The 57,671-nt window shown below is 61.4% G+C and carries 48 protein-coding genes and 2 tRNA genes (2 of these 50 cut by a window edge); 29 read left to right on the top strand and 21 right to left on the bottom strand.

Annotation, left to right across the window (positions count from 1 at the left end; all coding sequences use genetic code 11):
* The 5 genes from lpdA to M3P21_RS05955 all read left to right on the top strand — a co-directional run.
* Positions 1-1,383 carry the 3' portion of a dihydrolipoyl dehydrogenase gene (gene lpdA / locus M3P21_RS05975; RefSeq protein ID WP_249707684.1) on the top strand. The gene continues 12 nt to the left of window position 1, outside the view, so only the last 1,383 of its 1,395 coding nucleotides appear in the window; its start codon lies beyond the left edge, outside the window; its stop codon occupies positions 1,381-1,383.
* A 1,185-nt stretch (positions 1,384-2,568) separates the two neighbouring features.
* Positions 2,569-3,117, top strand: coding sequence for a class I SAM-dependent methyltransferase (locus M3P21_RS05970; RefSeq protein WP_249707683.1), 549 nt, complete (start codon positions 2,569-2,571; stop codon positions 3,115-3,117).
* A complete protein-coding gene (locus M3P21_RS05965) occupies positions 3,107-4,270 on the top strand; it encodes an MFS transporter (RefSeq protein WP_249707682.1) in 1,164 nt (387 codons plus the stop codon). The genes M3P21_RS05970 and M3P21_RS05965 overlap by 11 nt, the downstream gene beginning before the upstream one ends.
* 79 nt (positions 4,271-4,349) lie before the next feature.
* Positions 4,350-7,232 (top strand): excinuclease ABC subunit UvrA, encoded by a 2,883-nt coding sequence (uvrA, locus tag M3P21_RS05960; protein WP_249707681.1) that lies wholly within the window; start codon positions 4,350-4,352, stop codon positions 7,230-7,232.
* Between the two features lie 99 nt (positions 7,233-7,331).
* Positions 7,332-8,441 (top strand): sugar-transfer associated ATP-grasp domain-containing protein, encoded by a 1,110-nt coding sequence (locus tag M3P21_RS05955; protein ID WP_249707680.1) that lies wholly within the window; start codon positions 7,332-7,334, stop codon positions 8,439-8,441.
* 36 nt (positions 8,442-8,477) lie between these two features.
* Here M3P21_RS05955 and mmsB read toward each other — a convergent pair whose 3' ends face one another.
* The 4 genes from mmsB to M3P21_RS05935 all read right to left on the bottom strand — a co-directional run bounded on the left by mmsB (position 8,478) and on the right by M3P21_RS05935 (position 12,842).
* On the bottom strand, positions 8,478-9,350 hold the full coding sequence (mmsB, locus tag M3P21_RS05950; RefSeq protein WP_249707679.1) for a 3-hydroxyisobutyrate dehydrogenase: 873 nt from the start codon (positions 9,348-9,350) through the stop codon (positions 8,478-8,480).
* The gene (locus M3P21_RS05945; RefSeq protein WP_249707678.1) at positions 9,347-10,393 is read right to left on the bottom strand and encodes an enoyl-CoA hydratase/isomerase family protein; all 1,047 of its coding nucleotides are present in this window, start codon (positions 10,391-10,393) and stop codon (positions 9,347-9,349) included. Before M3P21_RS05945 ends, mmsB begins: the two co-directional genes overlap by 4 nt.
* A 6-nt stretch (positions 10,394-10,399) precedes the next feature.
* Positions 10,400-11,542 (bottom strand): acyl-CoA dehydrogenase family protein, encoded by a 1,143-nt coding sequence (locus M3P21_RS05940; RefSeq protein WP_249707676.1) that lies wholly within the window; start codon positions 11,540-11,542, stop codon positions 10,400-10,402.
* 184 nt (positions 11,543-11,726) lie between these two features.
* Positions 11,727-12,842, bottom strand: coding sequence for a carboxylate-amine ligase (locus tag M3P21_RS05935; RefSeq protein WP_249707674.1), 1,116 nt, complete (start codon positions 12,840-12,842; stop codon positions 11,727-11,729).
* Positions 12,843-13,041: 199 nt separating this feature from the next.
* Here M3P21_RS05935 and M3P21_RS05930 point away from each other — a divergent pair, with 199 nt between their 5' ends.
* The 5 genes from M3P21_RS05930 (at position 13,042) to M3P21_RS05910 (ending at position 16,201) form a co-directional block, all read left to right on the top strand.
* Positions 13,042-13,980, top strand: a complete 939-nt coding sequence (locus M3P21_RS05930) for a pirin family protein (protein WP_249707673.1) — start codon at positions 13,042-13,044, stop codon at positions 13,978-13,980.
* A 129-nt stretch (positions 13,981-14,109) separates the two neighbouring features.
* Positions 14,110-14,186 (top strand) — tRNA-Asp (locus M3P21_RS05925).
* A gap of 47 nt (positions 14,187-14,233) precedes the next feature.
* Positions 14,234-14,310 (top strand) — tRNA-Asp (locus M3P21_RS05920).
* A gap of 102 nt (positions 14,311-14,412) precedes the next feature.
* Complete coding sequence (locus M3P21_RS05915) at positions 14,413-15,399, top strand: DUF922 domain-containing protein (protein WP_249707671.1); 987 nt, start codon at positions 14,413-14,415, stop codon at positions 15,397-15,399.
* Between the two features lie 115 nt (positions 15,400-15,514).
* The gene (locus M3P21_RS05910) at positions 15,515-16,201 is read left to right on the top strand and encodes an enoyl-CoA hydratase/isomerase family protein (protein ID WP_249707669.1); all 687 of its coding nucleotides are present in this window, start codon (positions 15,515-15,517) and stop codon (positions 16,199-16,201) included.
* On the opposite strand, the gene M3P21_RS05905 is transcribed toward M3P21_RS05910, so the two are convergent.
* Complete coding sequence (locus M3P21_RS05905; RefSeq protein ID WP_249707667.1) at positions 16,202-17,584, bottom strand: M20/M25/M40 family metallo-hydrolase; 1,383 nt, start codon at positions 17,582-17,584, stop codon at positions 16,202-16,204.
* A gap of 217 nt (positions 17,585-17,801) precedes the next feature.
* Here M3P21_RS05905 and hemA point away from each other — a divergent pair, with 217 nt between their 5' ends.
* From hemA to ispG, 3 genes are all read left to right on the top strand, one after another.
* The gene (gene hemA / locus M3P21_RS05900) at positions 17,802-19,025 is read left to right on the top strand and encodes a 5-aminolevulinate synthase (RefSeq protein ID WP_283780859.1); all 1,224 of its coding nucleotides are present in this window, start codon (positions 17,802-17,804) and stop codon (positions 19,023-19,025) included.
* A 129-nt stretch (positions 19,026-19,154) separates the two neighbouring features.
* On the top strand, positions 19,155-20,375 hold the full coding sequence (locus tag M3P21_RS05895; RefSeq protein WP_249707663.1) for a helix-turn-helix domain-containing protein: 1,221 nt from the start codon (positions 19,155-19,157) through the stop codon (positions 20,373-20,375).
* An 85-nt stretch (positions 20,376-20,460) separates the two neighbouring features.
* Positions 20,461-21,582: a flavodoxin-dependent (E)-4-hydroxy-3-methylbut-2-enyl-diphosphate synthase gene (ispG, locus tag M3P21_RS05890; RefSeq protein ID WP_249707662.1), complete on the top strand. Its 1,122-nt coding sequence runs from the start codon at positions 20,461-20,463 to the stop codon at positions 21,580-21,582.
* Between the two features lie 21 nt (positions 21,583-21,603).
* Here ispG and M3P21_RS05885 read toward each other — a convergent pair whose 3' ends face one another.
* From M3P21_RS05885 to M3P21_RS05875, 3 genes are all read right to left on the bottom strand, one after another.
* On the bottom strand, positions 21,604-22,530 hold the full coding sequence (locus tag M3P21_RS05885) for a Hint domain-containing protein (protein WP_249707661.1): 927 nt from the start codon (positions 22,528-22,530) through the stop codon (positions 21,604-21,606).
* 275 nt (positions 22,531-22,805) lie between these two features.
* Complete coding sequence (locus M3P21_RS05880; protein ID WP_249707660.1) at positions 22,806-23,564, bottom strand: DsbA family protein; 759 nt, start codon at positions 23,562-23,564, stop codon at positions 22,806-22,808.
* A complete protein-coding gene (locus tag M3P21_RS05875) occupies positions 23,561-24,940 on the bottom strand; it encodes a M48 family metalloprotease (RefSeq protein WP_249707659.1) in 1,380 nt (459 codons plus the stop codon). Before M3P21_RS05875 ends, M3P21_RS05880 begins: the two co-directional genes overlap by 4 nt.
* On the opposite strand from M3P21_RS05875, the gene M3P21_RS05870 reads away from it, so the two are divergent.
* Complete coding sequence (locus M3P21_RS05870) at positions 24,939-26,084, top strand: pyridoxal phosphate-dependent aminotransferase (protein ID WP_249707658.1); 1,146 nt, start codon at positions 24,939-24,941, stop codon at positions 26,082-26,084. The genes M3P21_RS05875 and M3P21_RS05870 overlap by 2 nt on opposite strands.
* A gap of 63 nt (positions 26,085-26,147) precedes the next feature.
* Entirely contained in the window at positions 26,148-27,377 is a 1,230-nt protein-coding gene (locus M3P21_RS05865) for an N-acetylmuramoyl-L-alanine amidase (RefSeq protein WP_249707657.1), read from the top strand.
* Positions 27,378-27,419: 42 nt separating this feature from the next.
* Here M3P21_RS05865 and M3P21_RS05860 read toward each other — a convergent pair whose 3' ends face one another.
* Entirely contained in the window at positions 27,420-28,814 is a 1,395-nt protein-coding gene (locus tag M3P21_RS05860) for a hypothetical protein (RefSeq protein ID WP_249707656.1), read from the bottom strand.
* A gap of 220 nt (positions 28,815-29,034) precedes the next feature.
* On the opposite strand from M3P21_RS05860, the gene M3P21_RS05855 reads away from it, so the two are divergent.
* The 3 genes from M3P21_RS05855 (at position 29,035) to M3P21_RS05845 (ending at position 33,791) form a co-directional block, all read left to right on the top strand.
* Positions 29,035-31,527 (top strand): penicillin-binding protein 1A, encoded by a 2,493-nt coding sequence (locus M3P21_RS05855; RefSeq protein ID WP_249707655.1) that lies wholly within the window; start codon positions 29,035-29,037, stop codon positions 31,525-31,527.
* A gap of 97 nt (positions 31,528-31,624) precedes the next feature.
* Positions 31,625-32,749 (top strand): peptide chain release factor 2, encoded by a 1,125-nt coding sequence (prfB, locus tag M3P21_RS05850; RefSeq protein WP_249707654.1) that lies wholly within the window; start codon positions 31,625-31,627, stop codon positions 32,747-32,749.
* Between the two features lie 199 nt (positions 32,750-32,948).
* Positions 32,949-33,791: a DUF2189 domain-containing protein gene (locus M3P21_RS05845; protein WP_373319955.1), complete on the top strand. Its 843-nt coding sequence runs from the start codon at positions 32,949-32,951 to the stop codon at positions 33,789-33,791.
* Here M3P21_RS05845 and M3P21_RS05840 read toward each other — a convergent pair.
* From M3P21_RS05840 to M3P21_RS05830, 3 genes are all read right to left on the bottom strand, one after another.
* Complete coding sequence (locus M3P21_RS05840; protein ID WP_249707650.1) at positions 33,776-34,510, bottom strand: helix-turn-helix domain-containing protein; 735 nt, start codon at positions 34,508-34,510, stop codon at positions 33,776-33,778. The two genes, M3P21_RS05845 and M3P21_RS05840, sit on opposite strands and share 16 nt — an antisense overlap.
* Before the next feature lie 313 nt (positions 34,511-34,823).
* On the bottom strand, positions 34,824-35,384 hold the full coding sequence (gene ilvN / locus M3P21_RS05835; protein WP_249707647.1) for an acetolactate synthase small subunit: 561 nt from the start codon (positions 35,382-35,384) through the stop codon (positions 34,824-34,826).
* Between the two features lie 74 nt (positions 35,385-35,458).
* On the bottom strand, positions 35,459-37,210 hold the full coding sequence (locus M3P21_RS05830; RefSeq protein WP_249707645.1) for an acetolactate synthase 3 large subunit: 1,752 nt from the start codon (positions 37,208-37,210) through the stop codon (positions 35,459-35,461).
* Positions 37,211-37,620: 410 nt separating this feature from the next.
* Here M3P21_RS05830 and M3P21_RS05825 point away from each other — a divergent pair, with 410 nt between their 5' ends.
* Positions 37,621-38,484, top strand: a complete 864-nt coding sequence (locus M3P21_RS05825) for a HalD/BesD family halogenase (protein ID WP_249707643.1) — start codon at positions 37,621-37,623, stop codon at positions 38,482-38,484.
* Positions 38,485-38,742: 258 nt separating this feature from the next.
* Here the strand turns inward: M3P21_RS05825 and M3P21_RS05820 are convergent, their stop codons facing one another.
* The 3 genes from M3P21_RS05820 to M3P21_RS05810 all read right to left on the bottom strand — a co-directional run bounded on the left by M3P21_RS05820 (position 38,743) and on the right by M3P21_RS05810 (position 41,274).
* The gene (locus M3P21_RS05820; RefSeq protein ID WP_249707641.1) at positions 38,743-39,099 is read right to left on the bottom strand and encodes a hypothetical protein; all 357 of its coding nucleotides are present in this window, start codon (positions 39,097-39,099) and stop codon (positions 38,743-38,745) included.
* A 100-nt stretch (positions 39,100-39,199) separates the two neighbouring features.
* Positions 39,200-39,847 (bottom strand): response regulator transcription factor, encoded by a 648-nt coding sequence (locus M3P21_RS05815; protein WP_249707639.1) that lies wholly within the window; start codon positions 39,845-39,847, stop codon positions 39,200-39,202.
* Entirely contained in the window at positions 39,844-41,274 is a 1,431-nt protein-coding gene (locus tag M3P21_RS05810) for a cache domain-containing protein (protein WP_249707638.1), read from the bottom strand. The genes M3P21_RS05815 and M3P21_RS05810 overlap by 4 nt, the downstream gene beginning before the upstream one ends.
* A gap of 245 nt (positions 41,275-41,519) precedes the next feature.
* Here M3P21_RS05810 and M3P21_RS05805 point away from each other — a divergent pair, with 245 nt between their 5' ends.
* The 4 genes from M3P21_RS05805 (at position 41,520) to M3P21_RS05790 (ending at position 46,763) form a co-directional block, all read left to right on the top strand.
* Positions 41,520-42,605, top strand: coding sequence for a TRAP transporter substrate-binding protein (locus M3P21_RS05805; protein ID WP_249707635.1), 1,086 nt, complete (start codon positions 41,520-41,522; stop codon positions 42,603-42,605).
* A 105-nt stretch (positions 42,606-42,710) separates the two neighbouring features.
* Entirely contained in the window at positions 42,711-43,646 is a 936-nt protein-coding gene (locus M3P21_RS05800) for a TRAP transporter small permease subunit (protein WP_249707633.1), read from the top strand.
* A gap of 17 nt (positions 43,647-43,663) precedes the next feature.
* Positions 43,664-46,018, top strand: coding sequence for a TRAP transporter large permease (locus tag M3P21_RS05795; RefSeq protein WP_249707631.1), 2,355 nt, complete (start codon positions 43,664-43,666; stop codon positions 46,016-46,018).
* Positions 46,019-46,379: 361 nt separating this feature from the next.
* Positions 46,380-46,763 carry a YrbL family protein gene (locus M3P21_RS05790; RefSeq protein ID WP_249707629.1) on the top strand — a complete coding sequence of 128 codons (384 nt, stop codon included), beginning with the start codon at positions 46,380-46,382 and terminating at the stop codon, positions 46,761-46,763.
* Positions 46,764-46,797: 34 nt separating this feature from the next.
* On the opposite strand, the gene M3P21_RS05785 is transcribed toward M3P21_RS05790, so the two are convergent.
* From M3P21_RS05785 to M3P21_RS05770, 4 genes are all read right to left on the bottom strand, one after another.
* Positions 46,798-47,196 (bottom strand): VOC family protein, encoded by a 399-nt coding sequence (locus M3P21_RS05785; protein WP_249707627.1) that lies wholly within the window; start codon positions 47,194-47,196, stop codon positions 46,798-46,800.
* 4 nt (positions 47,197-47,200) lie between these two features.
* Positions 47,201-48,022: an arginyltransferase gene (locus tag M3P21_RS05780; RefSeq protein WP_249707625.1), complete on the bottom strand. Its 822-nt coding sequence runs from the start codon at positions 48,020-48,022 to the stop codon at positions 47,201-47,203.
* Between the two features lie 73 nt (positions 48,023-48,095).
* Positions 48,096-48,533 carry an RDD family protein gene (locus tag M3P21_RS05775; protein WP_249707755.1) on the bottom strand — a complete coding sequence of 146 codons (438 nt, stop codon included), beginning with the start codon at positions 48,531-48,533 and terminating at the stop codon, positions 48,096-48,098.
* 73 nt (positions 48,534-48,606) lie between these two features.
* Positions 48,607-49,050, bottom strand: coding sequence for a DUF2852 domain-containing protein (locus M3P21_RS05770; RefSeq protein WP_249707623.1), 444 nt, complete (start codon positions 49,048-49,050; stop codon positions 48,607-48,609).
* Between the two features lie 176 nt (positions 49,051-49,226).
* Between M3P21_RS05770 and glnE the strand changes: the two genes are divergently transcribed.
* The 5 genes from glnE (at position 49,227) to M3P21_RS05745 (ending at position 54,966) form a co-directional block, all read left to right on the top strand.
* Complete coding sequence (gene glnE, locus M3P21_RS05765) at positions 49,227-52,025, top strand: bifunctional [glutamate--ammonia ligase]-adenylyl-L-tyrosine phosphorylase/[glutamate--ammonia-ligase] adenylyltransferase (protein WP_249707621.1); 2,799 nt, start codon at positions 49,227-49,229, stop codon at positions 52,023-52,025.
* Entirely contained in the window at positions 52,009-52,284 is a 276-nt protein-coding gene (locus M3P21_RS05760; protein WP_249707619.1) for a hypothetical protein, read from the top strand. Before glnE ends, M3P21_RS05760 begins: the two co-directional genes overlap by 17 nt.
* Positions 52,285-52,415: 131 nt before the next feature.
* Positions 52,416-53,171: a DUF6778 family protein gene (locus M3P21_RS05755; protein ID WP_249707617.1), complete on the top strand. Its 756-nt coding sequence runs from the start codon at positions 52,416-52,418 to the stop codon at positions 53,169-53,171.
* 38 nt (positions 53,172-53,209) lie between these two features.
* Positions 53,210-54,421: an RSP_2647 family RNA methyltransferase gene (locus tag M3P21_RS05750; protein ID WP_249707615.1), complete on the top strand. Its 1,212-nt coding sequence runs from the start codon at positions 53,210-53,212 to the stop codon at positions 54,419-54,421.
* Positions 54,418-54,966 carry an RSP_2648 family PIN domain-containing protein gene (locus M3P21_RS05745; protein WP_249707613.1) on the top strand — a complete coding sequence of 183 codons (549 nt, stop codon included), beginning with the start codon at positions 54,418-54,420 and terminating at the stop codon, positions 54,964-54,966. The genes M3P21_RS05750 and M3P21_RS05745 overlap by 4 nt, the downstream gene beginning before the upstream one ends.
* A 6-nt stretch (positions 54,967-54,972) precedes the next feature.
* Here the strand turns inward: M3P21_RS05745 and M3P21_RS05740 are convergent, their stop codons facing one another.
* The gene (locus M3P21_RS05740) at positions 54,973-55,662 is read right to left on the bottom strand and encodes a M48 family metallopeptidase (protein ID WP_249707611.1); all 690 of its coding nucleotides are present in this window, start codon (positions 55,660-55,662) and stop codon (positions 54,973-54,975) included.
* 297 nt (positions 55,663-55,959) lie between these two features.
* On the opposite strand from M3P21_RS05740, the gene M3P21_RS05735 reads away from it, so the two are divergent.
* Complete coding sequence (locus M3P21_RS05735) at positions 55,960-56,526, top strand: hypothetical protein (RefSeq protein WP_249707609.1); 567 nt, start codon at positions 55,960-55,962, stop codon at positions 56,524-56,526.
* A gap of 32 nt (positions 56,527-56,558) precedes the next feature.
* On the opposite strand, the gene M3P21_RS05730 is transcribed toward M3P21_RS05735, so the two are convergent.
* On the bottom strand, positions 56,559-57,671 hold the 3' portion of the coding sequence (locus M3P21_RS05730; protein ID WP_249707607.1) for a vWA domain-containing protein. The gene runs 72 nt beyond the window's last position; 1,113 of the gene's 1,185 nt are visible here — the last part of the coding sequence; the start codon falls outside the window, past its right edge; it ends in the stop codon at positions 56,559-56,561.

The following is a 57,671-nucleotide window of genomic DNA, read 5'->3' as shown; positions in this document are numbered from 1 at the left end:
TCCTATGATCTGATCGTAATCGGCTCGGGCCCGGGCGGCTATGTGGCCGCCATTCGGGCCGCGCAACTGGGGCTCAAGACCTGCGTGGTCGAGCGCGAGCATCTGGGCGGCATCTGCCTGAACTGGGGCTGCATCCCGACCAAGGCGCTGCTGCGCAGTTCCGAAGTGTTCCACCTGATGGAGCGCGCCAAGGAGTTCGGCCTGTCCGCAGGCAAGGTCGGCTATGATCTGGACGCGGTCGTGCAGCGATCCCGCGGCGTGGCCAACCAGCTTAGCGGGGGCATCGGGCACCTGCTGAAAAAGAACAAGGTGACGGTTGTCATGGGCGAAGGGACGATCCCCGCCAAAGGCCGCGTCAGCGTCAAGACCGACAAGGGAACCGAAGAACTCACCGCCAGGAACATCATCGTCGCCACCGGCGCGCGGGCGCGTGAATTGCCGGGGCTTGAGGCTGATGGCGATCTGGTCTGGACCTACAAGCACGCGCTGCTGCCGCCGCATATGCCCAAGAAGCTGCTGGTCATCGGCTCGGGCGCGATCGGCATCGAATTTGCCAGTTTCTACAACACGCTCGGTGCGAATACGACAGTGGTCGAAGTGATGGACCGGGTGTTGCCGGTCGAAGATGCCGAGATCAGCGCTTTCGCCAAAAAGGCCTTTGAGAAGCAGGGCATGAAGATCATGGAGAAATCCATGGTCAAGCAGCTGGACCGCGCCAAAGGCAAGGTCACCGCGCATATCGAGGCCGGCGGCAAGGTGGCGAAACACGAGTTCGACACCGTGATCTCTGCCGTGGGCATTGTCGGCAATGTCGAGGGGCTTGGCCTTGAGGCGTTGGGCGTCAAGATCGACCGCACCCATGTCATCACCGATGAATTCTGCCGCACCGGTGTGGATGGGCTCTATGCCATCGGTGATATCGCGGGTGCGCCCTGGCTGGCGCATAAGGCCTCTCATGAGGGCGTGATGGTTGCCGAACTGATTGCAGGCAAACACGCGCACGCCGTGAAGCCAGAAAGCATCGCGGGCTGCACCTATTGCCAGCCGCAGGTGGCCAGCGTCGGCTATTCCGAGGCCAAGGCCAAGGAACTGGGATACGACATCAAGGTGGGCCGCTTCCCCTTCATCGGCAATGGCAAGGCGATCGCGTTGGGCGAGCCCCAGGGGCTGATCAAGACTGTGTTCGACGCCAAGACCGGAGAGCTTCTGGGCGCGCATATGATCGGTGCCGAAGTGACCGAGCTGATCCAGGGCTATGTGGTGGGCCGCCAGTTGGAAACCACCGAAGAGGACCTGATGCAGACCGTCTTCCCGCATCCGACGCTCAGCGAGATGATGCATGAAAGCGTGCTGGACGCCTATGGCAAAGTCATTCACATGTAAGCCGTGGTCTTGATGAAAAAAAACAGCCGGGCAGGGGGTCGCCCGGCTTTGTTCCCACGGCTGGACTGTCGCTGCCATCTCGTCAACTTCTGTGTTCGGCAATCCCCGTGAACCGCTCGCCCCTACCCGAGGGTGCTATTGACCTCGTACCGGTTGTGCTTGGTGCGGGGTCTTCTCATTTCTGGGCGTTCCACCCAGATTTGAGCTAAAGGCGACCAGGTTTCAATGTTCCCCGATTAGCAGGAACAGCGTGAATAGTAGCCCGGTCGCGGATTTCACCTATGCCGTGAAGCTAGGTCGTGCCGTTTTTCATCAAGCACAGATTGGAATATCGCTGTTAGCTCTGACTTCTTTAACAAGGGTGGCCTGTCGCATTTGGTCGATGAGGCGTCATCCGTATCACTTGAAACCGGAGTTCGACCCGGTTCCGCTGCCTTAAAGCGGTTGAGAAATGATTTGATTTGCATCTTCAGATTCCTTCAACATCAGGGCTTTCAAATTTGCCGCTGTGGATCTTGTCCGAACCCTGAGGGAGAGGGCTCAAGGACCTTCAATCCGTGAGTGGCGATCCACAGCGACAACCTGCATCTAGAAGAAGAGTTGGTTGTCGTAAGGGGGAAGAAGCCGGTGTTTTGCGTCACTTTTTGACCGGGCAGTCAAAAAATCGATGCATAGCTTACCTTTACGTCAATATACATCGTGAACTGCGGCTGCGATGAGACGTAACGTCAGAAAGGAAAACGGCATAACTACTGCCATTTTTGCGTCTGTCCGCGTTGGGAGATTGACGAGAATCTGATGCGGTCGGAACTGACACCGACCCAGATGGCCGAGCATCTTGCGTAGCGGAAAGCGCTTTGGGAGGCACGTAGGATTTCGGAGCAACTGGTTCCAAAACCTCTGGGAGGGAGGCCAGAGGGCTTCGCAACCGACACAACCAGGAAGGTTGAGCGCCAAGGTGCGCGCGAACTGGTTGAGCAATCTCTATATTAAGGACAGGGAAGTTTCGGGGGGCAGGTCACATGTAGGAGACTGCAGGCAGGCTAAGGGTTCCCACCATGTATGACCGCCAGCACATCATGAAAGGCGTATGAGGAGAGTCTTCGGGCTGGACCTTGTGCGGGACGCCTGTTTAAGTCGCGGCGAAATCGACGGAACGCGATGTCCAGCCTGAACAGAATTGTAATGAATCGGTCCAGTCGCCAGCTGATCCGGAACCTGCAGCCCGAGCGGCTGGAGGTGGCCGAGATATCCGGCAAATGGGGGCGGCAATTCCCGTTTCGCTCCTATGACAGCTTTCGCTATCCGGCGCATGACATCTGCGCCGGTCCGGTTCTGGATCCTGCCGGACAGCCGCGCCAGTTCGATCTGGTGCTGGCCAATCAGGTCTGGGAACATCTGGACCGCCCCTATGAGGCGACGCTGAACGTGATCGAGATGCTCAGGCCGGGAGGGCATTTCTGGCTGGCGGTGCCCTTCTTCATTCCGTTTCACGCCGCCCCTCAAGACAACTCGCGCTGGTCGGCAAACGGGTTGCGCAACCTGCTGATCGAATGCGGTTTCGCAGAGCAGGAAATCGAGGCGCATCAATGGGGCAACCGTCGGGCAGCGCTGCGCAATCTGGAGCCCGACTGGCCGCCCCGATACGACCCTGACCGGGACAGTCTGGACAATGATCCGGACTTCCCGATCTGCGCCTGGGCGCTGGCCCGAAAGACATCTCGTGACGATTGAGCGGACCCGTTGGGGGTTGATCCTGCTGATCTGGCTGGCCGGGCTGGGCGCGGCGGCGCAATATGGTAAGATCAGCGTGGTCTTCTACCGGATGGAGGCGCTTTATCCGGGGGCCGGTCCATGGCTGGGATTCACCGTGTCGATGGTCGCGGTTCTGGGTATCCTCTTTGGCATTCTCGCCGGGGCGGTGGTTGCGGCCATCGGATTTCGCCGGGCGCTGGTTGGTGCGCTCTGGATCGGGGCGGGTATGTCGGGGCTGCAGGCGCTGGAGCTGTCCTTCGGGCTGTTTCTGCTCAGCCGCGCCATCGAAGGCCTGTCGCATCTGGGGCTGGTGGTGGCCGCGCCCACGCTGATCGCGCAGATCAGCGCCGAGCGGCACCGGGGCGCGGCGATGACGCTGTGGGGGACGTTCTTTGGCGTCTCCTTCACGCTGCTGGCCTGGTTCGGGTTGCCTTTGGTGGATCATTACGGGGTGCGGGGGCTTTTTGCGGCGCACGCCCTGATCATGGCGGCGCTGGCCCTGATCCTGCATCGGGCCTTGCGCAGCGTGCCTGCGCTGCCGCGGCAAGAGATGCCACGCCTCGCCGCGCTGCCCGGGTTGCATATGACCATCTACCGCTCACCCTGGATGAGCGCACCGGCCGCGGGCTGGCTGTTCTACACCGCCTGTTTCGTGTCGATCCTGACCGTTATCCCACCCTTCATCGCGCCGGAATGGCGCGGTTTTGTCGTGGGCGCGATGCCACTGGCCAGCATCCTGTCGTCGATGAGTATCGGCGTGCTGCTTCTGCGCTATCTGCGGGCGGTGCAGGTGGTCCAACTGGGCTTTGGGCTCAGCGCATTGGCCATGCTCTGGCTCTGGGCCATGCCCGGCGACCCCGCCGCCTGTCTGGTGCTGGCGGCCTCGATGGGGTTGATCCAGGGCGCAAGTTTTGCCGCCATCCCGCAACTGAACAGCACCGTGGTCGACCGGGCCTATGCCCAGGGTGCGCTGGCCCAGACCGGCAATCTGGGCAATGGCATTGGCACACCGCTGATGGTGGCCTTGCTGACGCTCTCGGGCTATTGGGCCATGGCGGGCGCGGTCACGTTGCTGCTCCTGTCCGGCCTGCTGGTGCATCTATTCTTGGCGCGCCTGCGTGCCGCTGGGTGATGTTCCCGTAACGTTCTTATTTTTTTGTTGGAGACTCACACGCGGTTCACTATGTGTTAACCGGTGAACCGAGGGCATCATGGCTGAGCTGAAAAACATCGAGGTGCGCGGCGCGCGCGAGCATAATCTCAAGAGTATCGACGTGGACATTCCGCGCGATCAGTTTGTGGTGATCACCGGGCTTTCTGGTTCGGGGAAATCCTCGCTGGCGTTTGATACGATCTATGCCGAAGGGCAGCGGCGTTACGTGGAATCGCTCAGCGCTTATGCCCGTCAATTCCTTGATATGATGGAAAAACCGGATGTGGACCATATCAGTGGTCTGTCCCCGGCGATCTCGATCGAGCAGAAGACGACGTCGAAAAACCCACGCTCCACCGTGGGCACCGTGACCGAGATCTACGACTATATGCGGCTGCTGTTTGCCCGCGCGGGCACGCCCTACAGCCCTGCAACCGGCCTGCCCATCGAGGCGCAGCAGGTGCAGGACATGGTTGATCGCATCATGACCATGGAGGAGGGCACACGCGGCTATCTGCTGGCCCCCATCGTGCGCGACCGCAAGGGCGAGTACAAAAAAGAGTTTCTGGAACTGCGCAAGCAGGGGTTTCAGCGCGTGAAAGTTGATGGCGAATTCTACGAGTTGGACGAGCCGCCGACGCTGGACAAGAAGTTCCGCCACGATATCGACGTGGTGGTCGACCGGCTGGTGGTCCGCGAGGGCATGGAAACCCGGTTGGCCGACAGCCTGCGCACCGCGCTTGATCTGGCCGACGGCATTGCGGTGCTTGAGACGGCTCCGCGGGCGGGATCAGCGGGCAAAGAAGAATCGGGCGAGGCGGAACGGATCACCTTTTCCGAGAACTTCGCCTGCCCGGTCAGCGGCTTCACCATCCCCGAGATCGAACCGCGGATGTTCTCCTTCAATGCGCCTTTTGGGGCCTGTCCCGAGTGTGACGGGCTGGGGGTGGAACTGTTCTTTGACGAACGCCTCGTGGTGCCGGATCAGGGGCTGAAAGTCTACGACGGCGCGCTGGCCCCCTGGCGCAAGGGCAAATCACCCTATTTCCTGCAGACCATCGAGGCCATCGCGCGTCATTACGAGTTCGACAAGAACGCCAAATGGAAGGACCTGCCAGCCCATGTGCAGCAGGTCTTCCTCTATGGGTCCGGCGACGACGAAATCCCGTTCCGCTATGACGAGGGCGGGCGGGTCTATCAGGTCACGCGGGTGTTCGAGGGGGTGATCCCCAACATGGAACGCCGCTATCGCGAGACGGATTCGAACTGGATCCGCGAAGAATTCGAGCGCTACCAGAACAACCGTCCCTGCGGCACCTGCGAGGGCTACCGGCTGCGCCCCGAGGCCTTGGCGGTGAAGATCGCGGGCCTGCATGTGGGGCAGGTGGTGCAGATGTCGATCCGTCAGGCGCTGGCCTGGATTGAGGACGTGCCGAACCACCTGAGCCAGCAAAAGCAAGAGATCGCCCGTGCCATCGTCAAGGAAATCCGCGAACGGCTGGGATTCCTGAATAACGTGGGATTGGAGTACCTTACACTGTCCCGTTCAAGTGGCACCTTGAGCGGCGGCGAGAGCCAGCGAATCCGGCTGGCCAGCCAGATCGGCTCGGGGCTGACGGGTGTGCTTTATGTGCTCGACGAACCCTCGATCGGGTTGCATCAGCGCGACAATGACCGGCTGCTGGGCACGCTCAAGAACCTGCGCGATCAGGGCAATACGGTGATTTTGGTCGAACATGACGAAGAGGCCATTCGCGCGGCTGATTACGTCTTTGATATCGGTCCCGGTGCCGGGGTGCATGGCGGGCAGGTGGTCAGTCATGGCACGCCGGATGTGGTTGCCGGTGATGCAAGCTCGATCACCGGGCAATACCTGTCCGGCACCCGAGAGATTGCGGTGCCCGCCAAGCGGCGCAAGGGCAACAAGAAAAAGGTCAAGGTGGTCAATGCCACCGGCAACAACCTCAAAAACGTCACCGCTGAATTCCCGCTGGCCAAGTTTGTCTGCGTCAGCGGCGTGTCGGGCGGGGGCAAATCGACGCTCACGATCGAGACGCTGTTCAAGACCGCCTCGATGCGGCTGAACGGCGCGCGCCAGACGCCCGCGCCCTGCGAGACCATCAAGGGGCTGGAACATCTGGACAAGGTGATCGACATTGACCAACGGCCCATCGGGCGGACTCCACGTTCCAATCCAGCGACTTACACCGGGGCCTTCACCCCGATCCGCGACTGGTTCGCCGGCCTGCCCGAGGCCAAGACGCGCGGCTACAAGCCGGGGCGGTTCAGCTTCAACGTCAAGGGTGGGCGCTGCGAGGCCTGTCAGGGCGACGGGGTCATCAAGATCGAGATGCATTTCCTGCCCGACGTTTATGTGACCTGCGAAACCTGCAAGGGCGCGCGCTATAACCGCGAAACCTTGGAGATCAAGTTCAAGGGCAAGAGTATCGCCGATGTTCTGGATATGACGGTGGAAGATGCGCAGGATTTCTTCAAGGCGGTGCCCTCGATCCGCGACAAGATGGATGCGCTGGCGCGCGTTGGTCTGGGCTATATCAAGGTCGGCCAGCAGGCGACCACGCTCTCGGGCGGCGAGGCACAGCGGGTGAAACTGTCGAAGGAACTCAGCAAGCGCTCAACCGGCCGCACGCTTTACATCCTCGATGAGCCCACCACGGGGCTGCATTTCGAAGATGTCCGCAAGCTGTTGGAAGTGCTGCATGAACTGGTCGATCAGGGCAACACGGTTGTGGTGATCGAACATAATCTCGATGTCATCAAAACCGCCGACTGGATCATTGATATCGGCCCCGAAGGCGGTGATGGCGGGGGTGAGATCGTGGCCACGGGCACGCCCGAACAGGTCGTCGCAGAACCGCGCAGCCATACCGGGCATTATCTGAAAGACATGCTCAACCCGGAACGTGTCGCGGCAGAGTAGCGCTTAGTGAAGGAAACACAGATGCGCCTCATTGTTGTCTAATTTCTGCTACAGGCAGGTTTCAATTTCAGAAACAATTAGGCGATTCAGGGTAGCGTTATGTCTGCATATGCGAAGGATATTCAACTGATCGAGGCCAAGGGTCAGACTGATCTGACAAAGAATTTGGCCGCTGCGTCCAGGGCCTCGGGTCGAAACCCGATTGCGATTGGTCTGGATTATCTCAAATTTCGCCGCGGGCGGGGCAAGCTCAAGTTTCGGGAATATCTGCAATACGGATTGTATGATATTGCAAAATGGGATGATGCGGATCGAAAAAGGTTCCTGTCCGCCTATATCCACTGGCCACTTGTGAACCAATGCAATGACATTAGGTGGTGGTCGGTGAGCGAGGATAAGTTCGTGTCAGCCGCGTTGCTTAGTCAGTGTGGCGTGGCGACACCGCAGAATGTCGCCATTTTCGACCGCAGCAATCGACTTTATCCCAAACTCTCAAAACTCACCTGTGCCAACGACATCAAGGCATTCTTTGCAACCTGCTCCGATTTTCCGCTCTTTGCAAAAAACATGGACGGTATGTGGAGCGCGGGCGCGTTTCGAATCTCGGGCTGTACCGACACGCATGTCCTGATAGATGGTCAGGAACCGGTGACCTACGCGCAGTTGTTCGATGACGTTTTCGGTGACCAGACCTATTTGCTGCAACGTTGCCTGAGACCGCATTCCTTCTTTGAGGGGATCACCGAAAGCACCGCAACCGTTCGCTGCTTGAACCTCATCAACGACGATGGGCTGTCGGTTCCATTTACTTTGCTCAAATTGCCGATGTCAGGAAATGTTGCGGACAACTTCTGGAGGTCTGGAAATGTCCTGTGCGAACTCAAACCAGACACCGGTGAGATTTGTTCGATTGTCACCCAAAATGACGGAATATTGCAGCGCCACGACGCGTTACCGAATTCGGAACGCATTCTGATGGGCGAATGCCTGCCTGACTGGCAAGCTCTGCGGGAACTGAACGAAACCGTTGCCCTGCTTCATAGCGCGAACCGCTTTGGCTCTACAGATATTGCGCTTACCGACACCGGCCCGGTTGTCGTCGAGGTCAACAATGGTTGCGCGTTTGAACTGGTTCAAGTTGCCACCGGCAAGGGGTTCCTGACCGACGAAATTCTTGCGTTCTTCGAAGGTTGCAACGTCAAGTTCTGAAACGCTCAGGTGCCGCGCAGAGCGTGGGAGGGGGAGTCATCTACGCCCCCGTTGCACAAACCTGGGCAGCATGGCCGAGAAATCGCGACCCATGCCGTCTTCGGCCTCGACGAACTGCTCGTAGAGAGCGGTTGCCGCTTGGCCCAAAGGTGTGTCGGCATCGGCGCTTTCGGCGGCCTGCTGGCTCAGGCGCAGGTCCTTGAGCATCAACTCGGCGGCAAAACCGGGCTGATAGTCATTGTCCGAGGGCGATTGCGGGCCAACACCGGGCGCGGGGCAATAGGCGTTCATCGTCCAGCTATACCCCGAGGACGTGCTGACCACGTCGAACATCTTTTGCCGGTCGAGCCCCAGCTTGTCAGCCAGCGCAAAGGCCTCGCAGGTGGCGATCATGGTGACGCCCAGGATCATGTTGTTGCAGATCTTGGCCGCCTGACCCGCGCCTGCCTCGCCGCAATGCACGGCCTTCTGGCCCATGATCTCAAATAGCGGTGCCGCCTTGGCAAAGGCATCGTCCGAGCCACCTGCCATGAAGGTCAGCGTTCCGGCGCTGGCGCCGCCGACACCACCCGAGACCGGCGCATCGACAAAGAGCAGCCCGGTCTGCGTGGCCTGATCCGCCACGTCGCGGGCGCTGTCCACATCAACGGTCGAGCAATCGACAAGGGTTGCGCCGGGTTCCATTACGGGCAGGACCTCGGCGGCCACCGCGCGCAGGATCGCGCCATTGGGCAACATGGTGATCACCACATCGGCCCCGGTGGCGGCGGCTGTGGCGCTCTCGACCATCGTGACACCCGCGACCGCGACCGCGGCGGTGTCGAACCCGTGCAGATCATGCCCGGCTCCGGCGAGGTTGGCCGCCATGGGCGCGCCCATGTTGCCCAATCCGATAAATCCGATCCTCATGTGGTTTCCTCCTCGAATGTGAGCGGCTCTTGCGCCAAAGGCAGCAGCATCTGCGACACTGCCTGTTCCGGGACCACCATGTCAGCATATTGCCAGTGCGGGTTGCGGTCCTTGTCGATGATCTGGGCGCGGATGCCTTCCAGAAAGTCGCCATACTCCATCGCGCGTGCGGTAAAGCGGTATTCCAGTTCCAGAGCCCTGCGGATGCTGGGCGCATGTCCGCGCAACTGGTGGAGAATCTCGATACCGCAGGCCATCGACAGAGGCGAATGGCGGGACATGGCCCTCAGCGCGCGCTGTGCCAATTCACTGTCCTGCGTGTGCAGATGAGTCAGGATATCATCCAGCGTGTCGCCGTCGAAGAGTTGGTCGATCTCGGGCTCCTGACCACGCAGATCTCCAACCGGGGCAGGGCGCGCATGGGTTTCAACATGCGTCGCATCGCCCGAACTTTCGAGCATTTCGATCAGATCGCCCCATTGATCCTGCGGGATATAGTGATCGGCAAACCCGACCAGAATAGCGTCATCCGGCCCCATCCGATGCGCGGTAACCGCCAGATACTCGCCCAGCCGCCCCGGCGCCTGCGCCAGCATCAGCGAGCCGCCCACATCCGGCACCAGTCCGATGCCGACCTCGGGCATCGAAATGCGCGAACTGTCGCAGACCACCCGATGCGAGCCGTGACAGCCGATGCCGACCCCGCCGCCCATGGTGAAGCCTTGCAGGAAGCTCACCACCGGTTTGGGGTATTCATGGATCAGTGCGTTCAGGCGATACTCATCGCGCCAGAAGCGGCGGCCATAGTGATAATCGCCCCTGGTGCCGGTCTCATACAACTCGGCGATATCGCCGCCCGCGCAAAACGCCTTGTCGCCCGTCGCATCCAGGATCACCAGATCGACCGCATCATCCTCGCGCCAATTGCGCATCGCCGTGTCGATGCCGAGGCACATCTCATAGGTCATCGCATTCAGCGCCTGCGGGCGGGTCAGGGTGATCCGGCCCGCGCGACCGGTGGTGCGGATATAAATATCGGCCATGGTCCCTCAGCGATTGGCGAGCATGTGTCGGGCCACGATCACCCGCATGATCTCGTTGGTGCCTTCCAGTATCTGATGTACCCGCAGGTCGCGCACCAGCTTTTCGATCCCGTAATCGGCCAGATAGCCATAACCGCCATGCAGTTGCAGGCATTGGTCCACCACCTTCGATCCGGTCTCGGTAACGAACTTCTTGGCCATGGCGCAGAACTTGCTGGCATCGGGTGCGCCCGTGTCCAGCTTCCACGCTGCGTGCCGCAGAAAGGTGCGGGCGGCCTGCAACTCGATCTCCATATCCGCAAGGCGGAATTGCAGCCCCTGAAACTGGTCGATGCTCTGGCCAAAAGCCCTGCGTTCGGACATGTATTGCAGCGTCATGTTCAGCGCGGTCTGCGCGGCCCCCAGTGAGCAGGCAGAGATGTTCAGCCGTCCGCCATCCAGCCCCATCATCGCATATTTGAACCCGTCGCCCTCGCTGCCGACCAGATTGCCCGCCGGGATTTTGCAGTCGTCGAACTGCACCTGCGCGGTGGGCTGGCTTTGCCACCCCATCTTCTGTTCCAGTGCGCCAAAGCTGAGGCCGGGCGTGCCATCCTCGACATAGACGGTCGAGATGCCCTTGGGGCCGTCCTGACCGGTGCGTACCATGCAGACATAGGCATCGGAATAGCCGCCGCCCGAGATGAAGGCCTTGGTGCCGTTCAGCGTATAGCCCTCATTGGTGCGTTCGGCGCGGGTTTTCAGCGCCGCGGCGTCCGAGCCGGAGCCGGGTTCGGTCAGGCAATAGCTGAGTACGGTGTTCAGGCTCAGCACATCGGGCATGATGCGCTCTTTCAACGCGTCATCGGCAAACATATCCAGCATCTTGGCGCACATGTTGTGGATCGACAGGAAGGCCGCGACCGAGGGGCAGGCCATCGACAGCGCCTCGAACACCAGCGTCGCGTCCAACCGTCCGAGCCCGGCGCCGCCGCCGTCCTCGGACACGTAAAGCCCGCCGAACCCCAAGGCACCGACCTGCGGCCAGAGATCCTTGGGGATGGTGCCGTCAGCCTCCCACTGACGGGCAAAAGGCGCGATCTGCTCCTGCCCGAAGGCATGGGCCATATCGAAAACAGCGCTCTGTTCCTCGGTCAGGGCGAAATCCATGAGGTCTCCTCTACCGGCATGGTTCGAAAATGAACGGGTGTTAAATTAATACGGGCGCGATCCCGCATGATCAAGCGACAATCCCGCAAATGCCCTTTGCAGGAATGCAAAGTGAAGGCGGGTCTCCGCCTCTCGCCGTGGCAATTGCGCTTGGGTGGCGGTCGACATCCCTCGTCGATGCCCCTCAGAGATCGGCGTGAAATTCCTCGATCAGATGTTTCACCACCGCCTGTCCGGGATCATCGCCACGCGCGCTGGCTTCGGCGTGGACGCGGCGCTGGCGGGTGGCCGATGTGCCGCCTTCGGCGATGCGGCGCAGGCGGGCCAGATCGCCCAGCGTTCCCAGCGCTTCGGCGTCCTCGGCCAGCATGCCCATCAACTCATCGACCAGCAGGCTCATCTGCTTGATCGAGCGGTCGCCGAAATCGATCATCCCTTCGCTGACCCCATAGCGTTGCGCCCGCCAGCGGTTCTCGCCGATCAGGAAGCGGTCATAGGTGCGCCAGCGCAGATTGCGCGATTTCAGCCGACACAGCATGCGGATCAGCGCCTGATTGAGGGCGGCCAGCGCCAGCGTGTGTTCGAGCCGGGGCTGCACATCCATGATCCGCGTCTCTAGCGTCGGATAGCTATGAGACGGGCGCAGGTCCCACCAGATCTTGGTGGTGTCCTCGATCACGCCCATCTCGATCAGCGTGCCGGTGGCGCGCTGATATTCCGACCAGCTGTCGAATTTGGGCGGCAGGCCGGTGCGGGGCAGATTGTCGAACACGGTCAGCCGATAAGAGGCCAGCCCGGTATCCTCACCGTTCCAGAACGGCGAGGAGGTGGAAAGCGCCAGCAGATGCGGCAGGAAGTAGCTGAGCTGTGGCATCAGATCGGCGCGCAGGGCCTTGTCGGCGACACCGATATGGACATGCATGCCGCAGATCAGCATCCGCCGCGCCACACCGCCCAAAGCGTGTTGCAGCGCGTCATAGCGGTCTTTGCGGGTATGCGGTTGGTCCTTCCAGTTCGCAAACGGATGGCAGGACACCGCAATGGGCGCCAGATTGTGTTTCGCCGCATGCAACGAGACGCAGGCGCGCAGCCGTTTCAGGTCATCGCGAGCGCTGGCGATGGTGACATGGGGGCGGGTGCCGACCTCGATCTGGCATTGCAGGAATTCCGGGCTGACCTGGCCTTCGAACTCGGCCTGACAGGCGGCCATCAGCGCCTCGGGGGCGGTGGCCAGCGCGCCGCTGTCCTTGTCGACCAGCAGATATTCCTCTTCGATGCCCAGCGTGAAATTCTGCTGCATCCGGTTCCTCCCTTGGTGCGCGCGCCCTGATTGGCTGCCCTTTGGACCCGCCCCGAACGGGTTGGACGTATTGAATTTATGTAGCTTAGCCAGATTGCTGGCCTCTGGTCGAGTGCAAGGATGCGGGCGCGGACTTGTCGCAGGACGGTCCGCATGCGCTAATGCCCCGGTCCCGGAGAGGCAGAAACGGAGTCAGGTCATGAGTTGGAACCCCGCCCTCGATATAGCCATACCCACCGGCGATGCCGTGGACGCGATCGAAACCGTCATTGTCCCGCGAACCCGTGATGTCGGCGGGTTCGAGGTGCGCCGCGCACTGCCTGCGCCCAGGCGGCAAATGGTCGGCCCGTTCATCTTCTTCGACCAGATGGGACCGGCCGAGTTTCTGACCGGGCAGGGGATCGACGTGCGCCCGCATCCCCATATCGGTCTGGCCACGGTGACCTATCTCTACAAGGGCCGCCTGCATCACCGCGATTCGATGGGGATCGATCGGTGGATCACGCCCGGTGCGGTGAACCTGATGATCGCCGGAAACGGTGTCACCCATTCCGAGCGCACCGATGGCGAAGCCCGGCGCGGGCCGATGGAGATGTTCGGCATCCAGACATGGCTGGCCCTGCCGGACGCGCAGGAGGACGATCCGGCTGCGTTCGAACACGCACCGGCTGATGCGCTGCCGTTGCTCGAGGGCGAGGGCAAGCAGGTGCGCCTGATCCTCGGCGATGCCTGGGGCGCGCACGCGCCGGTCGCCACCCCCTCCGAGATGTTCTATGTCGATGCGCTGCTGGACCCGAATGCCGCCATTCCGCTGCCCGACAATCACGAGGATCGCGGGGTTTACGTGGTCGACGGCGAGGTGAGCGTTGGTGGCCAAAGCTTCGAGGCGGGCCGGATGATGGTCTTTCGCCCCGGTGACCGGTTGAGCCTGAAAGCGGGCCCGCAGGGCGCGCGGCTGATGATGTTGGGCGGCGCGGCGTTCAGCGGGCCGCGCTATATCTGGTGGAACTTTGTCGCCTCGTCGCGCGACCGTATTGATGCCGCCAAAGAGGCATGGCGCGCGGGCGACTGGGCGCATGGACGATTCCGCCTGCCACCGGGGGACGATGCCGAGTTCACGCCCTTGCCAGCACGGTGATTGCGTGGCGGACCGGGGCCGGGTTGCGAAATCGTAAGATCGATCCGAAAAAAGTACGATTGCGTGCTTGACGCTGCACCGTGCTGCCCATAATACACGCAAACGCTCGGGCGACCGGGCAGACAGCGGGCGGTTGTAGCTCAGTTGGTTAGAGTGCCGGCCTGTCACGCCGGAGGTCGCGGGTTCGAGCCCCGTCAACCGCGCCACTGCTGTCATCCCCGGACCCGGGACAAGCGGTCCATGAAAACGATGCGCGGTTGTAGCTCAGTTGGTTAGAGTGCCGGCCTGTCACGCCGGAGGTCGCGGGTTCGAGCCCCGTCAACCGCGCCATTTTCCCTTTCATTCGGTAATCCAGTTCGCAGTTGACCTGTTCGGGAACGTGGTATTGTGCCCTGCGGGTCTATTTCGGCCCACGACGGGGGGAGACCGACCATGCCGACCAAGATCAAGACCAAGAACCAGAAGCCCAGAAAGAAGGTCTTCACCATTTCCGGCAATGATCTGGATGCGCTGACCACGATCCTCGACAAGCGTGACACATGGGGGGGCTACCGGCCAAATGTCTCGCTTGTGCCCAAATACGACAAGTCCAAGAAAGTGACCGAGATCACCGTCACGCTCAAGCCGGTGATGGACATTCCGAAATGGAAGGAACTGTCCAAGAGCACCAAGAACCGTCAGGCGGAATGGAACCGCATGGTGATCGCGCTGGAAAAGTATCTGCGCAAGCTCTACGCGCTGTCGCTCGAGGCGCTGGTCAAGGTGGTGAAGGATCTGGAGGGCAAGGACGGCCTCGACAAGGCGGCGTTTGTCAAAGAGCAGAAGAAAGCCAAGGACGCGATTGAAAAAGCGGCCAGCGACTATGACAACAAGCAGCTGGGCGGCTACAAGCAGGGCGTCGAACTGGCGGATATCCCGCCCGATCCGCCTGAGGTCAAGCAGGCGATCTCAAAGCCCAAGCTGGTGATCTATTCGGTCGGGGGCAAGACCATCGAACAGGTCTTCAAAGCGCTCAACAAACGCAAGTTCTGGGGGCGTTACCGGTCGAACCAGTCGAAATCGGCCACCTATCAACTGGACGGCCATATCAAGACCATCACCGTGACCGCCAAGCCCGTCATCACCATGCCAAAATGGAAAAACTACTCGAAAGGCAACAAGGGGCAGAAAGGCACATGGGACAATATGTGGAAGAAGCTCAAGGCGCATGAGGATAATCACCACAAAATTTTCCTGAAATGTGTCAAGACCTTCGAGGCCGATCTTAAAGCCAGCAACGTCACCAAGAAGGAACTGCCGACCCATTGGCGCGACGAGACCAAAAGCTGGCAGGATGATCAGGATGCTTACGACTCGCCCGGCCAGTCCGATCACGGGATCAACGAAGGGGTGGAGCTGGATTTCTCGCATGATCCCTGAGCGGAGGCGCTGCGCGCAGGCTTGACCCGAGGCTCGGCCCTTCCTCCAATTGGAACCGGGCATTCCGCCCGCGCGAGGGTAGATGAGTATGCAAGTGCACAGGGATGACCGCCTGATGATCTGGACGCTCGATCGTCCAGCGCAGGCAAATGGCATCGACGCGGCAACGATGGCAGCTATGGAGGCGGCGCTGACCAGGCTGGAGGTGCCGGGCAGCCTGTTCAGTTGCCTGATGATCTGCGGACAAAAGAATGTCTTTTCCACCGGGCTGGATGCGGAGATGCTTGAGGTCTGCTTTCAGGATCGCGCGGCATTCACCGCCGCTGTCCGCCGCATGGGCCTTGTGCTGGACCGGCTGGCGGCGCTGCCGCAGGTTGTGATTGCCTGCGTTGATGGCGAGTGTCGTCTGGGCGGGCTGGAACTTGCTTTGGCTTGTGATCTGATCGTGGCCGGGCAAAGCGCGGCGATCACTGACGGGCATCTGGGTTTTGACGCGATGCCGGGCGGGGGCGCGACCAAGCGGCTGCCAGCGCGGCTGGGCTATGGGCGCGCCCTGCAATTCCTGCTCGAATCGCCCGATCTGGATGCTCAGGCGGCCTGTGCAATGGGGCTGGTGGATGTGGTGGCGGACGGGTTGGCCAGCGAACGTGGCGCTCAGATCGCAAGAATCGTGACCGACCGCGATCCGGGCCTGATGCGCGACCTCAAGGCCAGCCTGCGGGCGGTCTCTCCACCCCCCGCAGATCAGTCGTTTCTGGATGCGTTCCAGCGCTCGGTGATCAATCGCCTGATCCCCGAGTAGCTACGACCGCGTCAGCGCGTCCAGCACCCGCGCCCAGGACCGGATGCCCTTGTGAAAGCTGTTGAGGTCGTATTTCTCGTTGGGTGAATGGATCGCGTCATCCTCATTGGCATAGCCGATCAGCATTGCATCCATCCCGAGAATGTCCTTGAAGAACCCCACAACCGGGATCGAGCCGCCCATGCCGGTGAACACCGCCTCGCGGTTCCATTCGTCCGACAGCGCCCCGCGCGCGGCCTCGAACTCGGGGCGGTGGATATTCATCACCGAGGCGCGCGAACCTTCCAGATCATTGTCCCAGACCACCTTGGCGTCGGGCGACAGCTGATCCTCCACATGTTTGCGGATCCTGTCGCGCAGCGCATCGGGGTCCATGTCGCCCACCAACCGGCAGGTCAGCTTGCAATGCGCCTCTGACGGGATCACCGTTTTGGAGCCCGCGCCGTTATAGCCGCCCCAGATGCCGTTCACCTCCAGCGTGGGCCGCGCCCATTGCTGTTCCAGCGTGGAATAGCCCTGTTCGCCATGGGGCTGGCTGTAGCCCACCGATTTCAGGTAATCGGCCTCGTCAAATCCGCAATTCTGCCACTGGCGCAACTGCTCGGCGGGCACTTCATGCACGCCCTCATAGAACCCGTCAACCGCGACGCGGCCGGTTTCGGGATCGTGGAACGAGGCGATGATGCGGGAAATCTCGCGCAGGGGGTTCAGGCCCGGGCCGCCGTAATGGCCGGAATGCAGATCAATTCGGGGGCCGACAATAGTAAACTCATCCTTCAGCATACCGCGCAGTTGCGCCGCGATCGAGGGCACCCCGCGCGACACCATCGAGGTGTCGCAGACCAGCGCCAGATCAGCGGTCAGCTCGTCCTTGTGGGCCTCGAGGAAGGGCACCAGCGAGGGCGAGCCGCTTTCTTCTTCGCCCTCGAAGAAGAAGGTGATGCGGCAGGGCAGGGTGCCATGCACCGCTTTCCAGGCCCGGCAGGCCTCGACAAAGGTCATCAACTGGCCCTTGTCATCGGACGATCCGCGGCCCCGGATGATGGTGCCATTTTCGGTCTCGTGCAGGTCTGGATCGAACGGCGCGCGCTGCCACAGCTCCAGCGGATCGACCGGCTGCACGTCGTAATGGCCATAAAACAGCAGATGCGGGCCGCTGTCACCGACATGGCCCACCACCATGGGATGGCCGGGGGTGGCGCGTTTTTCGGCCTTGATGTCGTTGCTCTGCAGGTCGCGCACCAGCCAGTCGGCGGCCTGATCGCAGTTTGCGGCATAGGCAGGATCGGTTGAGATCGACGGGATGCGCAGCAACTCCATCAGGCGGTCGGTGGCCGCAGGCAGGTCGCTGTCGATTCGTGCCAGCACGTCAGCAAGAGACATTCGTGAACTCCGAAAGATTTTGTGATTTTCCGGGTTGGACCGTATCATGGTGGCGAGGGCTGTCCAGCTAGACTTGATTGAAGTCAAAGATGCGACATGACGCCCCTGTCTAATCTATTGATTGAACGGGGTAGGGGATGTATCCACCTCTAACGCAAAAGCGGTCGCCGGACCGTCGCCCCGAGTCAGATCGGGGCGGAAGCCAAGGAGAAGCATGTTGGACTATACCGCACAGCTTGATACCGCCATTGCGCGTCTGCATGAAGAAGGCCGGTACCGGACGTTCATCGACATTGAGCGCCGCAACGGTCATTTCCCGCATGCGGTCTGGACCCGTCCCGATGGCACCCAGCAGAATATCACGGTCTGGTGTGGCAATGACTACCTTGGCTTGGGCCAGAACCCGGTTGTCCTGAACGCGATGCACGAGGCGGTCGACGCCGCTGGCGCGGGCTCGGGCGGGACCCGCAACATCTCGGGCACCACGGTCTATCACAAACAGCTTGAGGCTGAACTGGCCGATCTGCATGGCAAGGAATCGGCGCTGCTGTTCACCTCGGCCTATATCGCCAATGACGCGACGCTCAGCACGCTGCCCAAACTGTTTCCCGGTCTCATCATCTATTCCGACGCGCTGAACCACGCCTCGATGATCGAAGGCGTGCGCCGCAATGGCGGGGCCAAGCGCGTCTTTCGTCACAATGACGTGGCGCATCTGCGCGAGCTGCTCGAGGCCGACGATCCCAAGGCGCCCAAGTTGATTGCCTTTGAATCGGTCTATTCGATGGATGGCGATTTCGGCCCGATCGAAGCGCTCTGTGATCTGGCCGACGAATTTGGCGCGCTGACCTATATCGACGAGGTGCACGCGGTGGGCATGTATGGCCCGCGCGGTGGCGGCGTGACCGAGCGCGACCGTCTGTCGCACCGGATCGACATCATCAACGGCACGCTGGCCAAGGCCTTTGGCGTGATGGGCGGCTATATCGCGGCGTCGGACAAAATGTGTGACGCGATCAGGTCTTACGCGCCGGGCTTCATCTTCACGACATCGCTGCCACCGGCGGTTGCGGCAGGGGCTGCGGCCTCGGTTGCCTTCCTCAAGCGCGCGCCGGAATTGCGCGAGCAGCACCAGACCCAGGCCAAGGTCCTCAAGCTGCGCCTGAAAGGGCTGGGACTGCCGCTCATTGATCACGGATCGCATATTGTTCCGGTGATGGTCGGAAATCCGGTTCACACCAAGAAGTTGAGCGATATGCTGCTGGAAGATCACGGCATCTATGTCCAGCCGATCAATTTCCCGACGGTTCCGCGTGGAACCGAACGGCTGCGCTTTACCCCATCCCCGGTTCACGGCCCCGATGAAATGAACGCATTGGTGCACGCGATGGACCAATTATGGTCACATTGTGCGCTAAATCGCGCCGAACTTGCCGGATAAGCTCTTAGCTGAGTATGCAAATCCCATAGCTGCGTGTTACAGTTGAGTTAACAATAAGCGTGAACGAATCGCATTGGGGCGATTCCATGCACTGCTTACACTCGCGGCAGGCAAAACGGGGCGGCAGGAATGATTGGGCGTAGATCCCAACGTATTGAATCCGAGGAGTCGGACGTCGTGAGACCCAAGGGGTTTGACGACTTTGAGCTGCGACTGGGTGATACCATGCGCGGCGAACGGGCCACGTTGGGCAAGTCGCTGCTGGATGTGCAGCGTGAATTGCGGATCAAGGCCAATTACATCGCCGCCATCGAAAACTCCGACCCGTCCGCCTTTGATACGCCCGGTTTCATCGCTGGCTATGTCCGCTCTTATGCGCGGTATCTTGGCATGGACCCGGATGAGACATTTGCCTCGTTCTGTGCCGAAAGCGGGTTCGAGGTGGCGCATGGCATGTCGGCGCAGGCCTCGGTCATCAAGAAGTCCGGCTCCGAGGTCATTACCAAAGGGTCCATCGGACATGACCCGTTCATGTCGCCCAACACGCCTTTCATTCCCGGCGGCGAGTCGGTGTTTTCGCAGATCGAGCCGCGCGCCATCGGCTCGCTGATTGTGCTGGTCGCGCTGATCTCGGGCATCGGATATGGCGGCTGGACCGTGCTCAAGCAGGTGCAGCGGGTGCAGCTGGCACCGGTGGAACAGGCGCCGGTGGTGCTGGCTGATCTCGATCCGCTCGAAGGGGCGCTGATCACCGAAGAGCCGGGCGCCGAAGATGGTGCGCCGAGCGCGGATGCGCTGGACCGGCTCTATCGTCCGCAGGCGTTGGATGTGCCAGTGTTAGTTTCGCGCGATGCGCCGATCTCAACCCTTGATCCGCGCAATGTCGGCAGCTTCCGCCCACCGGAACTGCCCGAGGTGCAGATTGCCGATTATCAGCGCAAAGAAGAACTGATCGGGCCGCAGATTCCGTCGGTTCCGCAGGTGGTCGAAGACGCCGCGCCAAGTCTGCAGATGATCGCGGTCCGTCCCTCCTGGGTGCGGGTGACGGCGGCGGATGGCACGCATCTCTATGAAAAGATCATGGAGCCGGGCGAAAGCTATGAGGTTCCGCTGACCGAAGAGCCGCCGAAGCTGCGCGCGGGCGAATCCGGCGCGGTCTATTTCGTGGTGAACGGTGCGCATTATGGTCCGGTCGGCGACAAGGGCGTTGTGACCAAGAATGTGCCGCTCTCCATCGACGCGGTGAACGAGCGCTATCAGGTCGCCGACATCAAGCAGGATGGCGATCTGGCCCGTGTTGTGGCCGAAATGCAGACATTGCCGGACGAAACAGCGCAGCCCACGCAGTGATCTGACCGTTGCGGGGCGCCGCGCATCGCCCTATGTATCCCCCAAAGACACAGAGATTGGCACAGAGCCGCAGACAGGGACCCCCATGTCGCTCAATCACGTGCGCCCCTGGCGCAACATATACCGCCGCAAATCCCGTCAGATCATGGTGGGCAACGTGCCCGTTGGCGGTGATGCGCCGATTTCGGTGCAGACCATGACCAACACGCTGACCACCGATGTGGCGGCGACAGTGGCGCAGGTAAACGCCGCTGCCGAGGCGGGAGCGGATCTGGTCCGTATCTCGGTGCCGGATGCGGCCTCGTCGAAAGCGCTGAAAGAGATCGTCAAAGAAGTGACGGTGCCGATCGTCGCCGACATCCATTTCCACTATAAACGCGGGATCGAAGCGGCCGAGGCGGGCGCGGCCTGCCTGCGCATCAATCCCGGCAATATCGGTGACGAGGCGCGGGTCAAAGAGGTCATCAAGGCGGCGCGCGACCACAATTGTTCGATCCGGATCGGGGTGAATGCGGGCAGTCTGGAACGACACCTGCTGGAAAAATATGGCGAACCATGCCCCGAGGCGATGGTGGAAAGCGGGCTCGAACATATCCGCATTCTTGAAGACAACGATTTCCACAATTTCAAGATCAGCGTGAAGGCCAGCGACGTGTTTCTGTCTGCCGCCGCCTATCAGGGCATCGCCGAGGCCACCGACGCGCCGATCCATCTGGGCATCACCGAGGCCGGCGGGCTGGTGAGCGGTACCATCAAATCGGCCATCGGGCTGGGCAACCTGCTGTGGATGGGGATCGGCGACACGATCCGCGTCAGCCTCTCCGCCGATCCGGTGGAAGAGGTCAAGGTTGGCTATGAAATCCTGAAATCGCTGGGCCTGCGCCATCGCGGCGTCAACATCATCTCATGCCCGTCCTGTGCGCGGCAGGGGTTTGATGTGATCAAGACGGTCGAGGCGTTGGAGAAGCGGCTGGAACATATCAAGACGCCGATGAGCCTCAGCATCATCGGTTGCGTCGTGAACGGGCCGGGTGAGGCGCTGATGACCGATGTGGGCTTTACCGGCGGCGGGGCCGGGTCCGGCATGGTCTATCTGGCGGGCAAGCAGAGCCACAAGCTGTCGAACGACCAGATGATCGACCACATTGTCGAGCAGGTCGAGAGGAAAGCGGCGGAACTGGACGCGGCACAAGAAGCGGCAGAATAGCGGGCGAAGCTTCAGACTTCGTTAGCGGTTTTCAGGCGCAAGCAGCCGCCCTTCCTTGACACCGATGGAGGTACGCGCCGTACACGAGAATGCTGGTGATTTGCGGTCCGCCAGGTCGGGAAACAGATCCAAAATTTCGTCTCGGGCATTATGGCTCATGGCATCCAGGCTTTGATCTGCCGGAAACAGGCTTTCTGTTGGGACCCCATCGGAAATGATGATTTCATGTGTGTCAAAAAGGACGTGGTAGTAGTCAACATACCCGCCCGGTTCGAAGCGGATTGAACTGTCATTGACCAGGGCTTTGGCGGGAATCAGAACCTCGTCCTCGCCAAAGAGCAGTTCTGCCCTCCAACCGGAGATCAGCAAGCGATGTTGTGGCGACAGTTTGAGCGTTCGGCTGTTGCCAATGGCGCCTTTCTGAAACACGACCGGGGCCATGTCGCCCTGGGCGAAACGCCTGGTCGCCCCGATCCACCGGATGGGTTGCGGTCCGTTGTCCTTGGTGATGATGAGATCACCGACTTTCAGTTCTTCAACCGAAACTTCGCCATCAACAGTTTGTATCTGTGTGCCCGACGCAAAACACACAACGATTTCGGACGGTACATTTGCAATGCCGGAAGCGGAGTATGTTGTTCCAGTGACAATCGGCGTGCCGCCCGGATATTGAACGAGGTGGGTCGGGATGAAGTTCGTGCCGCCGCCGATCACCATCCCCAATGCGTCCGGCCCGCCGGTTCCATCGATCTGTTGTTGCCAACCAAACGAAAGGGTCAGCCCAACCCAGCCTGCAGGCAGGGTCCCGCTCACAGCGGTAATGACGGGCAGGGCGGCCGTTTCGGTGTCGGGGAGGTTGTCGCCGATGCCAAAGGAGTCATCGTCCGAAATCGTGATCGTACCAACAACCCCCAGAGACGTGAACGTCGACCATGCGGTGCCGGTCACACCAATGACCTCGAAACTATACGTTGGCATATTTGCACCTCTGACCAATCGTTACGCACAAGAGCTGTTATTACTCCACCAGACGTGTCGTGCGCAACCATGGTGAGATCATGGTGTTTCAGTGGAAGTTCTGAGGAAAGTGAGCGCTTGGTGGCCCGAAAAGCCAAGCGATATGCTTCGGCTTTGCCACCCCCCAGACCCGGTTTGAACCTCAGACCTTTGCTACGTTGCGCCGGGCTTGCGCATTGGCGAGCCAGCGCAGGGCACCGCGCGGCTTACCCCTTTTCCGCACGCACACCGTCGGCGATCTGCTGCATCTGGTCCGCAGGCAGGAAGCCGCGCAGCATTTCCGTGCCCAGAACAAAGGATGGCGTTCCGGAGATATTCAGCTGTTGCGCCAACTCGCGGGTCTTGGCGATTTCCGCGCTCACCGCATCGCTGTCCATCGCCGCGACGATCGCGTCGCTGTCCAGCCCCAGACCGTCCGAGAGACGGCGCAGGGTGACCTCGGAGACATCACCGCCGAATTCCAGCAGCGCGTCATGGACCTGCTTATAGGCATCGTCGCCCGCCACCTGCTTGGTCGCCACCGCAAAGCGCGACGACAGAACCGAGGCCTCACCCAGGATCGGCAATTCCTTGATTACCAGACGGATATTGCCGTCTTCGGCCAGCAGGCTGGCGACTTCGGGCACGGCGCGGCGGCAATAGCCACAGCGGTAATCCATGAACTCCACCAGCGTGATATCGCCCTCGGGGTTGCCGCCGACCCAGCTGTAGCCGTCATTGAACAGCGCATCAGCATTGGCCTGCACAAGTTCCTGATCGGCAAGGGCGGTGGCCTGCTGCTGCTGTTGTTCCAGAACATCGATCGCTTCGACGATGATTTCGGGGTTTTCCAGCAGATAGGCGCGCACCTGTTCGCCAAAAGCGGCGCGTTCGGCGTCGCTCATGTTGGTCAGATCCAGCGCATGCGCCGGGGCAGAGAGCAGGGCCAGAGAGGTCAGGGCCGGAGCGGCAAAGCGGAGCATCATCGTTTCCTTTTTCGTTTTTCAGCACGTTTGGCGGCAAGAAGCACATCTTCGGCGCGTTGCCAACCGGGCGAGCCGGTTGGGAGCTGGCCAACGGCCCGTTGGGCATGCAGGCCCGCATCCTCCATCCGACCGGACAGGGCATAGCGTTCGGCGGTCACCAGCGAGGCCATACCATTCAGGCCCAGCTTTGAATAGGTCACCGCCAGATCGCGCATCATCCGCGCATCGCGGAAATCGCGGGTGCGGGCGCGTTCCAGCACCGGCAGCGCCTCTTTCGGGCGATCCAGCGCCAGCAGCGAGCGGCCATATCCGGCAAGAATCAGCGGCTCGGTGGGTGCGATCTCGGCGGCGGCGGCATAGGTCTGCATCGCCTCGGAAGTGCGGCGATTCTCCATCAGGATCTGACCCTTGAGTTCCAGGTAATAGGGGTCATCAGGCTTCAGGCTGAGCGCCCGGTCCATCGCGGCGCGCGCTTGCGACAGGTTCTGACTGCGGTGATAGGCGACGGCCTCGCGCATGGCGCGGACATCGGCATAGGGCTCCGCCTGCGCCCGGCGCATCGTCCATTTCGGGCTGCGCGTAAAGGCCGAGAGCTTGCCCTTGACCCGCGCGAACCAGTAATCGGCATTGGCGTTCGGTTCGGACGTGTCGCCATAGGCGGCCACATAAGCCTCGGCCGCCCGCATCCGGTCGCGGTTCAGCGGGTGCGAGCGCATGTAAGGGTCCTGCAGTGATTCACTCAGCGTTTCCTGCCCCATGAACTTGCGGTGCAGCTGGACCATGCCGCGGGGACTGATGCCGGAGGCGCGCAGGAAGCTGACCGCCGAGCGATCGGCGGCCGATTCCTCGGCCCGGGTATGTTTCAGGAACCCGCGCAGCGAGGACGTCCGCGACCCCGCCGCGATCCCCGCGCCCGCCTCGGGGCTTCCTGCGACGGCAACCGCCAGACCCAGCAGCATGCCAAGTGCGACATTGGATTGCGCATTCTGGATGTTGCCCATCCGGCGGGCGATATGGCCATTGGCGATATGGGCGGCCTCATGCGCGATCACCGCCTGCAGCATCTCGGCGTTTTCGACCTGCAGGATCAGGCCGTAATTGATGTAGATCGCGTTGTTGTCGAGGACAAAGGCATTGAATCTGCCATCATCGACCAGCAGCAATTTGACCCGCCGGGGGTTCAGCCCCGCCGCCCGCAGAATCGGAAAGGACAGTTCGCGCAGCCCGTTTTCGATGTCGGGATCGCGCAGCAGGCCCACTGCCGCAGCCGGGATCGTGGTGATCACGAAGAGCAGGCAGCTCAGCGCCAGAGCCGGGATTGACGCCAGCCGGGATACGCGATCAAAAGCCATGGCCGCAACATGGGAGATGGGCATGAGAAACTCAACCCGGTCCAGGGTCGATCCCTTCATCGTGATGGACGTGATGGAGGCCGCCCGCCGCGCCGAAGAGGCCGGGCGTCACATCATCCATATGGAGGTCGGCCAGCCCGGCACCGGCGCGCCCAAAGGCGCGTTGGAGGCGCTTGGCTCGCGGATGAATTCCGACGCGATGGGCTACACCGTGGCGCTGGGTCTGCCCGCGTTGCGCCAGCGCATCGCGCAGCTTTATGGCGACTGGTACGGTGTTGATCTGAACCCCGAGCGGGTGATCGTCACCTCTGGCTCCTCTGCCGGATTCCTGCTGGCGTTCACGGCGCTTTTCGACAGTGGCGACCGGGTTGGCATCGGCGCACCGGGCTATCCGTCTTACCGCCAGATCCTGCGCGCGCTGGGGCTGCAGCCGGTCGATCTGCCCACCGCGCCTGAACACCGGCTGCAACCGGTTGCGGCTGATTTTGCCGGGCTTGATCTGGCCGGTCTGATGGTGGCGTCTCCGGCCAATCCGACCGGCACCATGCTGGGGCGCGAGGCGCTGGGGGCGCTGATCGGCGCGGCGCAGGGGCAGGGCGCGTCGTTCATCTCGGACGAAATCTATCACGGGCTGGAATATGAGGCCAAGGCGGTCACCGCGCTGGAAATCAGCGACGAGGTCTATGTGATCAACTCGTTTTCCAAGTATTTCTCGATGACCGGCTGGCGGGTTGGCTGGATGGTGGTGCCCGAGGACCACATCCGCACGATCGAGCGTCTGGCCCAGAACATGTTCATCTGCGCGCCCCATGCCAGCCAGGTGGCAGCCCTTGCGGCGATGGATTGCGAGGATGAACTGCAGGCCAATGTGGATGTCTATCGCCGCAATCGACAACTGATGCTGGAGGGGCTGCCCGAGGCGGGCTTCACCAATATCGCGCCGCCTGACGGGGCGTTTTATGTCTATGCCGATGTGTCCGACCTGACCGAGGACAGCCGCGCCTTTGCGGAAGAAATCCTCGCGCAGGCCGGGGTTGCCGTGACGCCGGGGCTGGATTTCGATCCGGCGCGTGGCCATCACACGTTGCGGTTCTCCTACGCGCGGGCGACGGGCGATATCGAAGAGGGGCTGAACCGCCTGCGCAAATTCATGCGTGATCGCGGTTAGGTGTTTTCCCTGCGCCCCGCGCTCCTCTATGATCCCAGGAAACGGCACAGAAAGCCGGAGGCAATGAGCAGAATATTCATGATCGCAACGCTGGCCCTTGGGCTGGCCTTCGCGCCGCCGGGCACGCTTTGGGCGCAGGGTTTCGGCGGTCTGGCCCGCGTCGATTCCGGGCGCAGTCTGGTCGCTGATGCGGGCCGCGAGGTGGGCGTTGACCTGCATCTGAGCCAGGGCGTGCCCTACCGGGTGTTCACACTGGATGCGCCGCCGCGTCTGGTGCTGGACTTCAAGGAAGTGGACTGGTCCGGCCTCGATGCCGGTGACCTGAACAAAAGCGCGCGGATTTCGGATGTGAAATTCGGCACCTATGTGCCGGGTTGGTCGCGCATGGTACTGGCGCTGGCTGAACCGTTTACCGTTGCGCAGGCCGGGCTGCAGGTTGATCCCGTAACCGGTGGCGCGCATCTGGCGGTCAGGCTCGCGCCGGTAAGTGCCGAGGGTTTCGCCACCGCTGCCGGTGCGCCGCGTGACCCGCGCTGGGACCTGCCGGAGCCCGCCCAGCTTGACGGCCCACCACCGCGTGCGGCAGACGCGCCGCTGCGGGTGATGCTCGATCCGGGCCATGGCGGTATCGACCCCGGTGCCGAAACCGAAGAGGTGGTGGAAAAACACCTGATGCTGACCTTTGCGCGCGAATTGCGCGAGCTGTTGCTGCGCAGCGGTGGGTTCGAGGTGGCGCTGACCCGGGACGCCGATTACTTCGTCTCGCTGGAACGCCGCATCGCATTGGCGCATGAGGCGGGGGCGGATATCTTCATCTCGCTGCATGCGGACGCGCTGGCCGAGGGGCAGGCCCATGGCGCGACCGTGCATATGCTGTCGGACGAGGCCTCTGACATTGCCAGCGCCAAACTGGCCGAGCGCCATGACCGCGACGATCTGCTGTCCGGCGTCGATCTGAGCAATACCGATGACGAGGTCACCGACATCCTGCTGGATCTGGCGCGGCAGGAAACCCAGCCGCGCTCAAAAGCGCTGGCACGGGCGCTGGTCAACAATATCGCCGCACAAGGCGCGCCGATGAACAACCGCCCGCTGCGCTCGGCCTCGTTCTCGGTGCTCAAGGCCGCTGATATCCCCTCGGTGCTGGTCGAGATTGGCTTCCTGTCCTCGCCGCGCGATCTGGAGAACCTGATGGACCCGGCGTGGCGTGCGACCATGGCGACCGGCATCCGCAACGCGCTGCAGGACTGGCGGGCGCAGGATCAGGCCCGCCGCGCACTGGTCCGGCAGTAGCTGGACGTTATGTGCGCGGCGTTTCAGACGCGTCCAACCCCCTTATGCCATCTCGGTCGAGGCCCGTTTCAGGGCCTTTTCCAGCTCGGCTTCGATCTGGCGGGCATTGGCGTTCAGAATCTCTTCGGCGATCTCGGCGGCCAGACCTTTCTTGTCCAGCTGCGCCACCACCGCGTCGATCACCTGGGTTTCGGATTTGGCTTTGGACATGGCGTCGGTGATCACCGCCTCCAGCAGGTTCATGCGTTTTGTCAGCGCCTTCACGATGACCGGTCCGGTGAAGAATTTATGCGCCATGCGGATCATCGTCTCCAGCACCACTTCGGCACCGATCTTCTGGGTGATGCCCGGAAAGCGACCGACGATGCGCCCGATCTCCTTGCTGCCCCAGCGCCAGGAGGTCTTGGTCAGCATCCGTCCGAACCAGCGGTTGTTCACCATGCGACCGGCCAGTTTCGTACCGACGCCGTTCATGATCAGCTTGCCGACCTTGCCGCCGAGCCAGCCGGAAAACCCGCCTGCGACAGTGGCAAATGTCACCCGTTTGAACGAGCCCACCACGCCGCCTTGCTTAACCCATTGACCCTTGAGGATGTAACCATTTGCGAGCTCCTGCACGGTCGATTTGGTCGCCGCAACCCCAGCGCCCGCCAGCGCCGGGTTGATCCCATTGGTGACCAGAATGAGTTGCACGATGTCAAACGCCCCATCGCGCAGATCAACGGCGATCTCTTCGCAGATCTTGGCGCTCTGGCCCAGTTCCTTGGCCAGAATGTTCAGATCCGAGGCCACGGCGTTCAGCGCGATCTTGGTCTGGGTCATCTGCTTGAAGGCGGCCATCAGGCTTTTCTTGTTCTTGCTATAGGCCAGCGAGGTCAGCTTCATGATCTCGGAATGCGATTTTTTCAGCGATTTCGCGGGGCGTTCGATATCGGCATCCGGGGTCACCATCATGACCATGGCCGCGACCAGCCCGCTGCGCATTTCGATGTATTCGCTGTGGTAGTTCGATTGCGTGTCGATAAAGCGCATCACCTCGACATGCAGCCGTTTTGAGATGGCGCTCATGGCGTGATCCATATGCTCTTCGGTGAAGTTATACGTCTTGCCGCGCCACTTGACCTGATAGACCTTGCCCTTGAGCGGCAGGCCCTTGGCCTCCATCTGCTGCTTTTCGATCTTCTTGGGCGAGGCGGACAGCGCCTTGAAGGTTTTTGAACCCGGCTCGACCAGGCTGGTAACCCGCGTTTTGACCACGTCATGCTGGAAATGTCCGATCGCGGTAATGGTGATCTGATCAATCCGCCCCGATGTTCGTGGCGGTTTATAGCCGACGGCCTTGGCATGGGCCGCCAGCAGTTTCTGAACCAGTTTCACATCACCGGGATCGTTGACGGCACCTTTCCCCGCACCGACGGGTGAATTCAGTTTCGGCATAATGTTCCCCTCCTATAATGGAAACAATTTACCTGATGGGGGCGGGTTTATCTGTGAATAAGTTGACAATGGGCAGGGGGTGGCCCACGCGCCTGATCTGGCCGGGTGATCGGCAAAGGGACGCGCGCGCCACCTTGCGTGACGAAACGTTTCCGCTTCGTGTTTTGACGACCCGCAAGGGGATGCCTATATAGAGCCCATCGCACAAAAGGGCAGCAGCGTGATCCGGTTTATTCTTTCCTTCTTCGGGACGATTTTCACACTCGTCACATTGGGTATTTTCATGGCCGCGCTGACCATTGGCGGGGTGTTCTGGATGTATGGCCGGGACCTGCCCAGCCACGAGTCGCTGGCGCGCTATCAGCCGCCGACCATCAGCCGCATCTATTCCGGCGAAGGCACGCTGATCGACGAATTCGCCAAGGAACGCCGCCTGTTCACCCCGATCGAGGAAATTCCCGATCTGGTGAAACAGGCCTTCATCTCGGCTGAGGACAAGAATTTCTATTCCCACAAGGGCTTCGACATTCGCGGCATCGCAGCCGCCGGGTATGAAGCTATTCAGTCGCGCGGCGCGAATGTTCGCGGCGCTTCGACCATCCCGCAGCAGGTGGCCAAGAACGTGTTCCTGAGCGGCGAACGCTCGGCCGAACGCAAGATCAAGGAGATCATTCTGGCCAACCGCATGGTCACCTCGCTGAGTCGCGATGTGGTGCTTGAGATCTATATGAACGAGATTTTCCTGGGCCAGAACTCGTTCGGGGTGACGGCAGCGGCGCAGACGTTCTTCAACAAGACGCTGTCCGAGCTGGAGCCGCATGAGGCGGCGATGCTGGCGGCGATGCCGCAGGCGCCCAGCAAATACCATCCCGTCCGCGCCAAAGAGCGGGTGACCGACCGCCGCAACTACGTGCTGCGCGAGATGTTTGAAAACGGCTATATCAGCCGGGATGTCTATGAGAGCGAAAAAGAGAAACCGCTGCGCAGCGTGCAGAACGGTGATTTCGAAAGCTTCCGCACCGCGCTGCCGCCGCGCGACTATTTCACCGATGAAATCCGCCGCCAGCTGAGCGATGATTTCGGCGAAGGAGAGTTCTTTACCGGCGGCATGGCGGTGCGCGCCACGATCGACGAGGAACTGCAGGTCGAAGCCGCGCGCTCGCTGCGCGAAGGCTTGCAGAAATACGACCGGCAACGGGGCGTGTGGCGCGGCACCGATGTGGTGCTGCCCGCCGAGGTGCTGGGCGACGAGGCCGCCTGGCGTCAGGCGCTGGCCGTGGCCGAAGTGCCGCGTGACATCACGCTGGGCGGCAAATGGCACCCGGCGGTGGTGCTGTCGGTTGGCGATCAGCAAGTGACCGTCGGGGTCGAGGATGGAGACAGCGCCGGTGTTGTGCCGCGCGCCGATATCAAATGGATGCGCGGCAGTTTCCAGGACAATCTGACTGTTGGCGATGTGGTTCTGGTGCGCGCGGGCGAGGCGGCGGGCGAATACTCGCTGCGGCAGGTGCCCGAGGTGCAGGGCGGTTTTGTCGCCATGGATGTGAACTCGGGCCGGGTTCTGGCGATGCAGGGCGGGTTCAGCTATCAGGATTCGGTCTTCAACCGGGCCACGCAAGCGCAACGCCAGCCCGGGTCGTCGTTCAAGCCCTTCGTGTATGCGGCCGCGCTCGACAGCGGGTATAGCCCTGCAACCATCGTTGTGGACGCTCCGATCGAGGTCAATACGCCGCAAGGTCTGTGGCGACCCCGGAACTCATCCAACAAATTCTATGGCCCGACACCGCTGCGGACTGGCATCGAACGCTCGCGGAACCTGATGACGATCCGTCTGGCGCAAGAGGTGTCGATGCCGGTGGTCGCGGGTTATGCCGAGCAGTTCGGCGTCTATGACCATATGGGGGCTTATCTGGCCAACTCGCTGGGCTCGGAAGAGACGACGCTTTACAAGATGGTGGCGGCTTATGCGATGTTCGCCAATGGCGGCGAGCGGGTGGAGCCGACGCTGGTCGACCGTATCCAGGACCGCTATGGCGAGACCATCTATCGCCATGACGACCGCAACTGCGTTGATTGCAGCAATGACACCATCGCCCCCAATGCCGCCCCGCGGATCGAAACCAACCGCGAGCAGGTGATGGACCCGATCACCGCCTATCAGCTCACCTCGATGATGCGGGGCGTGGTTGATCGCGGCACCGCTGCACGCACGGTGAACCTGTCGGTGCCCACGGCGGGCAAGACCGGGACGACCAATGACGCCAAGGATGTCTGGTTCATCGGCTTCACCTCGAACATCGTCGCGGGCTGTTACATCGGTTATGACCAGCCGCGTTCGATGGGGCGTGGCGCCTTTGGCGGCAGCATGTGCGGCCCGGTGTTCCAGAGCTTCATGGAACATGCGGTCGAGAAATACGGCGGCGGCCCGTTTGACGTGCCCCCCGGTGGCTATTTCATCAAGATCGACCGGTTCACCGGCGCGCGCCTGCCCGACGATGCCAGTGGCGACTATGTGGTGGCCGAGTATTTCCGCGAGGGCGAGCAGCCGATCTTCGGCCTGACCTATGATGGCGGCTTTGCCATGGGCTCTGACCTGCCGCTGTTCGAAGAAGCGCAGCAGGCCGGTGTGTCGGTCACCACCTCGACCGGACGCAAGACCACGGTGGGGCCGAACGCCTCGCAAGGGACGGTCAGTTCCGGTGGGCTTTACTGAGATTCCCGGTTTAGCAGCGGGCGTGCTCCCTCCGTCTTGTGGAGGGGTCAGGCTCTTGCTATCACGCAAGCCACATTTGTGAAGTCAGGACATCCCCATGCGCGCCGAGACGCAGAATATTGTCGCCGAGATCGAAAAGTCGCTGGAGCTGCTGGCCCAGCGGATGGATTACGAGACCGCGCCGCACCGGCTGGAAGAATTCAACGCCCGCGTCGAGGACCCGAACCTGTGGGACGACCCGGAGGCGGCGCAGAAACTGATGCGCCAGCGCCAGATGCTGGTCGACGCCATGGACACCTACACATCGATCAAGACCGACATGAGCGACAATGTCGAATTGATCGAATTGGGCGAGATGGAAGAGGATGACGAGGTTGTCAGCGACGCCGAAGAGGCGCTGAAGGCGCTGCGGACCAAGGCCGCCGAGAAAGAGCTTGAGGCGCTTCTGGATGGCGAGGCCGATGGCAACGACACCTTCCTTGAGATCAACTCGGGTGCGGGCGGTACGGAAAGCTGCGACTGGGCCTCGATGCTGGCGCGGATGTATGTCCGCTGGGCCGAGAAGAAGGGCTACAAGGTCGAACTGCAATCGGAAAGCGCGGGCGAAGAGGCGGGGATCAAATCCGCCGCCTACAAGATCTCCGGTCACAACGCCTATGGCTGGCTGAAATCTGAAAGCGGCGTGCATCGGCTGGTGCGGATTTCGCCCTTCGATTCCGCCGCCAAGCGGCATACCTCGTTCAGTTCGGTCTGGGTCTACCCGGTGGTCGACGACAATATCGAGATCGAGGTGAACCCCGCCGATATCCGCGTCGATACCTACCGCTCGTCAGGGGCAGGGGGCCAGCACGTCAACACCACCGACTCGGCGGTGAGGATCACCCACATGCCGACCGGCATCGTGGTGACCTCATCCGAGAAATCCCAGCACCAGAACCGCGACATTGCCATGAAGGCGCTGAAATCGCGGCTCTACCAGCAGGAACTCGACCGCCGCAACGCTGCCATCAACGAGGCGCATGAGGCCAAGGGCGACGCGGGCTGGGGCAACCAGATCAGGTCCTACGTGCTGCAGCCCTACCAGATGGTCAAGGACCTGCGCACCAATCACGAGACCTCGGACACCAAGGGCGTGCTGGACGGTGATCTTGACGGGTTCATGGCCGCCACGCTTGCGATGGACGTCGCTGGCAAAAGCCGGGCCGAGGCGCAGGCCGACTAATGCTTGCTACCGAGGTCGCGGCGGACTAACGATCCCAATGTGGATGCAATGAGTTTTTCGAAACTCCTCCCGTTCGCGTGTTGCGCACGGGAAAAAGCGCATTTCGAACGGCTGTGAAGATGTGACCGTCCCCCGGCATCGGTTGCGAGCCGATTGTGCAAGGCTTCTTTCCTTACCAGGATGGCGTGATTAGAGTTCAATGCGGAGAACCGCACAGAACCGGTCAAGGAGGAGACGAGTGGTGGAGAGACTTTTTGGCGTGCCGTCCTTACGGGCCGCAGATTTTGAAATGATCAGGAATGCGTTGCGTCTTGGCTTGCGGGATTATCGCAAGGCGCCACTCTTCGGCGTTCTCGTTTCCGCGCTCTTTGTGCTTGGCGGCTGGCTGATCGTCTGGATCACCTTGCAGACCGGCACCACCTTCTGGCTGGTTCTGGCGGCCATCAGCTTTCCCATGCTCGGGCCGTTTGCGGTTGTCGAACTTTACGAAGTGTCGCGCCGGATAGAAGCTGGCGAGCCGCTGGAATTCGGCGCGATCTTCTCGGTCATGCTGGATCAGGGGCGCCGTCAGATGCCCTCGATCTGTGTCATTATCGTTGTGGTGTTCCTGTTCTGGTTCTTTCTCGGCCACATGATCTTTGCCCTGTTTCTGGGGCTGACCACGATGACCAACATTTCATCCTCGATGGAGGTGTTCCTGACCCTGAACGGGCTGATCATGCTGGCGATGGGCACGGTTGTCGGCGGGCTGATTTCGCTGTTGCTCTATATGCTGACGGTCCTGTCCATCCCGATGCTGCTGGACCGGGAACTGGATTTCGTCTCGGCCATGATCGCAAGCTACAAATACGTGGTTGCCAATGCCAAGGTGATGCTGCCCTGGGCAGGTTTCATCGCCCTGATCACCTTTGTTGCGATGATCCCGTGGTTTCTGGGCCTGTTTCTGGTGCTGCCGATGCTGGGTCATGCCAGCTGGCATCTCTATAGCGCGATCTCGCATGACGCGCCCGTAGCAGACAAAGAAGGTCAGGTGAGCGCGTAATCCGCGCGCAGATGTGTGATCTCCAGCGTTGAAAGCTGGTCGCCGGTGAGGGCGCCGACACGCCGCGCGGCGCGCTTGATACGGGCTCGATCGCGGCCCAGATGCTCGTAAATCACCGGAAAAGCCCGTTGGCAAATGGCGGCGTCCGGGTGGTGCAGCACGTGGCCGGTCCAGACCGGCATTTCGATTTGCGCCAGGCGCGTAAGAAAGGTGGCGGCCGCGTTTTGCGCACCGCGTTGTGAGGTCACCAGCATGAGCCCGCCCTTCTGGCAAGTGGCATAGCCGCGAAACTCATGGCGGGGGCGGTGGGCGCCCCGCGCTGCATGGCCGCGCACAAAGACCCCGTCAGCATGACGGAAGATCAGGATCAGCGTCGAAATGTAACCATCCGGTTCGCCACCGGTGCGGCAGGTGACCTGATAGAGCCCGGAGGGCAGCGCGCCCTCTCTCAGCGCGCCGGGCTTCGGAGTCAGGTAATCCTGCAGGAAATCACTGCCCGGCAGCGGCGCCGGCTGTGAGATCGCCGCGACCGGATGCAGCAGTATGCGCGCATCGGTGCCGAAGAAGCTGCAGATCCGGTCCAGCACATCGGGGCGGGGAAAGCTCTCGCCCGAGAGATAGCGGTTGAACTGTGTCCGGTTGATGCCCAACTGGCGCGACAGTTCCGAGATCGAGGGGTAGGTTCGCGACAATTGACGCAGATTGTCCCCGAATATCATACGAAGTTGCGTCGGGGTCCGTTGAGTTCTTGGCATTTCTGATCCGGTCGCGGCAAGGGATGTTTGGCCAGAACCAGAAAATCGGGCCCATGACCCGACCGATGACCGAAATGGCTAACGATGACACAAAACGGCACCGGTGGAGGTGCCGCAACGATGCGCACCCTAGCTGCAAACGGTCAAAAATCAACTATTTTGAGGTATTATACCTGCACATTTTTGGGGATATGCACGTTAATCGCAAATTGAAGGCCTGCGGCATAACCCGCCCCCTGTCGGGCGCGGGATCATCTTTTGCCGTAGATTGCACGGCTCAATCGCCGCGCATCAGCGCCGCGACACCGGTGCGGGCGACCTCGGACAGGCCCAGCGGCCGCATCAGGTCGGCGAAGGCGTCGATCTTGTCCGGCGCGCCCGTGATCTCGAACACAAAGGAGGTCAATGTGCTGTCGACCACGCTGGCGCGAAAAATGTCTGCCAGCCGCAGCGCTTCGACCCGCTTTTCGCCGCTGGCCACGACCTTGAGCATGGCCAGTTCCCGCTCGACCGAGGCACCTTCGACGGTCAGGTCGTGCACGTCGTGGACCGAGACGATCCGGCCCAACTGCGCCTTGATCTGCACGATCACCTGCGGGGTGCCGGTGGTGACGATGGTGATGCGGCTCAGGTGGCCGGCATGGTCCACCTCGGCAACGGTCAGGCTTTCGATGTTATATCCGCGGCCCGAGAACAACCCGATCACACGGGCCAGCACACCGGGTTCGTTTTCCACCAGCACCGCGATGGTATGGCGCTCCTGCACATCCGAGAAATTCGGACGCAGGTTATAGGCCGAATGGCGGGTGGAGCCTTTTTTGATATGTAGGGCAGACATTTACGTCCCTTTCTTACATCTTTCGAACAAGGGATTTCGAGAAATCCTTGGCAAATTTCTTCGAAGAAATTTGGCTACACCAGAACCGACCCTTTGGTGTCGATCACACCTTGGGTTTCGGCATCGCCCAGCAACATCTCGTTATGGGCCTTGCCCGAGGGGATCATCGGGAAGCAGTTCTCGTGCTTTTCCACCAGACAGTCAAAGATCACCGGACCGTCATAATTGATCATCTCCATGATCGCGTCGTCCAGATCCTTGGGGTCCTTGCAGATGATGCCTTTGGCGCCAAAGGCTTCGGCGAGCTTGACGAAATCGGGCAGCGCCTCGGACCAGCTATGGGAATAGCGCTCGCCATGCAGCAATTCCTGCCACTGGCGCACCATGCCCAGGCGTTCGTTGTTCAGGATGAACTGTTTCACCGGCAGGCGGTACTGCACGGCGGTGCCCATTTCCTGCATGTTCATCAGCCATGACGCTTCGCCCGCCACGTTGATAACCAGCGCATCCGGGTGTGCCATCTGCACGCCCACCGAGGCCGGGAAGCCATAGCCCATGGTGCCCAGGCCCCCGGAGGTCATCCAGCGATTGGGGTCCTCAAAGCCCAGATACTGCGCCGCCCACATCTGGTGTTGGCCCACTTCGGTACAGATGTAGCGGTCGTGATCCTTGGTCAGCGCCTCGAGCCGTTCCAGCGCGTATTGCGGTTTGATCGAAGTCTCGCTGTTCGTATAGGCAAGGCAATTGACCGCGCGCCAATCGCTGATCTGCTTCTGCCATTGCGCGATCGAGGCTTTCTCGGTCTTGCGCCCGCGCGATTTCCAGACTTTCAGAATGTCTTCCAGCACATGGGCGACGTCACCGACAATGGGAATATCGACCCGGATCACCTTGTTGATCGACGAGGGGTCGATATCGATATGCGCTTTTGTCGAGTTCGGGCTGAAGGCGTCGATGCGCCCGGTGATCCGGTCGTCGAAACGGGCCCCGATATTGATCATCAGGTCGCAATCATGCATCGCCATGTTGGCCTCGTAAAGACCATGCATGCCCAGCATTCCGATCCAGTTCTCGCCCGAGGCCGGATAAGCCCCCAGACCCATCAGCGTCGAGGTGATCGGGAAACCGGTGGCATCCACCAGTTCGCGCAACAGCTGGCTGGCGGCCTTGCCCGAGTTGATCACGCCACCGCCGGTATAAAAGACCGGCTTCTTGGCGGTCTCGATGGCGGCGACCAGTTCGGTGATCTCCTCCATGTCACCCTTGACGGCGGGCTGGTAATGCGAGTCCGACGGTTTCGGCGGCGTATAGGTGCCGTTGGCAAATTGCACATCCTTGGGGATGTCGATCAGCACCGGGCCAGGGCGGCCTGCGGTGGCGACATGAAACGCCTCATGGATGGTTTTCGACAGTGCGTCGGTGTCCTTGACCAGCCAGTTGTGTTTGGTGCAGGGGCGGGTGATGCCGACGGTGTCGGCCTCCTGAAACGCATCCGAGCCGATCATGAAGGTGGGGACCTGACCGGTCAGAACGATGATCGGGATCGAATCCATCAGCGCATCGGTCAACCCGGTCACCGCATTGGTCGCGCCCGGACCCGAGGTCACCAGCGCCACGCCCGGCTTGCCGGTGGCGCGCGCATAGCCTTCGGCGGCATGCACCGCGCCCTGTTCGTGGCGGACCAGAATGTGGCGGATGTCGTTCTGCAGGAAAATCTCGTCATAGATCGGCAGCACGGCGCCACCGGGATACCCGAATACTGTGTCCACGCCCTGATCCTTGAGGGCCTGAACCACCATCTTTGCGCCGGTCATCTCACGTGTCATCTGCTTTGCTCCATTGGCGACATCCGTGTCAGCATTTGTTCCATCAGCATAAAAAAAGCCCCCGAAGGTTCGGAGGCGCATGGGTTCGATTATGGTCTACCGTTACCGGCCCATGCGCGTGTGTCCTACGATGACTACCAGGGTCGTCATGATCCCGAGGCTCCTTTAGCTGCGATCGGACATTATGTGCGCTTCGGGGGGGCGTCAACAGGCAATCAGATGAAAATCATGCCGTCACGACCGGTTTTTCGACATTTTGTTGCGCGCGGCGCTCTTTCTGGGACATTTCGTGCAATCAGGGCGGTTTGGCTGTGCCCGAACGCACAGGGGTTACGTCAAAAACCGTCATTTCGCTGTCTGAAACAGGCCAGAACGGGGCGAGTCGCGGTGCCAGTCTGGGGGCGGGGACAATGATGGAGCCTGCGATGGACCTGCATGAGATCGTGGATCTGGGCCGATACCCGCTGGATTGTCCGGGCAGCGAGGCGCTGCGGCGGCTGATTTCGGACCTGCAGAAGGACCTGGCCGAGGATGGCTGCGCCGTTCTGCCGGGCTTTGCCCATGCGGCGGGCGTCGCGGCGCTGGCGGCTGAGGCCGAACGCGCAGCCCCTGCGGCGCATCGGTCGTTCAACCGCACCAATGCCTATTTCACCCGGGACGACCCGCAATTGCCCGCCTCCCATCCGGTGCGACGCTTCTATGAACGTTCCAACGCCTTTGTCCCGGCGGATAATTTTGTCGAGACCGGTCCGCTCAGGACGGTTTATGACGATCCCGGTTTCCTGCCCTTCATCCGCGAGGTGCTGGGCGAGCCCGAAGAGCGGTTCTTTCGCTATGATGATCCGCTGGCGGATGTGATCGTGAACGTGGTCGAGAAAGGGCAGGGGTTCCCCTGGCATTTCGACACCAACACTTACACGGTGACACTGGCGATCCAGAATGGCGAAGGGGGTGGGGAGTTCGAATACGTCCCGGGCCTGCGCAGCCCGACGGACGAGAATTTCGCCGGTGTCGCGCGGGTGTTGGAGGGTGACCGGCGGCGTGTGCGTCAACTGGAGCTACAGCCCGGTGACCTGCAGATTTTCCGAGGCCGCCATTCGCTGCACCGCGTCACCGGGGTTGAGGGCGAGCGAAAGCGCTATGTCGGTATCTTCTCTTTTGTCGAGACCGAAGGCATATGCGGCGGGGTGGAGCGCACCAAGCAGCTCTATGGCCGCGTGTTGCCACACCATATCGAACGGGCCGGGCGGCGCGAGGATCAGTTGCTGGATTGAGCTTTTGTGGAGGTCGCGCCAAGCCGCGCATCGGCGGGCCGTGGTGCGGCGATCTGACGTGAGTTTCCGGGCACTTTATCCGCCCAATCCGCAGAACTTCCATGTCGCGCGCGTGGCCAGCCAAATCGCCGTGCCGGGGGGCGGCCCGGCGATGCGCGGCGGCCTTTGATCCGCGCAATGCGCGTACCCGACGCTTCATCCCATTCTCAAAACCACGCACCGGCCCCTCAGTACGCGCATGTTCCGTCACCTATCGGTTCACTTTGATGTTTCAGCGAAAGGTTCCGCGATGATTTGGTGTTCGTCTTCGTAGACCACATAGCCGATGCGATTTTCTTTCAGCACGTCAATTGCATAGCCAGACTCTTCCAGGATGCTCTTCAACTCAAATGCTTTTGAAATGTGCTCGATTGCAGTCGGCTTGAACCAGCTCAAACCTCTTGTTTCTCTAAGGTAGTACCCTTTCGAACTACTTCTGGAAAAGCGGTTGGGAACTTCGAGGTGATCGGCAAACCATTCTCGCAGCATGTCAATTCGCGCAACTATTAAGGCATCTGCAAGCGGATTGTTGACAACTTCACTTGCGGCCTGAAAGAAACCCTCGCGCGCGCTCATGCTATTGACTGGCCTTGCATATACAAATCTCAGGTACATGGGGGCGGCATAGCCAATAAAGGTGTCTGCTTCGTGGCAAGAGCCGCGTGTTGTTACGGTCTCAAAACCTTCCGCCCGTCCCCTGCAACACCCCATGCTCCAAAGCATAGCGGGTCAGGCCGGCGGTCGAGGAAATGCCCAGCTTGCGTTTGATGTTCTTGCGGTGGGTCTCGACCGTGCGCACCGAGATGTCGAGTGCAATCGCGACCTCTTTGTTCGACTTTCCCTGCGCCAGTTGCAGCAGGATCGTCTGTTCGCGTCCCGTGAGCGCCTCGCGGGTCTCACCGTTCTTGGGCTGCAGCGAGCCGCTGGCCCCGGTGCAGAGGTATCGCTCGCCCCGCATCACCGCGTCGATGGCCTGTTTGATCTCATCCGTCGGTACGTCCTTGAGGATATACCCCATCGCGCCGTGGCTGAGCGCCGAGGAGATGTATTCGGAACTGTCATGCATCGACAGGATCAGGATGCGCATGGTCGGCGCGCGCTCCAGTAGGATCTCGGTGGCGCTCAGGCCGCCCACGCCGGGCATGTTCAGGTCCATCAGGATCACGTCCGGCTGCAGCGCCAGCGCCTGATCGACCGCCTCCTGCCCGGTGTTCAGGGTGCCGACCACGGCGATGTCGTCATAGCTTTCCAGGATCGACTGGATGCCTTCGGCCACCATCGGGTGATCGTCGACGATCAGAACGCGGATGGGCGTCTCGCTCATGGGCTCACACTTCTCTGTTTCGGCGACACCTCTTCCTCGGGGGGCAGCAGGTGGCTCAGCGGCAGGTCGATCTCGATCACGGTGCCGCTGCGTGGGCCGCGTGATGACAGGATGCGCAGGGTGCCGTCAAGCTGTTCGATCCGTTCCTGCATGTTGCGCAGGCCCAGACCCGCGCCGCGCCGGTCCTGAGGCAGGCCCCGGCCATTGTCGGCGATCCGCATGGTGGCGCCTTTCTTGTGACCGCGCAGGTCGATGCTGACGCTGGTGGCGCCGGAATGACGCTCGATGTTGGTCAGTGCCTCTTGCGCGATGCGGTAGAGTGCGATCTTGCTGTCCTGATCCAGTCGGTTGCGGAACACGACGGTGGAGAACCCGGTCTCGATCCCGGTGCGTTCGCCGAAATCATCAGTCAGCGCCTTGAGCGCGGGACCGAGGCCCAGATCATCCAGCACGCCGGGGCGCAGGTCGCGGCTGATCCGGCGCACCTCGGTGATGGCAGTCCCCAGATTGTCGAGCCCTTTTTCCAGCGGTGGTGCCGCGCCGCCACCATCGCCGCGCATCAGCCGCCGTCTGGCATTGTCCAGCGCGTAACGTACGCCCACCAGGATCTGGCTGATCCCGTCATGCAACTCGCGGGCCACCCGGCCGCGTTCTTCTTCCTGCGCGTCGAACACCCGCTGGGTGAGGGCCTTGAGCTTGGCATCCGCCAGCCTGCGCTCGCGGATATTGATGACCATGCCGCTGAGGAACACCACCAGCAGCGCGATCAGGGTGATGCCGCCGATATAGTAGAAGGTGGCCCGGGCGCGTTTCTCGACCTGGGCGCGGGCGGCGGCGACCGAAGCCAGAACGTCGTCGATGAACACGCCAGTGCCCACCGCCCAGCGCCAACTGGGAAACGAGGTGACATAGGTGATCATCCGCGCTTCGTCCCCGGTCGAAGGTTTCGGCCACAGATAGGTGTGATATCCCGCGCCTTGCCGGGCGATGCGGATCAACTCATCCACCACCGGCGTGCCGTCGCTGTCGGTGAGACCCACCCAGTTGCGGTTGATCATGTCGGTCTGGCGCGGGCTGACCAGGTTGTTGCCGTCATAGTCGTAGACAAAGAAAAACCCCTCGTCGCCATAGATCATCGCCGACAGGATTTGCGCGACCTGATCCTTGGCCTCCTGATCGTCGGGGGCGGCTGACCCATAGATGAAATAAAACCCGTTGCGCGCCTGAGTGACATAGTTGCGCAATTCTGCCTTCTTGGCCTCGATCAGCTGATGTTCCAGCTGCGCGATTTCGCGTTCGGCCAGCCTGCGCGACTGATAGGACACAACAAGTGCGATCGCCGCCACTGCCGCGATCAGCGGCAGCGTCGCCAGCAGAGACAGTTTCTGGGCATAGTTCGGACGAAAGAGCGTGCGCAGCCATTGCATGACCGAATCGATAGGCAAGAATCGGCCGGGATGCAAAGGTCATGGTCCGGGCATCTCCCGGACACCAGCAGCGCCTTTGCGGGCAAAACGCGGATTGGCCGCGATACAGGCGCAAATTTGAACCGCAATTCCCGCTTTCTACGCAGTCATGGGTATTTCCTTGCCTGAGGTCTTGGTTACTCTGGCGCCACTGAAACATTCTGTCCGCACGGGCAGACAAAAATTCTTCTGGGAGGAATAACGTAATGGATCGCCGCTCATTTCTGAAGGCATCGACCGCTGGTGGCGCTGCCGCTGCTGCCACCTCGCTGGCCGCACCGGCCTATGCACAGGGCAAGCGTACGCTGACCATGGTCACCTCGTGGCCGCGCGGCTTTGCCGTGCTGGACGATGCTGCCAGCTATATGGAAAAAACCGTGTCCGAGCTGTCTGACGGCCAGCTGACCATCGACAAGAAAGCACCGGGCGAACTTGTTGGTGCGCTTGAAGTGTTTGACGCGGTGTCGTCGGGTCAGGCCGACATGTACCACTCGGCGGATTACTATTTTGTCGGCCAGCATCCGGGCTATGCCTATTTCACGTCGGTTCCCTTCGGCGGCACCGCGCAGGAGGTTACCAACTGGTACCTGCATGGTGGCGGTCAGGAACTGCATGACGAGCTGGGGTCGATCTTCAACCTCAAGGGTCTGATCGCAGGTAATTCGGGGTCGCAGTCCGGTGGCTGGTTCCGCAAGGAAATCAACAGCGTCGATGACTTCAAGGGGCTGAAATTCCGGATGCCGGGCCTGGGTGGCCAGGTGCTGACCAAGCTGGGCGCATCGGTGCAGAACATCCCCGGCGGTGAACTGTATCAGGCGCTGTCATCGGGCGCGCTGGACGGTCTGGAGTGGGTTGGCCCGCTGGCCGATGAACGCGCCGGCTTCCAGGAGGTCGCCAAGGTCTATTACACTGCCGGGTTCCACGAGCCGGGCTCGGCGCTGGCCGCGTCGGTCAACCTGGATGTCTGGAACGACCTGACTGATCAGCAGCGTTCGATCCTGACGCAATCCTCTTATGCCACGACCTACTGGCAACTGGCGCAGACGCTGGCGGGCAATGGCGCGGCGCTGTCGCGGCTGCAGGCGCAGGGCGTCAAGACGCTGCAATTCCCCGACGATGTCTGGGACGGCTTCGGGTCGGCGTCCAAAGAGGTGCTGGACGAGTACATGGATGACGAGCTGTTCGCGAAAATCCGCTCCAGCTATGAAACCTCGATGGCGGAATCCTCGGGCTGGCTCAGCAAGTCGGATGCCTTTTATGTCGAACAGCGCGTGCGCGTGCTGGGCGGCTGAGCCACGGTCACATTCCGGAAAAGCCCCGCAGGACGGGGCTTTTCCTTTTGATCCAACGACGTTGCCGGGGCAAGATGGTCGGCAACGGACGTATCGGGGGACACAATGCAGGACGTCAAATCCGCAAGTCTCGGGTCGGCATTTTCCGCAATCGGAAACGGCGTGCTCTGGGTGCTGCAAAACCTGGCCGAGGCCTTTTACAACATAGGCTACGCCGTCACGCACCCGATGCTCTGGCTGAATTGGTCGGACAAAGAGGCGGTGATGCGCTTTGTCTATTACGGCGGCTCGGTCGAGTTCTTCTTTGCCGTCACCGTGCTGGTGCTGGTGCTGACCGCGTTTGGTATGTGGCACCGTCCCTTCATGTGGGGCTGCGTGCGGGTGATGGAAGGGTTTGCCAACACGGTGGGGCGCTTCTTTGCCTGGGCCGGGTTGCTGATGGTGCTGCAGCAGATCGTCATCGTGTTCATGCAGCGGATCTTTACCCGCCCCGATATCGTGATGGGGTTCGGTATTCCGATGCAGTTCGATATCAGCTGGTACGCCGAACAGCTGAAACTCTATAACGCGCTGATTGTCGCGCTGTGCGTGACCTACACATTCGTGCAGGGCGGGCATGTGCGGGTCGATCTGATCTACGCGGCAGTCAGGTTCCGCACCAAGAAGGTGATCGACATGTTCGGATCGCTGTTCTTCATGGTGCCGGTGGCAGTGCTGGTCTGGATGTATGGCTGGTTCTTCCTGTGGCGGCACCTGATCGTGCCGAAACCTTCGGCCAGCGACACGCTGGAGCGGCTGGTGGCGAAGGCGCGCGCGCTGCGCTGGAACGTCGAGACCATCGGCTTCAGCCCCAGCGGTTTCTCGGCCTATTTCCTGTTCAAGATTCTGCTGGTGGCCTTTGCCGGGCTGGTCTTCATCCAGGCCATCGCGTTTTTCTACCGCTCGTGGCTGGAATTCGTCGAAGGGCAGGACAGCGAGAACAAATACCTCGACAAGGATACCCTTGGCGAGGGCGAAGAAGCCTTTGAAGGCGTCCATTGAGAGTGAGAACCTGAACCATGCTATTCGGTCTTGATGGCGTCGAAATCGGCCTGATCATCGTCTTCTTCTGCCTCTTCGGCAGTATCCTGTCGGGCTTTCCGGTGGCCTTTGCCATCGGCGGGGCCGGTATCATCTCGTTCGGGATCATTGCCGCACTGGACAGTGCCGGGTTGCTGATCCACCAGGCCATCGACACCTCGTCGGTGCTTTATCGCGATCTGATCAGTTCCGGGGTGCATCCAGATACCGTGTCGGTCTTCCGGTTTCCCGAACTGCCCCGCATTGCCGAGCCGGTCTTTGTGAACGGCTGGGAAACCGCGATGGACCGCAACGTGTCCTTTATCGTCAACCGCATCAACGAGCGTGTGCTGGCCGGGCAATCCATCGAGACCCTGTTGGCGGTTCTGATGTTCGTGCTGATGGGGATCACGCTGGAACGCTCGAAGATCGCCAATGATCTGCTGACCACAATGGCGCGGGTCTTTGGCCCGCTGCCCGGTGGTCTGGCGGTGTCGATTGTGGTTGTGGGCGCCTTTCTGGCCGCCTCGACCGGGATTGTCGGCGCAACCGTGGTGACCATGGGTCTGCTGGCGCTGCCGACCATGCTGCGCAACAACTACTCGCCGGAGCTGGCTACCGGGGTGATCGCGGCCTCGGGCACGCTGGGGCAGATTATCCCGCCCTCGATCGTGATCGTGCTGCTGGGGACGCTGGCGGGTGATCTTTATTCCGCCGCGCAGGAGAGCCGTGCCGTGGCGGCGGGCTGCACCGATGCGCTGACCTATCTGGGCGAGCCTGCGGTGGTCTCGGTCGGCACGCTGTTTCAGGCGGCCCTGCTGCCGGGGATCATGCTGGCGCTGCTCTATGCGCTCTATGCCTTTGGCTATGCGATGCTGAACCCCGACAAGGCCCCCGCAGTGCCGATGGGCGATGCCGGGAACGAGCCGATCACCCGGGCCGAGGGCCTGACCTGGTTCCTGGGTGCGCCTCTGGCGCTGATCGCGGGTGTGATCCTGCTGTCCAGCGCGGGTGTCATCGGGTCGCAGAACACCACCATTTCGGCCTTCTCGGATATTGGCGAGGGCGCCAGCCTGCGCACCAATGTTTCAGAGCAATGCCAGGCCTCGATGATCGAATTACACGGGCAGCAGGCCTGGGACGCGGCCGTGGTCGAGCAGGCCGCCATCACCGACGCCGGCGGTGTCGCCGAAAGCCAGCGTCTGAGCGAGGAAGAGTTCGCGACAGCCCAGCAGGTCAAGATCGATGCGGCTGCACCGATCGGAACAGGCATGGCCGTCATCATTGTGCTGCTGGGCCTGACCCTGATGCTGGGCCGGGGTGTTGCGCCCTCGCGCGATGCCAGACCGCTGATCGTCGGAGCCATCGGGGTGCTGCTGATCGTTCTGGTCGATGTGCTGTTCATTTCGCCGCTCACCTCTGCCGGGGCGACGGCGCTGATCATGGCCGTGCCGCTGCTGGTGGCGCTTTATGGCTGTCGCGAGGCTGCGATCCGTGCCGCGCGGAACGAGCTGATCCGGGTGGTGTTTCCGCCGCTGGTTCTGATCGTCGCGGTGCTGGGGTCGATCCTGGGCGGGATCACCAATCCGACACCTGCCGCGGCACTGGGGGCAGGCGGGGCGATCATGCTGGCGGCCTATCGCAGGCTGCAGGATGAGGGCCGGTCAGGCATGGTGATCATCTGGTCGACCTTCGCCATCATCATCTGCGTGTTGATCGGGGTGAATTTCGACCTGCGCATCAACCAGAGCAGCGTCAGCGTCGAAAGCTGGATCGCCTTCTTGCTGGCCTATGCCGCCTATCTCTATGCGCTGTTCGGTCTGCTCTTTGGCTGCTGGGTTCTATTCGCGGGGGGTGTTCTGACCCCGGTGGTGCGCGAAACGGCCAAGGTGACCTCGATGGTGTTCACCATCCTGATCGGCTCGCAACTGCTGAACCTTGTGGTGATCTCATTCGGGGGCGAGCATTACATCCAGCAATTCCTGAAAAGCTTCGACAACGAATTCACTGTCTTCCTGATCGTGATGCTGGTGCTGTTCGTACTGGGCTTCGTGCTGGATTTCCTCGAAATCATCTACATCGTGATCCCCATCGTGGGGCCGGTGATCTATGGCGGATCATTCGATCCGAAATGGGTGACGATCATGGTGGCGGTGAATCTGCAGACGTCGTTCCTGACACCACCTTTCGGCTTTGCGCTGTTCTACCTGCGGGGTGTGGCACCCAAAGAGGTCACGACGGGCCATATCTATCGCGGGATCATCCCATTTGTGATCATTCAGGTGGTGGGAATCGGAATCTTGTGGTTCTTCCCGTCCATCGTGACGATCGTGCCGGATCTGATCCCGAACTGATCCGCCAATCAAGGAGAGAAGGCCGGACCCGGCCTTCATATTCGCGTCACAGCGCGCCTTGCATAGGGTATAAAATCCAATAATTTGGCCGGATGAAAACGAGCCACTCAGAAAACCTGCTGAAGCTGTCGGATTGCGACGTGATTGCGCAAGGAAACCGGCAATATGTCTATGAACACCCAGAGGTGGCGAACACGCTTCTCAAGATACCGCAATCCCATACCATGGATGCGCAGGCAAATCTTCTGGGCGACACCTGGTTCGATGCGGTCTTTCGCCGTTCCACCGGCTATAAGGGCTTCATGCGCGAGTTCCGTGAATCGCTGGAATTGATGGCCCGCCACAAGGGGGGAGCCTCGAGTTGCCAATCTGCGAGGTGCACGGGGTCGTTCAGACCGACCTGGGCCTTGCCCTCGTCTATGAGCGCATTGCCGAGCCGGACGGCCAGTTGTCGCCCTGCCTGCTGGACCTCGCCGAAAGCGGGGCCATTACGCAACAGCATGTGGACGACCTGCACCGGCATTTTGACCTGATGTCCGAGGAACATGTGGTTGTCAGCAACGAGAATCCGCGCAATGTGATCTACCAGACCTGGCCGGACGGAACCGGGAGGTGGGTCTGGATCGACAGTTTCGGCAGCAAACAGACCATCCCTACGCGTCGTTGGTCGCGCCGCCTGAACCACCGCAGGCTCGACCGGGTTCGCGAGAAATTCGTTGCGATCGCCGAAGCGTCCATGCGCTGAGGCGCAGGTCTGAAAATTATTTGGTATCAGTGCACTACTGTGATGACTTGAACTCAATCAGATCCCAGCGATTGCCGAACGGGTCGCGCCAAACGGCGACCGTGCCATAAGGTTCGTTGCGCGGGATCTCTTCGAAATGCACCCCTGCCGCGGTCATCGCCGCATGGTCGCGGGCGAAATCGTCGGTACTCAGGAAAAAGCCAACACGCCCGCCGGTCTGGTTGCCGATGGCGGCCTCCTGTTCGGGGCCGACCGCTCGGGCCAGCAGCAACGAGCCGGCGCTGCCTCCCGGCGGGGTGACCCGCACCCATCGCTTACCGCCGCCCAGATCCACATCCTGATCGAGGGTAAAGCCCAGCGTGCCGACATAAAATGCAATCGCCGCATCATAGTCGGACACCACCAGCGTGGTCGCGAAAAGCTGTTGGGTCATTGCGTCACTTACGGGTCGGCCAGCGGTCGGGCAGGCTGATATTGGCGACCTGCTCGGCGATCGGGTCGGTCGAAAGCGGATGCGTGTCGGCCTCATAGGTCTTGGGATCGTGCATCTTCTGCCAGGCACCGCGATGATAGACCTCAAGCCCGGAAAACCGCGCCTTGTACCCCATCTTTGGGCTGCCGGGCACCCAATAGCCCAGATAGACATAAGGCAGGCCCGCCTCGCGCGCGATCTTGATATGGTCGAGGATCATGTAGGTGCCCAGCGAGTTTTGCGGCTGGTCCGGGTCGTAGAAGGAGTAGACCATGCTCAGCCCGTCCTCGAGCACGTCGGTCAGGCTGACCGCCGTCAGATCGCCGCTGGTCTTGTCGACATATTCGATCACCCGGCTGCGGATCGGGGTTTCCTCGATCATCGCGGCAAATTCGAACACATCCATATCGGCCATGCCGCCATCGGCGTGGCGGGTGTCGAGATAGGTGCGGAACAATTCGTACTGGTCGTCGGTGGCCCAGGGCGAGGTCGCGCGCCGCTCCAGCGCCCGGTTGCGGCGCATTGTGCGTTTCTGCCCTTTGCTGGCCTCGAACGCGCGCACATCAATACGGGCTGAAAGACAGGCGGCGCAATCGGAACAGGACGGTCGGTAGAGAACATTCTGCGAGCGTCGAAATCCTTGCTGCGACAGGGCATTGTTCAGGCTGTCGGCCCCTTCACCCTGCAGCGCCGTGAACAGCTTGCGCTCCATCCGCCCGTCGAGATACGGGCAGGGTTGCGGGGCTGTCACGTAGAATTGAGGCGCTATTGGCAGCGTGTGGCGCATGAATGATCCCTAAACAATGGCTTGCAGGGATGATAGCAACCGATTCTGGACCCGCCAAGAAGGGATTGCGCTCTCAGGCGATGGCGCGGCGGTTGATGGCGACGGTGCCGAGGACGGTGTCACTCAGCCCCTGTCCACGTTCCCCGGTCAGCATCATGATGATCGAGATCACCTGCAGCACCGGAAACGCCATCGAGATCGTGTAGCCCGCCGTATGGGCCAGCGCCTGTCCGGGGTCGAGCCGGGTGCCGTCATTGTCGCGCAACTCGACACCGACGAACCGCATGCCCCAGGTCGCAGAGCCCGCCGCGATGGTGGCGGTGCGGTAGACGAAGCCAATCACCAGATAAAGCAGCGGGAAAAAGAACAACCCGATAAAGGCGGTAAAGGGAATGGCGATCAGGCTGATCAGGACAATCAGCAGACTGTCGAACACCCATGCAAAGAACCGTTTTGCGGGGACCGAGGCATAGAATTCCGGTTGGTAATGCGGGTTGGGCAGGTGGGTCATGATACTCTGATCTGTGCGCATGAAGGGGCCCCGCCGGGGGTGGCGGGGCTGTGTTGTGCCGAGTTTACCGGGTTCAGGCGGCGCTGTCGTCGTCGCCATTGTCGCGATCTGCATTGTCGCGATTTGCGCGGGTCCGTTCATCCATGAACTGGTCGAACTCGGATTTGTCCTTGGCCTCGCGCAGGCGTTCCAGGAAGGTCTCGAAATCGTGTTGTTCCTGTTCCAGACGGGCCAGAGTATCGGCCTTGTAGGAATCGAAGGCGCTGTTGCCGGTGGGGGTCATTGCGCGCATACCGTGGCGGGGCCAGGCGGCACTGCGGCGGCAGGATTTGCTGAACATGCGTTTGCTCCAGATCATATAGGCAAGAAGGGCGAGGCCGACAGGCCAGAAAAAGATGAACCCAAGGACCATCGCGGCGATCCAGGCGCCTTTGCCCTTGCTGTCCATCCAGGCTTCGGTCCTCTGAAACCACCCCTGGTTCGAGGGGGAAACGGCGGGTTCGGTCATCGTGTTCATTTTTGGGTTTCTCCAGATCAAGGGGATGTAAATCGCTTTCACATACTACCAGATGGGTGCGATAGGGGGCATTGCAAGAGGTAATGTGAATGATTTTTACATAGCGGTTGGATTCGCCTGTTTTTTCCTGCTTTTACGCGTTGACGAACACATAAATCGCTGTGCAACGTGCGATCATGGCACCCGCACTCAAGATCACCCGCCTGCCGCGCGCCTTTGACCCGGACTTGGGACGGGAGGCGCGGGACTTGTTTCCGGGGCTGAGCGCTGAACATGCGGAACTGATCGCCGGGGCCGGGGGCAGCAGCCCTTATCTCAACGGGTTGATCGCGCAAGAGGCCGCTTGGTTGCCGCAAGCGCTGGCCGAGCCCGATGCGGCGATACAGGCGGTGATGCAGGATTGCACAGCTCTGCCGCCCGATCAGATCAAACCCGGATTGCGGCAGGCCAAACGACGCATCGCGCTTTTGACCGCGCTGGGGGATCTGAGCGGGGCCTGGCCTCTGGAAACGGTCACCGCCGTGCTGACGGATTTCGCCGGGCTTGCGGTTGATTTGGCGGCAAAGGCCGAGATCGCAGCGCTGATCCGGCGCGGAAAACTGCCCGGCCAGAGCGCGGACGATATCGCCGAGGCCGCCGGGATGGTGGTTCTGGCCATGGGCAAGATGGGCGCGCATGAGCTGAACTACAGTTCGGATATCGACCTGATCGTGCTGTTTGACGAAACCCGCTATGACCCTGACGATTTCTTCGAGGCACGGCAGGGTATGGTGAAAGCCACCCGCAACCTTTGCGCCACGCTCAGCGACAAGACCGCCGAAGGGTACGTGTTCCGCACCGATCTGCGACTGCGTCCCGATCCGGCGGTCACGCCCGTCTGCATGGCGATGGAGGCGGCGGAACGTTATTATGAAAGCCTCGGGCGCACATGGGAGCGGGGGGCCTATATCAAGGCGCGGCCCTGTGCCGGTGATCTGGAGGCCGGACAGCGGTTTCTGAAAACGCTCACCCCCTTTGTCTGGCGGCGGCATCTGGATTTCGCCGCCATCCAGGACGCCCATGACATGCGCCTGCGCATCCGCGAGAACAAGGGCACTGGCGGTGCGCTGGAAGTGCCCGGACATGACATGAAACTGGGGCGCGGCGGCATCCGCGAGATTGAATTCTTCACCCAGACCCGGCAGTTGATCGCAGGCGGACGCGATGCCGATCTGCGCCAGCGCGGTACGGTGGACGGGTTGCAGGCGCTCGCCGCCAAGGGCTGGGTGCCGCAGGAGGTGGCGGATCAGCTGGCCACGCATTACCGCGCCCATCGCGAGGTCGAACACCGGATCCAGATGGTGCATGACAACCAGACCCACAAGGTGCCCCAGACCGAAGACGGGATCGCCCGCGTCGCCTGCCTGATGGGCACCACGCCCGAGGCGCTCTGCAGCGACCTGGCCAAGCGCCTTGCCGAAGTGCATGAACTGACCGAGGACTTCTTTGCCCCCGATGCCAGCCCTGCCGCCGGACCGCAGCCCGAGATCGCCTTTGACGCCTCGGTACTGGCGCGCTGGACCACCTATCCGGCCCTGCGCTCGCAGCGGGCGCGGCGGATCTTCGACCGGCTCCGGCCCGAACTGCTGAGCCGTCTGGCCCGCACCACCAAGCCCGAAGAGGCGCTGATGGCTTTGGATGGATTTCTGGCCGGGCTGCCAGCCGGGGTGCAGTTGTTCTCGCTTTTCGACGCCAATCCGCACCTGATCGACCTGCTGATCGACATTGTCGGCACCGCGCCGGAACTGGCGGGGTACCTGTCGCGCAATTCCGCCGTGTTTGACGCGGTGATCGGCGGCAGTTTCTTTGATGCCTGGCCGGGGCGCGCAGCGCTGCAGGCGGACCTGCTGGCGCAATTCGCAGGCGAGGGCGATTATGAACGGCAGTTGGATCTGGCACGGCGCTGGAAGAAGGAATGGCATTTCCGGATCGGGGTGCATCACCTGCGCGGACTGATCGATGGCGCCACTGCCGCAGCGCAATATGCCGATCTTGCCGATGCCGTGATCCGGTCGCTGCTGCCCGTGGTGATGGGGAATTTTGCCATCAAGCACGGTCCCGCGCCGGGCCGGGGGGTGGCGGTTCTGGGCATGGGATCGCTGGGGGCGGGGCTGCTCAACGCCGCCTCGGACCTCGACATGATCCTGATCTATGACCCCGAGGAGGTCGAGTTCTCGGACGGGCCGAAACCTCTGGCGGCGCGGACCTATTACGCGCGATTGACCCAGGCGCTGATCACCGCGCTCACCGCGCCGATGGCGCAGGGGCGGCTTTATGAGGTCGATATGCGCCTGCGCCCCTCGGGCAATCAGGGGCCGGTGGCGACAAGCTGGGCCAGTTTCACCAATTACCAGCGCAACGAGGCCTGGGTCTGGGAGCATCTGGCACTGACACGGGCGCGGGTTGTCACGGGCAATGAGGGGCTGGGCGCTGATATTGAGGATTTCCGCCGCGCGCTGCTGCAGCAACCGCAGGATCGGCAAAAAGTTCTGGCCGAAGTGTCGGAGATGCGCGCACGGCTGGCTGCGGCCAAGACGCCGTCGGGGCTTTGGGATGCCAAGACCGGGCCGGGCCGTATGCTGGATATCGAATTGATGGCGCAGACCGGCGCGCTTCTGTCCAGCAGCCCGGCGCGCGATGTGGGTGCCGGACTGGACGGCGCGGTCGCTGCCGGTTGGTTGAATGTCGCAGAAGCGCGGCAAATGCTGGACAGCTACGCGTTATTTCTGTCGGTGCAATCGGCGGCGCGGCTGCTCTTGTCGGGCGAGGCGATCGAAAGCGACAAGATCGGTCAAGGCGGTGTGGCGTTCCTGTGCCGCAGCAGCGGGATCGACCGGATCGACACATTGCAGGCCGCGCTGGCGGCGGCCTATGAAACAAATGCCGGGATCATCTCGGCGGCAGTGACGGAAGGCGCAGATGGCACGCGGCAATGATCCTCTGGACCCCAAGGGGCTGATACGGGAAGCCTATCGCATCGACGGGATAACCCCGCCGGAATGCCGCAGCATCTTTCTCGACTGGGCGCTGAGCCTGCCTGAAGGGATCGACCAGAAAACCGCGCTGCGCTCGTTGCATGACCGGCTCGCGACCGACCATCCAGATCACCCGATGACCGAGGTGCTGTCTCAGGGGCGGGCCGCCGCCCAATCCCCCAAACGGCGGGGCGGGTGGCGCTCTCGCGAGCGCGGCTGATTGGCCACACCTGCGCAACAATTTCCTGAGCTGACCCAAATCGTCCCACAGTTGCCCCAATTTGCCGACAAGACTCCCCTCGTGACCCGGGTTTCGTGCAGAGGCCCCAATACGCATAAGGAGCAGGGACAATGAATTCCATGCGAGCAGTGGTGTTGATCGGTCTTGGCGCGGGCATGGCCGCCTGCAGCACGCCCGACATCCCCAGCCGGCACACCGGCATTGACGAGTTGCCTTTGATCGAAACCTTGGCGCTGCCAGAGCCGACCGCGGTTGAGGCCGTGGTTATCTCCACCCCTGAGGCGGTCGAGTCGCGCCAAGTGATTGAACATCCTGTCGCCGACGAGCAGGAACAGACGAGGTTGCCGATTGCCTCTCCGGTTTCGGTTCATGCGGTACAGGTGCGGGTGCCGCGTTCGCTGAAAGTGTCGGAACGCAACCGATACATGCCCTTTGGCGATATCGTCTGGCGCGAAGACCCGATCGGGGACCGGCATGCGCAGGTGCAGAAAATCATGCAAGACGCGCTGATGCGCGGCGTGACCCCGTTGGACGGCCCCGGAAAGGTCGATGTCGAGGTCGAGCTGGTGCGCTTTCATGCGATTACCGAAAAAGCCCGCTATACCACCGGCGGTGTGCATGCGATCACATTCGATCTGACGCTCAGGGATCCCGAAACCGGTGCGATGGTGGTGCCCAAGCGCCGCATCCGCGCCGATCTTGAGGCGTATGGCGGCCAGCAGGCGATCAATGCCGAGGCGCTTGGCCAGACGCAGAAAGTGCGGATATCCGAGCATCTGACAAAGGTGATCCGGCAGGAACTGACCAGCCCCGAGGGCTATCAGAACGCCAAACTTGGCGTCTTCCAACTGCTGAACAACCTCTGAGGCTTTCGCTCGCTCGGCGATCCACGTAAGAGGGCGCCATGACCGCGCCCTTTTTGCCCTCCGACCGGCCCCGTGCCCGCCTGAAACCCAAGGCCAATGCCCGTGCCATCCGGCATGGCTTTCCCTGGGTCTATGCCAATGAACTGGTGACCGACCGCCGCACCAAGAAACTTGCGCCCGGCACCCTGGCGGTGCTCGAGGATGAGGGGCGCACGCCGCTGGGTCTTGTTTCGGTGAACCCTGAATCCAAGATCATCTGCCGCGTGCTGGACACCTCGCCCGAGGCGGAGCTGGATCAGAACTGGTTCGAAAGGCGCATCGCCCGTGCGCTGGCCCTGCGCGAGCGCCTGTTTGACGCGCCGTTCTACCGGCTGGTGCATGCCGAGGCGGACGGGTTTCCCGGCGTGATCATCGACCGGTTCGGTGAAGTTTGCGTGATCCAGCCCAACGCCGCCTGGGCCGAGACGCATCTTGAACTGCTGACCGACGCGCTGGTCTCGGTGACCGGGGTTAGCACGGTGCTCAAGAATGGCTCGGGCCGCACCCGCGCGCTTGAGGGGCTGGATGATGCCAGTGCGGTACTGCGCGGCGGTGAGCCGGATGCACCCGTCCACGTGCCGATGAACGGTGCGACCTATCTGGCGGATCTGACAGGCGGGCAGAAAACCGGCCTGTTCTACGATCAGCGCCCCAATCACGCTTTTGCCGCCCGGCTGGTCCAGCCCGGCGCGCAGGTGCTGGACGTGTTTTCGCATGTCGGCGGCTTTGCCCTGGCCATGCTGGCGGGCGGCGCGGGCGAGGCGCTGGCGGTGGATGGCTCCGCCCCGGCACTGGCGCTGGCCGGGCAGGGGGGCGAGGCCTCGGGCTTTGCCGATCGGTTCACGACCCGTCAGGGTGATGCTTTTGAGGTGCTGACAGCGCTTGGGGAAGAAGGCCGCAGCTTTGATGTGGTGATCTGTGACCCACCCGCCTTTGCCCCGAACAAGCAATCGCTAGAGGCCGGGCTGCGCGCTTATGAGCGCATCGCACGGCTGGCCGCACCTCTGGTCAAACCCGGCGGCTATCTGGGTCTGTGTTCCTGTTCGCATGCGGCGGACCTGTCGCGCTTCCGCTCCGCCTCGGCGCGCGGCATCGGACGGGCCGGGCGGCGGGCGCAGCTGATCCATACCGGCTTTGCCGGGCCGGACCACCCGCTGATGCCGCAATTGGCCGAAAGCGGCTATCTCAAGGCGCTGTTTTTCCGGCTGTGAGAGCGGTTCTCGATACTTGCGTGATCTTTCCCACGATCATGCGCGAGATGCTGCTGGGCGCGGCAGAGCAGGGGCATTTCCAACCGCAATGGTCGGATCGCATTCTCGAGGAATGGGCGCGCGCTGCCATCCGTTTAGGGCCGGAGGGCGAGGCGCAGGCCCGTGCCGAAGCCGCTCTGATGAACGCCGCATGGCCCAAGGCGCAGCTGGCATCTGCGCCGGGGGTCGAGACGCGGCTCTGGCTGCCCGACCCGGCGGATATCCATGTGCTGGCTGCGGCGATCTCGGGGTCGGCGGACACGATCATCACGCTCAACGCCAAGGATTTTCCCCGCAACATTCTGGCCGAAGAGGGGCTGACCCGCATCGACCCCGACGGGCTGCTCTATCAGTTCTGGCTGGCGGACCCGCAGGGAATCGAGGCCGTGGGCCGCGCGGTTCTGGACAAGGCGCGGGCCTTGTCGGACGGGGACTGGCAAATGCGACCGCTGCTGAAAAAGGCGCGGCTGCCACGGCTGGCGAAGGCTCTGGCCGACATCACCTGACGTGGATCAGGCGTCGGTTTTCCAGCGCGCCTCAAGCCTTTCCAGCGCGGCGATGCGGTCTTGCGTTTTGGGATGGCTCATCAGCCAGGCCGGGGCCACGCCTGCGCGCGCCTGGGTGAGGTCTTCGAGCTTGGTGAACAGCGATTTTTGCGGGGCGACGCCGATCCCGGCCTTGGTCAGCAGCGCGGCGGCATATTCGTCGGCCTCATATTCGTCCGAGCGCGACAGGTGCGAGGCCAGCAGGCTGGTCAGCATATTGGCGATCATCGCGCCCACGAAGGGAATGAAGCGGTTCAGCACCATGATCAGCGCGGTGCGCAGCGCATTCTGGCCCGAGAAATCGATCATCCGCCGCTTGGCATGGCCCAGGGCCACATGACCCAACTCATGGGCGATGACGCTGGCCATCTCTTCGGCGCTGACCTCGCCATTGCGGAATTTGCGATAAAAGCCGCGGGTGATGAAGATGCGCCCATCCGGGGCGGCCAGCCCGTTCACCGGATCGATCTCGTAGATGAAGACCGGGATACGCTGCAACTCCAGCGCCGCCGCCAGCCGGTCTGTGATCCGCTTGAGCGCGGGATCGGCCAGTTCGGTGGATTTCTGATCCAACTCTCGATGTGTGCGCCAGACAGAGACGCGGTACATCACCAGCGCATAGGCTATCGCCAGAAGGATCGGGGTGAACTTGAGCATGGGGTAGATATGTGGGCGTGCCAGGCTATAGACAAGGCAAAGTTAGACAAGAATCAAGCTATCCGAACACTGCGGTTACTGTGTCACGTGAATATCCCAGATCTAAGCAGTTTCTGGCGTTCACAAAGATAGTGTCTGTGGTGGGTTTGCCGTATCAAACGCAATCACATCGGCCTACCATTCTTGCACCACTTCAAGACTTGAAGAATCTGGCTAGCAAACACAAAATTAGGCAGTTTCACACACGGTGTTGGTCTGAACTAGCGGGCGAAACTTATCGCTCAGTCGAAGGCGGTCATGAGAAAATTTTGGTCAAATCTATTTGTGTGTGTGGCGCTGTTCATATCGCTGCAAAATGTATCACACGCCGAAGTGACCCGAGATGGGAAAAGCCCAGTTCAGCATCGCGGCGGAGAAGTGAATTGTACCGACGAAGGTTGCTTTGGCCCAATTCAACTCTATTCAAACTTCCTTTCGGATTTCGTTGTCGAGAATTTGAGCCAAGTTTTGAATGGTCTCTGCAGTTTCGAGACCGAAAGGCGGTCAAAGATCGATGATATTTTTGGCCCCGAAGGTACTTATCCGAAGGCTGTCGTAATTGTCATCGATGACGCACAGGAAATTTCTGGAATTCATCACGTTTTCGAAGGTGTAATTGAAAAAGTTAAAAGCAACAAGGTGACCTCATTTATAGTGGCACCGGGGAATGAAGGTCGTAAGGATCGATTTTCAGGAACTTTCTCCGAGGTTTTTATAATCAACAATCGTATTGCGGCCTGCAAAGATGTTCGGTGTTTGGTCGAATACGTCGTTGTATTTGCATGGGACAATCTTTCGATGCTGTGCACAGACCCAAACAAATAGGCAAAACTCTATTCGCTCAAACCAGACAAACCCTACCGCGTCAACTCCCGCATCCCCTGTTCCAGCCCGGCCAGCGTCATCGGCACCATGCGGTTCTCGAAGATTTCCTGAACCATGTTGATCGAATGGGTGTAGTCCCAGTATTTCTCGGGCACCGGGTTGATCCAGAGGTTAGACGGCCACTGGTCCCGCGCGCGCTGCAGCCAGACCTGACCGGCCTCCTGGTTCCAATGCTCATTGGCACCGCCGGGATAGGCGATCTCGTAAGGCGACATGCTGGCGTCGCCGACAAAGATGCATTTGTAGTCCGGCCCATAGGTGCGCAGCACTTCGTGGGTGGGGATCTGGTCGGTCCAGCGGCGGGAGTTATCGCGCCACACGCCCTCATAGAGGCAGTTGTGGAAGTAGTAATACTCCAGATGCTTGAACTCGGTGCGGGCCGCCGAGAACAGTTCCTCGACCACTTTCACATGCGGGTCCATCGAGCCGCCCACATCGAGAAACAGAACCACCTTGACCGCGTTGTGGCGCTCGGGGCGGGTCTTGACGTCCAGATAGCCATTCTCGGCGGTGGCGCGGATGGTGCCGTCCAGATCCAGCTCGTCGGCGGCACCTTCGCGGGCCCATCGGCGCAGGCGTTTGAGCGCCACCTTGATGTTGCGGGTGCCCAGTTCGACCGTATCGTCGAGGTTCTTGAACTCGCGTTTGTCCCAGACCTTGACCGCGCGCTGGTGGCGGCTTTCCTTCTGGCCGATGCGCACCCCTTCGGGATTGTAGCCATATGCCCCGAACGGAGACGTCCCGGCGGTGCCGATCCACTTGTTGCCACCCTGATGGCGGCCTTCCTGTTCCTTGAGCCGCTCTTTCAGCGTCTCCATCAGCTTGTCAAAACCGCCAAGCGCCTCGATCTCGGCCTTTTCCTCGGCGCTCAGGTGCTTTTCGGCCATTTTCTCAAGCCAGTCGCCGGGGACGTCCACCGCTTCCATGACCTGCGACATGGAGATCTGTTCCAGCCCTTCGAAACTGGCGGCGAATGCGCGGTCGAACTTGTCGATATTGCGCTCGTCCTTCACCATCGAAACCCGGGCGAGGTAATAGAACGCCTCGACATCATAGGTGGCGAGACCCACCTTCATGCCTTCAAG

The organism is Ruegeria spongiae, from assembly GCF_023502395.1.
Lineage (GTDB): Bacteria > Pseudomonadota > Alphaproteobacteria > Rhodobacterales > Rhodobacteraceae > Ruegeria_C > Ruegeria_C spongiae.
This window is presented reverse-complemented; position numbering and strand designations above follow the sequence as displayed.

Excerpts from the sequence above, each read along its gene's own strand:
- M3P21_RS05970 (WP_249707683.1), top strand. The coding sequence starts at position 2,569 with ATGAATCGGTCCAGTCGCCAGCTGATCCGGAACCTGCAGCCCGAGCGG.
- uvrA (WP_249707681.1), top strand. The coding sequence starts at position 4,350 with ATGGCTGAGCTGAAAAACATCGAGGTGCGCGGCGCGCGCGAGCATAAT.
- M3P21_RS05955 (WP_249707680.1), top strand. The coding sequence starts at position 7,332 with ATGTCTGCATATGCGAAGGATATTCAACTGATCGAGGCCAAGGGTCAG.
- mmsB (WP_249707679.1), bottom strand. The coding sequence starts at position 9,350 with ATGAGGATCGGATTTATCGGATTGGGCAACATGGGCGCGCCCATGGCG.
- M3P21_RS05945 (WP_249707678.1), bottom strand. The coding sequence starts at position 10,393 with ATGGCCGATATTTATATCCGCACCACCGGTCGCGCGGGCCGGATCACC.
- M3P21_RS05940 (WP_249707676.1), bottom strand. The coding sequence starts at position 11,542 with ATGGATTTCGCCCTGACCGAGGAACAGAGCGCTGTTTTCGATATGGCC.
- M3P21_RS05935 (WP_249707674.1), bottom strand. The coding sequence starts at position 12,842 with ATGCAGCAGAATTTCACGCTGGGCATCGAAGAGGAATATCTGCTGGTC.
- M3P21_RS05930 (WP_249707673.1), top strand. The coding sequence starts at position 13,042 with ATGAGTTGGAACCCCGCCCTCGATATAGCCATACCCACCGGCGATGCC.
- M3P21_RS05915 (WP_249707671.1), top strand. The coding sequence starts at position 14,413 with ATGCCGACCAAGATCAAGACCAAGAACCAGAAGCCCAGAAAGAAGGTC.
- M3P21_RS05910 (WP_249707669.1), top strand. The coding sequence starts at position 15,515 with ATGATCTGGACGCTCGATCGTCCAGCGCAGGCAAATGGCATCGACGCG.
- M3P21_RS05905 (WP_249707667.1), bottom strand. The coding sequence starts at position 17,584 with ATGTCTCTTGCTGACGTGCTGGCACGAATCGACAGCGACCTGCCTGCG.
- M3P21_RS05895 (WP_249707663.1), top strand. The coding sequence starts at position 19,155 with ATGATTGGGCGTAGATCCCAACGTATTGAATCCGAGGAGTCGGACGTC.
- ispG (WP_249707662.1), top strand. The coding sequence starts at position 20,461 with ATGTCGCTCAATCACGTGCGCCCCTGGCGCAACATATACCGCCGCAAA.
- M3P21_RS05880 (WP_249707660.1), bottom strand. The coding sequence starts at position 23,564 with ATGATGCTCCGCTTTGCCGCTCCGGCCCTGACCTCTCTGGCCCTGCTC.
- M3P21_RS05870 (WP_249707658.1), top strand. The coding sequence starts at position 24,939 with ATGAGAAACTCAACCCGGTCCAGGGTCGATCCCTTCATCGTGATGGAC.
- M3P21_RS05875 (WP_249707659.1), bottom strand. The coding sequence starts at position 24,940 with ATGCCCATCTCCCATGTTGCGGCCATGGCTTTTGATCGCGTATCCCGG.
- M3P21_RS05865 (WP_249707657.1), top strand. The coding sequence starts at position 26,148 with ATGAGCAGAATATTCATGATCGCAACGCTGGCCCTTGGGCTGGCCTTC.
- M3P21_RS05860 (WP_249707656.1), bottom strand. The coding sequence starts at position 28,814 with ATGCCGAAACTGAATTCACCCGTCGGTGCGGGGAAAGGTGCCGTCAAC.
- prfB (WP_249707654.1), top strand. The coding sequence starts at position 31,625 with ATGCGCGCCGAGACGCAGAATATTGTCGCCGAGATCGAAAAGTCGCTG.
- M3P21_RS05845 (WP_373319955.1), top strand. The coding sequence starts at position 32,949 with ATGCGGAGAACCGCACAGAACCGGTCAAGGAGGAGACGAGTGGTGGAG.
- M3P21_RS05840 (WP_249707650.1), bottom strand. The coding sequence starts at position 34,510 with ATGATATTCGGGGACAATCTGCGTCAATTGTCGCGAACCTACCCCTCG.
- ilvN (WP_249707647.1), bottom strand. The coding sequence starts at position 35,384 with ATGTCTGCCCTACATATCAAAAAAGGCTCCACCCGCCATTCGGCCTAT.
- M3P21_RS05830 (WP_249707645.1), bottom strand. The coding sequence starts at position 37,210 with ATGACACGTGAGATGACCGGCGCAAAGATGGTGGTTCAGGCCCTCAAG.
- M3P21_RS05825 (WP_249707643.1), top strand. The coding sequence starts at position 37,621 with ATGATGGAGCCTGCGATGGACCTGCATGAGATCGTGGATCTGGGCCGA.
- M3P21_RS05820 (WP_249707641.1), bottom strand. The coding sequence starts at position 39,099 with ATGAGCGCGCGCGAGGGTTTCTTTCAGGCCGCAAGTGAAGTTGTCAAC.
- M3P21_RS05815 (WP_249707639.1), bottom strand. The coding sequence starts at position 39,847 with ATGAGCGAGACGCCCATCCGCGTTCTGATCGTCGACGATCACCCGATG.
- M3P21_RS05810 (WP_249707638.1), bottom strand. The coding sequence starts at position 41,274 with ATGCAATGGCTGCGCACGCTCTTTCGTCCGAACTATGCCCAGAAACTG.
- M3P21_RS05805 (WP_249707635.1), top strand. The coding sequence starts at position 41,520 with ATGGATCGCCGCTCATTTCTGAAGGCATCGACCGCTGGTGGCGCTGCC.
- M3P21_RS05800 (WP_249707633.1), top strand. The coding sequence starts at position 42,711 with ATGCAGGACGTCAAATCCGCAAGTCTCGGGTCGGCATTTTCCGCAATC.
- M3P21_RS05795 (WP_249707631.1), top strand. The coding sequence starts at position 43,664 with ATGCTATTCGGTCTTGATGGCGTCGAAATCGGCCTGATCATCGTCTTC.
- M3P21_RS05785 (WP_249707627.1), bottom strand. The coding sequence starts at position 47,196 with ATGACCCAACAGCTTTTCGCGACCACGCTGGTGGTGTCCGACTATGAT.
- M3P21_RS05780 (WP_249707625.1), bottom strand. The coding sequence starts at position 48,022 with ATGCGCCACACGCTGCCAATAGCGCCTCAATTCTACGTGACAGCCCCG.
- M3P21_RS05775 (WP_249707755.1), bottom strand. The coding sequence starts at position 48,533 with ATGACCCACCTGCCCAACCCGCATTACCAACCGGAATTCTATGCCTCG.
- M3P21_RS05770 (WP_249707623.1), bottom strand. The coding sequence starts at position 49,050 with ATGAACACGATGACCGAACCCGCCGTTTCCCCCTCGAACCAGGGGTGG.
- glnE (WP_249707621.1), top strand. The coding sequence starts at position 49,227 with ATGGCACCCGCACTCAAGATCACCCGCCTGCCGCGCGCCTTTGACCCG.
- M3P21_RS05760 (WP_249707619.1), top strand. The coding sequence starts at position 52,009 with ATGGCACGCGGCAATGATCCTCTGGACCCCAAGGGGCTGATACGGGAA.
- M3P21_RS05755 (WP_249707617.1), top strand. The coding sequence starts at position 52,416 with ATGAATTCCATGCGAGCAGTGGTGTTGATCGGTCTTGGCGCGGGCATG.
- M3P21_RS05750 (WP_249707615.1), top strand. The coding sequence starts at position 53,210 with ATGACCGCGCCCTTTTTGCCCTCCGACCGGCCCCGTGCCCGCCTGAAA.
- M3P21_RS05740 (WP_249707611.1), bottom strand. The coding sequence starts at position 55,662 with ATGCTCAAGTTCACCCCGATCCTTCTGGCGATAGCCTATGCGCTGGTG.
- M3P21_RS05735 (WP_249707609.1), top strand. The coding sequence starts at position 55,960 with ATGAGAAAATTTTGGTCAAATCTATTTGTGTGTGTGGCGCTGTTCATA.